This is a genomic window from Acinetobacter gyllenbergii CIP 110306 = MTCC 11365 (assembly GCF_000413855.1).
In the GTDB taxonomy this organism is placed as follows: domain Bacteria; phylum Pseudomonadota; class Gammaproteobacteria; order Pseudomonadales; family Moraxellaceae; genus Acinetobacter; species Acinetobacter gyllenbergii.
In genome coordinates, this window is sequence record NZ_ATGG01000003.1 from 1 (window position 1) to 57671 (window position 57671).

At 40.5% G+C, this 57671-nt stretch carries 53 protein-coding genes (1 of these 53 running past the window's edge); 37 read left to right on the forward strand and 16 right to left on the reverse strand.

From position 1 onward, the window contains the following. From F957_RS19825 to F957_RS19730, 19 genes are all read left to right on the forward strand, one after another. A partial coding sequence (locus F957_RS19825; protein ID WP_016660080.1) for a DUF2345 domain-containing protein occupies nt 1–1659 on the forward strand: 1659 nt, incomplete at its 5' end. A gap of 70 nt (nt 1660–1729) precedes the next feature. Continuing rightward, nucleotides 1730–6706, forward strand: a complete 4977-nt coding sequence (locus F957_RS19820; protein WP_016542099.1) for an RHS repeat-associated core domain-containing protein — start codon at nt 1730–1732, stop codon at nt 6704–6706. 9 nt (nt 6707–6715) lie between these two features. Beyond that, nucleotides 6716–6979 (forward strand): hypothetical protein, encoded by a 264-nt coding sequence (locus F957_RS19815; protein ID WP_016542100.1) that lies wholly within the window; start codon nt 6716–6718, stop codon nt 6977–6979. A gap of 242 nt (nt 6980–7221) precedes the next feature. Continuing rightward, the gene (locus F957_RS19805; RefSeq protein WP_016660081.1) at nt 7222–7509 is read left to right on the forward strand and encodes a hypothetical protein; all 288 of its coding nucleotides are present in this window, start codon (nt 7222–7224) and stop codon (nt 7507–7509) included. Nucleotides 7510–7512: 3 nt separating this feature from the next. Next, nucleotides 7513–7794, forward strand: a complete 282-nt coding sequence (locus tag F957_RS19800; RefSeq protein WP_016660082.1) for a hypothetical protein — start codon at nt 7513–7515, stop codon at nt 7792–7794. Nucleotides 7795–7916: 122 nt separating this feature from the next. Beyond that, nucleotides 7917–8150 carry a hypothetical protein gene (locus F957_RS19795; protein ID WP_016542103.1) on the forward strand — a complete coding sequence of 78 codons (234 nt, stop codon included), beginning with the start codon at nt 7917–7919 and terminating at the stop codon, nt 8148–8150. Nucleotides 8151–8159: 9 nt separating this feature from the next. Beyond that, a complete protein-coding gene (locus F957_RS19790) occupies nt 8160–8423 on the forward strand; it encodes a hypothetical protein (RefSeq protein ID WP_016660083.1) in 264 nt (87 codons plus the stop codon). 1 nt (nt 8424) lies between these two features. Then, entirely contained in the window at nt 8425–8673 is a 249-nt protein-coding gene (locus F957_RS19785) for a hypothetical protein (protein WP_016660084.1), read from the forward strand. Between the two features lie 558 nt (nt 8674–9231). Continuing rightward, complete coding sequence (locus F957_RS19780; RefSeq protein WP_016542105.1) at nt 9232–9504, forward strand: hypothetical protein; 273 nt, start codon at nt 9232–9234, stop codon at nt 9502–9504. Between the two features lie 108 nt (nt 9505–9612). Next, entirely contained in the window at nt 9613–9816 is a 204-nt protein-coding gene (locus F957_RS19775; protein WP_016542106.1) for a hypothetical protein, read from the forward strand. A gap of 218 nt (nt 9817–10034) precedes the next feature. After that, the gene (locus tag F957_RS19770; RefSeq protein ID WP_016660085.1) at nt 10035–10286 is read left to right on the forward strand and encodes a hypothetical protein; all 252 of its coding nucleotides are present in this window, start codon (nt 10035–10037) and stop codon (nt 10284–10286) included. A 396-nt stretch (nt 10287–10682) separates the two neighbouring features. After that, on the forward strand, nt 10683–11435 hold the full coding sequence (gene hutC / locus F957_RS19765; protein ID WP_004654214.1) for a histidine utilization repressor: 753 nt from the start codon (nt 10683–10685) through the stop codon (nt 11433–11435). Continuing rightward, nucleotides 11432–12013, forward strand: coding sequence for a HutD/Ves family protein (locus F957_RS19760; RefSeq protein WP_016542107.1), 582 nt, complete (start codon nt 11432–11434; stop codon nt 12011–12013). Before hutC ends, F957_RS19760 begins: the two co-directional genes overlap by 4 nt. A gap of 238 nt (nt 12014–12251) precedes the next feature. Beyond that, nucleotides 12252–13928 (forward strand): urocanate hydratase, encoded by a 1677-nt coding sequence (hutU, locus tag F957_RS19755; RefSeq protein ID WP_016542108.1) that lies wholly within the window; start codon nt 12252–12254, stop codon nt 13926–13928. 84 nt (nt 13929–14012) lie between these two features. Further along, nucleotides 14013–15551 (forward strand): histidine ammonia-lyase, encoded by a 1539-nt coding sequence (gene hutH / locus F957_RS19750; protein WP_016542109.1) that lies wholly within the window; start codon nt 14013–14015, stop codon nt 15549–15551. A 64-nt stretch (nt 15552–15615) separates the two neighbouring features. Beyond that, complete coding sequence (locus tag F957_RS19745) at nt 15616–17028, forward strand: amino acid permease (RefSeq protein ID WP_016542110.1); 1413 nt, start codon at nt 15616–15618, stop codon at nt 17026–17028. 52 nt (nt 17029–17080) lie between these two features. Then, complete coding sequence (gene hutI / locus F957_RS19740; protein WP_016542111.1) at nt 17081–18286, forward strand: imidazolonepropionase; 1206 nt, start codon at nt 17081–17083, stop codon at nt 18284–18286. 30 nt (nt 18287–18316) lie between these two features. Beyond that, the gene (gene hutG / locus F957_RS19735) at nt 18317–19237 is read left to right on the forward strand and encodes a formimidoylglutamase (protein ID WP_016542112.1); all 921 of its coding nucleotides are present in this window, start codon (nt 18317–18319) and stop codon (nt 19235–19237) included. A 32-nt stretch (nt 19238–19269) separates the two neighbouring features. Beyond that, the gene (locus tag F957_RS19730) at nt 19270–20541 is read left to right on the forward strand and encodes a Glu/Leu/Phe/Val family dehydrogenase (RefSeq protein ID WP_016542113.1); all 1272 of its coding nucleotides are present in this window, start codon (nt 19270–19272) and stop codon (nt 20539–20541) included. 66 nt (nt 20542–20607) lie between these two features. Here the strand turns inward: F957_RS19730 and F957_RS19725 are convergent, their stop codons facing one another. Together F957_RS19725 and F957_RS19720 are read right to left on the reverse strand one after the other, a co-directional pair. Beyond that, nucleotides 20608–21435, reverse strand: coding sequence for an SDR family oxidoreductase (locus tag F957_RS19725; RefSeq protein WP_016542114.1), 828 nt, complete (start codon nt 21433–21435; stop codon nt 20608–20610). A gap of 36 nt (nt 21436–21471) precedes the next feature. Further along, nucleotides 21472–22188: an enoyl-CoA hydratase/isomerase family protein gene (locus F957_RS19720; protein WP_016542115.1), complete on the reverse strand. Its 717-nt coding sequence runs from the start codon at nt 22186–22188 to the stop codon at nt 21472–21474. A gap of 119 nt (nt 22189–22307) precedes the next feature. Between F957_RS19720 and F957_RS19715 the strand changes: the two genes are divergently transcribed. Next, nucleotides 22308–23390, forward strand: coding sequence for an AraC family transcriptional regulator (locus F957_RS19715; protein ID WP_016542116.1), 1083 nt, complete (start codon nt 22308–22310; stop codon nt 23388–23390). Here the strand turns inward: F957_RS19715 and F957_RS19710 are convergent. The 4 genes from F957_RS19710 to F957_RS19700 are packed head-to-tail and all read right to left on the reverse strand — an operon-like array spanning nt 23351 to nt 27418. Next, the gene (locus F957_RS19710) at nt 23351–24781 is read right to left on the reverse strand and encodes an aminotransferase-like domain-containing protein (protein ID WP_016542117.1); all 1431 of its coding nucleotides are present in this window, start codon (nt 24779–24781) and stop codon (nt 23351–23353) included. The two genes, F957_RS19715 and F957_RS19710, sit on opposite strands and share 40 nt — an antisense overlap. A 58-nt stretch (nt 24782–24839) precedes the next feature. Then, complete coding sequence (locus tag F957_RS22045) at nt 24840–24962, reverse strand: hypothetical protein (protein ID WP_005154018.1); 123 nt, start codon at nt 24960–24962, stop codon at nt 24840–24842. Between the two features lie 13 nt (nt 24963–24975). Next, on the reverse strand, nt 24976–25980 hold the full coding sequence (cydB, locus tag F957_RS19705) for a cytochrome d ubiquinol oxidase subunit II (RefSeq protein ID WP_016542118.1): 1005 nt from the start codon (nt 25978–25980) through the stop codon (nt 24976–24978). Next, on the reverse strand, nt 25973–27418 hold the full coding sequence (locus tag F957_RS19700; protein ID WP_016542119.1) for a cytochrome ubiquinol oxidase subunit I: 1446 nt from the start codon (nt 27416–27418) through the stop codon (nt 25973–25975). Before F957_RS19700 ends, cydB begins: the two co-directional genes overlap by 8 nt. A gap of 354 nt (nt 27419–27772) precedes the next feature. Here F957_RS19700 and F957_RS19695 point away from each other — a divergent pair, with 354 nt between their 5' ends. Together F957_RS19695 and F957_RS21570 are read left to right on the forward strand one after the other, a co-directional pair. After that, complete coding sequence (locus F957_RS19695) at nt 27773–28591, forward strand: hypothetical protein (RefSeq protein WP_016542120.1); 819 nt, start codon at nt 27773–27775, stop codon at nt 28589–28591. Between the two features lie 42 nt (nt 28592–28633). Continuing rightward, the gene (locus tag F957_RS21570) at nt 28634–28807 is read left to right on the forward strand and encodes a cbb3-type cytochrome oxidase assembly protein (RefSeq protein ID WP_016542121.1); all 174 of its coding nucleotides are present in this window, start codon (nt 28634–28636) and stop codon (nt 28805–28807) included. A 105-nt stretch (nt 28808–28912) separates the two neighbouring features. Here F957_RS21570 and F957_RS19690 read toward each other — a convergent pair whose 3' ends face one another. Next, the gene (locus F957_RS19690; protein WP_016542122.1) at nt 28913–29932 is read right to left on the reverse strand and encodes a helix-turn-helix transcriptional regulator; all 1020 of its coding nucleotides are present in this window, start codon (nt 29930–29932) and stop codon (nt 28913–28915) included. Between the two features lie 163 nt (nt 29933–30095). Between F957_RS19690 and F957_RS19685 the strand changes: the two genes are divergently transcribed. The 6 genes from F957_RS19685 (at nt 30096) to F957_RS19660 (ending at nt 37572) form a co-directional block, all read left to right on the forward strand. Next, nucleotides 30096–31097: a putative solute-binding protein gene (locus tag F957_RS19685; RefSeq protein WP_016660087.1), complete on the forward strand. Its 1002-nt coding sequence runs from the start codon at nt 30096–30098 to the stop codon at nt 31095–31097. 53 nt (nt 31098–31150) lie between these two features. Continuing rightward, nucleotides 31151–32062, forward strand: a complete 912-nt coding sequence (locus tag F957_RS19680) for a metal-dependent hydrolase (RefSeq protein WP_016542124.1) — start codon at nt 31151–31153, stop codon at nt 32060–32062. An 81-nt stretch (nt 32063–32143) separates the two neighbouring features. Continuing rightward, nucleotides 32144–33151: a putative solute-binding protein gene (locus tag F957_RS19675; RefSeq protein WP_016542125.1), complete on the forward strand. Its 1008-nt coding sequence runs from the start codon at nt 32144–32146 to the stop codon at nt 33149–33151. A gap of 162 nt (nt 33152–33313) precedes the next feature. Continuing rightward, complete coding sequence (locus F957_RS19670; protein WP_016542126.1) at nt 33314–35725, forward strand: FdhF/YdeP family oxidoreductase; 2412 nt, start codon at nt 33314–33316, stop codon at nt 35723–35725. 32 nt (nt 35726–35757) lie between these two features. Further along, complete coding sequence (fdhD, locus tag F957_RS19665; protein ID WP_016542127.1) at nt 35758–36546, forward strand: formate dehydrogenase accessory sulfurtransferase FdhD; 789 nt, start codon at nt 35758–35760, stop codon at nt 36544–36546. 84 nt (nt 36547–36630) lie between these two features. Further along, nucleotides 36631–37572 (forward strand): Dyp-type peroxidase, encoded by a 942-nt coding sequence (locus F957_RS19660; protein ID WP_016542128.1) that lies wholly within the window; start codon nt 36631–36633, stop codon nt 37570–37572. A gap of 44 nt (nt 37573–37616) precedes the next feature. Here the strand turns inward: F957_RS19660 and F957_RS19655 are convergent, their stop codons facing one another. The 5 genes from F957_RS19655 to F957_RS19635 all read right to left on the reverse strand — a co-directional run bounded on the left by F957_RS19655 (nt 37617) and on the right by F957_RS19635 (nt 42568). Further along, on the reverse strand, nt 37617–38012 hold the full coding sequence (locus F957_RS19655) for an acyl-CoA thioesterase (RefSeq protein ID WP_016542129.1): 396 nt from the start codon (nt 38010–38012) through the stop codon (nt 37617–37619). Nucleotides 38013–38090: 78 nt separating this feature from the next. Continuing rightward, the gene (locus F957_RS19650; RefSeq protein ID WP_016542130.1) at nt 38091–39596 is read right to left on the reverse strand and encodes a flavin-containing monooxygenase; all 1506 of its coding nucleotides are present in this window, start codon (nt 39594–39596) and stop codon (nt 38091–38093) included. Between the two features lie 56 nt (nt 39597–39652). Continuing rightward, nucleotides 39653–40549, reverse strand: coding sequence for an alpha/beta fold hydrolase (locus F957_RS19645; protein WP_016542131.1), 897 nt, complete (start codon nt 40547–40549; stop codon nt 39653–39655). A gap of 7 nt (nt 40550–40556) precedes the next feature. After that, nucleotides 40557–41504: a metal-dependent hydrolase gene (locus tag F957_RS19640; protein WP_016542132.1), complete on the reverse strand. Its 948-nt coding sequence runs from the start codon at nt 41502–41504 to the stop codon at nt 40557–40559. Nucleotides 41505–41527: 23 nt separating this feature from the next. Then, nucleotides 41528–42568, reverse strand: a complete 1041-nt coding sequence (locus F957_RS19635; RefSeq protein ID WP_032860977.1) for an NAD-dependent epimerase/dehydratase family protein — start codon at nt 42566–42568, stop codon at nt 41528–41530. Between the two features lie 166 nt (nt 42569–42734). Between F957_RS19635 and F957_RS19630 the strand changes: the two genes are divergently transcribed. Beyond that, nucleotides 42735–43757: an AraC family transcriptional regulator gene (locus F957_RS19630; protein ID WP_016542134.1), complete on the forward strand. Its 1023-nt coding sequence runs from the start codon at nt 42735–42737 to the stop codon at nt 43755–43757. 73 nt (nt 43758–43830) lie between these two features. Here F957_RS19630 and adeC read toward each other — a convergent pair whose 3' ends face one another. The 3 genes from adeC to F957_RS19615 form a co-directional block, all read right to left on the reverse strand. Continuing rightward, nucleotides 43831–45234 carry an AdeC/AdeK/OprM family multidrug efflux complex outer membrane factor gene (gene adeC / locus F957_RS19625; RefSeq protein ID WP_016542135.1) on the reverse strand — a complete coding sequence of 468 codons (1404 nt, stop codon included), beginning with the start codon at nt 45232–45234 and terminating at the stop codon, nt 43831–43833. 79 nt (nt 45235–45313) lie between these two features. Continuing rightward, a complete protein-coding gene (locus tag F957_RS19620; RefSeq protein WP_016542136.1) occupies nt 45314–48424 on the reverse strand; it encodes an efflux RND transporter permease subunit in 3111 nt (1036 codons plus the stop codon). Beyond that, the gene (locus F957_RS19615) at nt 48424–49569 is read right to left on the reverse strand and encodes an efflux RND transporter periplasmic adaptor subunit (RefSeq protein WP_016542137.1); all 1146 of its coding nucleotides are present in this window, start codon (nt 49567–49569) and stop codon (nt 48424–48426) included. The genes F957_RS19620 and F957_RS19615 overlap by 1 nt, the downstream gene beginning before the upstream one ends. Before the next feature lie 143 nt (nt 49570–49712). Here F957_RS19615 and adeR point away from each other — a divergent pair, with 143 nt between their 5' ends. From adeR to F957_RS19585, 6 genes are all read left to right on the forward strand, one after another. After that, on the forward strand, nt 49713–50444 hold the full coding sequence (adeR, locus tag F957_RS19610; protein WP_016542138.1) for an efflux system response regulator transcription factor AdeR: 732 nt from the start codon (nt 49713–49715) through the stop codon (nt 50442–50444). A gap of 44 nt (nt 50445–50488) precedes the next feature. Beyond that, nucleotides 50489–51562: a two-component sensor histidine kinase AdeS gene (gene adeS / locus F957_RS19605; protein ID WP_016542139.1), complete on the forward strand. Its 1074-nt coding sequence runs from the start codon at nt 50489–50491 to the stop codon at nt 51560–51562. A gap of 188 nt (nt 51563–51750) precedes the next feature. Continuing rightward, nucleotides 51751–53046, forward strand: coding sequence for a cation:dicarboxylate symporter family transporter (locus tag F957_RS19600; protein WP_016542140.1), 1296 nt, complete (start codon nt 51751–51753; stop codon nt 53044–53046). Nucleotides 53047–53091: 45 nt separating this feature from the next. Beyond that, the gene (locus tag F957_RS19595) at nt 53092–53283 is read left to right on the forward strand and encodes a 4-oxalocrotonate tautomerase (RefSeq protein ID WP_016542141.1); all 192 of its coding nucleotides are present in this window, start codon (nt 53092–53094) and stop codon (nt 53281–53283) included. Between the two features lie 77 nt (nt 53284–53360). After that, nucleotides 53361–54209 (forward strand): VOC family protein, encoded by an 849-nt coding sequence (locus F957_RS19590; protein ID WP_016542142.1) that lies wholly within the window; start codon nt 53361–53363, stop codon nt 54207–54209. 46 nt (nt 54210–54255) lie between these two features. Beyond that, nucleotides 54256–55524, forward strand: coding sequence for an NAD(P)/FAD-dependent oxidoreductase (locus F957_RS19585; protein ID WP_228129647.1), 1269 nt, complete (start codon nt 54256–54258; stop codon nt 55522–55524). Here the strand turns inward: F957_RS19585 and F957_RS19580 are convergent. Next, nucleotides 55503–56171: a GntR family transcriptional regulator gene (locus F957_RS19580; protein WP_016542144.1), complete on the reverse strand. Its 669-nt coding sequence runs from the start codon at nt 56169–56171 to the stop codon at nt 55503–55505. The genes F957_RS19585 and F957_RS19580 overlap by 22 nt on opposite strands. 110 nt (nt 56172–56281) lie before the next feature. On the opposite strand from F957_RS19580, the gene proC reads away from it, so the two are divergent. Both proC and F957_RS19570 read left to right on the forward strand, forming a co-directional pair. Next, entirely contained in the window at nt 56282–57070 is a 789-nt protein-coding gene (gene proC, locus F957_RS19575) for a pyrroline-5-carboxylate reductase (protein WP_016542145.1), read from the forward strand. A gap of 214 nt (nt 57071–57284) precedes the next feature. Further along, nucleotides 57285–57671, forward strand: the beginning of a protein-coding gene (locus tag F957_RS19570; protein ID WP_016542146.1) for a DcaP family trimeric outer membrane transporter. 987 nt of this gene lie beyond the right edge of the window; the window shows 387 of its 1374 coding nt (coding positions 1–387); the start codon lies at nt 57285–57287; its stop codon lies beyond the right edge, outside the window.

Sequence of the window (57671 nt, forward strand, 5' to 3'; positions counted from 1 at the left end):
GATGGTGGTGCGGGTGCCAATGACAATGACACGGACTCTGCTTGGGTTGATGTACTGACGCCTTGGGCAGGTGAAGGCTATGGTGCACGTTTCTTACCGCGTATTGGAGAAATCGTAGTCATCGACTTCTTTGATGGCAATATTGACCGTCCATTTGTGGTGGGAAGAATTCATGAAGGCCAGCGTAGCCCGACCAAGTTTGATCAAGTAGGTAAGCTGCCAGACACCAAGAAACTGGCAGGAATTAAGTCTAAAGAGTATCAGGGCGAAGGTTTTAACCAACTACGCTTTGATGACACCACAGGACAGATCAGCGCCCAGTTGCAAAGTAGCCATGCTGTCAGCCAACTGAATCTAGGTAAACTCAGCCATCCCAAAGACAAGGCTGAAAGTGAAGACCGAGGTGAAGGTTTTGAGCTACGTACCGACCAATGGGGTGCAGTACGTGCAGGCGAGGGTCTTCTCGTTTCCACCTATAAACAGGATCAAGGTCAAGGTGAACATTTAGATACCGAAGAAACTCAGATACAACTAACAAGTAGTTTGAATAATGCCCAAGCTCTAAGTGAAGTTGCTAAGAACCAACAGACTGATGAAATTGAATCAGTTGAACAGTTAAAGGCATTCGCTGAGTACTTAGAAAAAAATGTAGCAAGTTTTAAAAAATCACTTTTATTACTCAATTCACCAGCAGGCATTGGCCTAAGCAGTAATGAGGACATTCATGTCTCTGCAGATGGGCAAATCAATCAATTCGCAGGTAACAGTATCAACCTGAGCACACAAAAAAACTTCATTGGTCATGCCTTGAACAAAGTCAGTTTATTTGCAATTCAGGGAAATTTTAATCTTGTGGCTGCACAGGGAAAGTTTAGTATTCAGGCCCAATCCAGCGCATTGGATGTATTGGCAAAACTTGGAGTTTGCATTGCGTCAACTGAAGATCGGATTGAAATTAGCAGCCCTAAAGAGGTGTTAATTACAGGAGCATCCTCACAAATTGCTTTAAATGGTTCGGGTATTTTTCCGAAAACTGGGGGGAAGTTTGAGAGCAAGGCAGGGCAGCATATGTTTATGGCGGGTGAGAGTGCAAATCAAATGGCCCAACTCCCACAGGCAAAACCATTAAAAGGTGCACTTGAACTTTTGAAAAGTTATGGTGGGCAAGACTTCTTTCAAGATACGAGCTTTAAAGTTTTGGATTCACTCGGTAAACAGGTGTTAGGAAGACTGGTTAAAAATGGATATGCAGTTGTAACTGGTATTGCACCCGGCCCTGCAAAAGTTGAGTTTGAACGAGATCTGCGAAGTGCTTGGGAAGAGAAAAGTCATTTTAGTGAGCGTGACTATACATGGTCAGATGAAATCATTAGTGGAATAAAGGCTCATGTACAGAATGCACTTGATGGCATAGGACAAAATATGATGTCGCAACTAAAAACTCAATTATTCTCAGGCCAGATCAGTAATCTCAAAGAAATGGGTAAACATGCATTACAGGATTTAGGTCAGCAGACCATCGCGCAATTTAAAGATCAGACGAGTCATTATGTTCTGAGTGCCATTTCATCTCAGCTTAATGCCAATTTATCCCTTGATCAGATCATGATGATGAAACAGATCGGAATAAACCCCAAAAGTTCCGTACAAGATGGATAAAAAACGAATTATCAAATTAAAAAAGCTCTATGACAAAGATGCGTCCGCATAAATAAAAGGTTTTAGTTTTATGACGACAAAAAATATTGAACAGATCAAAGAACAAAGACAATCTGTAGTTCAACTGGCTATTTTTAACTTAGAAAGTATTACAGATGTGGCGGATTTGCAAATGACTGCAAATCAAATCCAGCATTATTTAAATGTTTATGGAAATACCAGTCTTCAACAATTAAAAAGTGGTGCAAATATCCCAACAGTGGCAAATATTTTTGCTTTGACTGAGAGTATTTTAGGCTTATTGCACTATACAAGAGAAACAGAGAGTGGAGATGTAGGTGTTCAGCAAGTTGCAATACTTGGCGCAAACTTAATCGGTTTATTTGTGGAGCCTTATCATCAAGCGCATGTGCGTATGGCCTTACGTCCGATGCTTGGATTAATGGCGGATAGTTTATATCCTGAGAATGGCAAAATTACATCAGCACAAATTAAACGTTTGAGTTTGCACTTGAATGCCATGATTGCGGGGGATTTAGAAAAATTCTTGCATGAAACACAAATGAAGCTTCCTGAGTTGTTAGAGCAAGCCAGTATTTTAGCCACCACAATTTTACAAAGTTTTGTCACAGCCCCATCGGGAACGTCATTTGAAAAAAAGATTATAGCGACTGGCGTAAGTGCGGAAAAAAGAGACCCTAAGCTTAAATTTACGAATTGGGCAGTCCCTTTAATCCATTTATTAGAGGCCCCAACTCAAACGGACATAAGTACAAAAATCGAAACTCAAAAGGGTAGCTCGCTCATTCAGGGCGTAACACAAGCACTTACGACTTTAGATCGTGCTTTGCAACAACAAGCAAATGTAGATCAAAAATATACCTTGGCTTGGTTAATACAAGAATGTTTAAACACAATCCAAACTCAAAACAAAAAAACAAATGCGAGTGTACCTGCCAACCAAACTGGAGAACATGAACAACATACCAATGGGGATATTTTAGAGTTTTTAAGTTTACAGATAGATGCAATTAATGCACCTCCATGTTCAGGTACGGATTCGCAATCTGAAAATAGTATTCGTTACTCGATTGGAACGGAACAAATCCAAGATATTGATTTCTATTTAACTAAAATCGATTTTACTTTTAGTCGTCAATATAATTCACAACGAGATGGCTTAGATCTCGAGATGATAGGGGCACGATGGATAACCCCCTTTTCTTATGTGATTACACAAAATACGCAAGGTTATTTGTTTATTGATGCAATGGGGCGTAAACACCAACTCCCATCTTCAATTATAACGAGTCGCTATAGCATGCCTTTTGAGCGCTTTAGCATAGAGCCGTTGGAAGATGGAGACTTAATTTTAAACGTTGGTACAGACTGGGATCTTTATTTTCATAGTTTTAATCAAGGTAAAAGCTATCAATTGATTCAACAGTTGAATCAAAAAACAGAAGAACGTATTCAGTTCAATTATCTGTTGATTAATCAACTTGCATATTTACAGGCTGTAGATTTTCAATTTAAAAGAGCCAAGCAAACACTCAAGTTTGCTTTTAATGATCAAGTCAAAATTATAGCTATATTTGTAGATGAACAACCTGAACCTTTAGCTCGTTATGAATATGATATAAAAGGTAATTTAGTCAAGGCTTATGATCAAAATGGCTATTTCCGTCAGTATGAATATAATCATGCTCATCAACTAACACGTTATACGGATCGTACTGGACGTGGGCACAATATTCGTTATGACTCAACCGCTGCAACTGCAAGAGCCATTGAAGAGTGGGCAGATGATGGCAGTTTTCATACCACACTGAAATGGCATCCCCGTTTAAGGCAAGTCACTGTTTTTGATGCTTATGATACACCGACGTATTATTATTTTGACCTTCATGGTTTTACCTATCGTATCCGCTTAGCTGATGGGCGGGAATCGTGGTATTCCCGAGATAAGCAAAAACGGATTACCCGACAGATCGATTTTGAAGGACGTGAAACTCAGCAGGAATATAATGATCTTGGTCAACTGGCAAAGATTATACAGCCAAATGGTGGTGTGATTCGTTTTGCTTACGATGTGCAAGGGCATCTAAGCGAAATTAAAGACCCAGAAGGAAATATTTGGAAGCGTGAATATGATACGCAAGGTAATTTGAGCAAAGAAATTAATCCACAAGGGCTGGTGACTCAATATAAATACAATAACGATAACCAACTGATAGAACTAACCGATGCCATAGGTGGAACAAAAAAATTTAAATATAACGATTTAGGACAAATATTGTCTTATACAGACTGCTCAGGGAAAAGTAGTCATTGGGACTATGATGAAACAAGTCAGCTCAAATCACAACTGTCAGCTGAAGAGCAACGTATTGAATATCAATATAGTACACAGGGTAAAGATAAGGGGCAGTTGCAAACGATCGTTTACCCTGATGGGTTGAACGAGCATTTTGAACATGATGAAGAAGGTCGCCTACTTAAACATACTGATACCAAGGGATTAATCACACGATATCAATATAATGCTGTGGGGCTGCTTGAACGTCGGGTTGATGCTAATCATCATCAGATACGTTACCAATGGGATAAAAAAGGGCGTATTCACAGGCTTTTCAATCAAAATCAAGCGGTGTACCAGTTTGACTATAATCATTATGGTCAGCTTATTCGTGAACAAGCGTTTGATGGTGAAGAAAAACATTTTATCTATAATGAAAATGGACAACTTTTCCAGATTCAGCAATCGAATATTCAGACGCAGTTTTATTATCATGCAGATGGACACATTGCATCTAAAGATTATATTGATCTGGAAACAAGGCAACCTTATACAGAGACTTTTGAATACAATTTAAATCAGCAGTTGAGTAAAGTAAGTAATGGTCTCAGCCAAATTGATCTTTATTATGATGCTTTAGGGCAATTGGTCAGAGAACATCAACATTATAAAATACCAGATCATCCAGCATTAACAGCAGTCTTGCGTTATGAATATGATGAATTGGGACATTTAATCAAAACGATTCGACCCGATGGGCAAATTCAAACCCATTTAAATTATGGGGCTGGGCATGTTTATGGGATCGCCTTTAATAAACAGGAAATGGTGGCTTTTCAGCGAGATGGTCTTCATCGAGAACGTGTGCGTTTACTCGCCAATGGGTTAATTCAAACCAAGCAATATAATCAGGTTGGATTACTTTGTTCACAGCGTATTGATACTGAGCAAGACTCAGACTCTTTCAATCCACTTTCTACAGCCAAATATCACGCTGAGCGCCATTATCAATATGATAAAAATTATCTAATTACAGAAATAGATGATAGCCGATTGGGAAAATTTAACTATCAGTATGATCCTGTTGGTCGTTTAATAACGAGTTTAAGTCCTTTTAATAGTGAGCGCTTTAATTTTGACCCAGCAGGTAATTTGATCGAGTCTGGTCAAACCCAAGTCAATAATAATCTGATCAGACAATACCAAGGGAGATATTATCAATATGACGCCAGAGGAAATTTGATCGAACTACAACAAAAAGGGAAGTCACTCAAATTGACATGGGATCACTTGAATCGATTAATCCAGAGTGACCATAATGGGAAAATTACTGAATATGGCTATGATGTCTTTGGTCGTCGTCTATTTAAGAAAAACCAAAACAGCCTGACTTTATTTGGTTGGGAGGGCGATATGATGACTTGGGAGGCAGAGCAGAATTTCGAAACAGGGAAAAGCTATACCAAACATTATGTCTATGAACCCAATAGTTTTACGCCCTTATTTCAAACTGGTTACTCAAATTTTATCCGTTTGGTTGAAACACCTGATTACAAGCGTTATCAGACCGAGGCTTATTCCATTGCAAAAGATCCACTCTGGAAAAATGATACGAGAATCAATAGAGCCGAACTGGAACGAGTTGTTTTTTATCATTGTGATCAGGTTGGCACACCGCAATGTTTAACAAATGAGCGTGGAGAGGCTGTTTGGGAAATTACCCTGAATACTTGGGGCAAGACACTCAATGTAAAAGCGTTTCATCCAGATAATCCATTTGAACATACTCATCTGAGATTCCAAGGTCAGTATTTTGACCAGGAAACAGGCTTACATTACAACCGGCATCGCTATTATGAGCCATTCAGTGCTCGTTATATTAGTAAAGACCCGTTGGGTCTAGAAGGTGGAATCCATACCTCAGCTTATGTCCGTGATCCAAATCAATGGGTTGACCCAATGGGGTTGATGGCAGAGAAAAATAAGAATGCGAATCAGTCAAAATATGAGCGTTACTCTCAAGATTTTAACCGTAGGAATGCACCGATTGTAGAGCGCCAGCGCAATACCAATGAGCAAGCCAAAGTTGCACGCGGTATGGGGCGCAATGATTTCCCTGTCATGAATAATAAACCGACGCCAAGTCCTGGTTTATTGGGGAATCTATTTCCGAATACCATGAGTGCTTTTGCGAAAGACCCTGCATTACGCAGAGATTTAAGAAATCAGGGTGCGATTAATAATACTGTTTTAGGTGCTGCTGTCGTTGCGGGATATGGACCTTATGTTGTGGCTGGGGCGGCAACAGGCGGAGGAGCGGTTGCTGCACCGATTGCGCGGAAAGCTGCACCTTATTTTGGTAATGGTGCCACATTGCCTAGTGCAGGTTTGTCAGCAGGGACCATAGGTAAAGCCGCAGGAGTTTCAGCTTTGGTTGGAGGGGGAGTGGATGTTGGAATACAAGGTCTTAGTTGCCAATGTGTAACCGATATAAATCTAGTCCGTACGGGCGGTGTAGCTGCAACCAGTGCAGTTACGGGAGCTTGGGGAGCAAGTACATCAGCGGCGGCAGGTTTTGGTCAAGTGGGTTGGAGTAGCATTGCATTAAACGCTCCTAAAGCAGGAAGTTTTATTAAAAACAATGCATCTGGTTTTCTTATATTTGCCAATGAGCAGGTAATAGGTCAAGCGAGTTCACGTGCAGTGAAAGCAGCAACTGCCCCTAAAGACGAACAAAGTAAGAAATAAGGTGAAATGATGTTAACGATTTTAGTTGAAATAATGATGAGTGTATTTATAGCCAATTTTAAAGCTTCAGAGCATCCAATTATTAATGTTGTTGCCCGTGGTTTTTTAATTATGCTTGCGATTCTTGTTGTAGGATTATTCCCTTTAATTAAAGATGGAAAAGAATTTTCAATAGTTTTTAGCCTCATGGTCAGTTTTCTCATAGGTTTTATTGTTAGTTTTCTTATATTTTTAATCGAATTTTTCTTTAAATATGGAGAAAGAAAAAAATAAAATATTAATGATTTTAGCTGAAATGATGATGAGTGTATTTATAGCTAATTTTAAGGCTTCAGAACATCCAATTATTAGCGCGGTTGCGCGTGGCATTTTAATTATGGTAACAATTTTTTTATGGGATTATTTTCTACTTTTTTTAATGGTAATGAATTTTCATTAAAATTTGCCTTAATAGTTAGTTTTGTTTTAGGCCTGGTGGGTTCTATTATTTTGTTTTTAATAGATATTTTTTAACTATGTCGACAGGAGAAAATAAAATTCTAACTATTCTAGTTGAAATAATTATGAGTGTATTTATAGCCAATTTTAAGGCTTCTGAACATCCAATTATTAATGTAGTGGTAAGGGGTGTGGTAATAGGAGTAACAGTTTTATGTATAATTTTTTTCTCCGATTTTATTGAAGGTAAGAAAAGTTCATTCTTATTAGGTTTTATGATTAGCTTTATTGGCGGGTTTGTAATAAGTCTGTTAGTGTTTTTTGTTGAGATTTTTTGTGAATTAATATGGGGGAGAGATAAGTAAATTATGCTAACAGAGATTGCAGAGTTTTTTGTTAAATTTTTTGTAGGTTTGTTTTCTATTAGTTCTTCTGATTCTAGTGAGTATCCTAAGGTTATAGAGTTTACAAAGGGTTTAATTATAGGTCTAAGTGCTGCTGTTTTATCCACTATTAAATATCTGCTTAATGGTGGAATAAAGCAAGATATGTACTCAATTATTTTCTTTGGATACTTATTTTGTTTAGGGGTTGGAATTGTTTTGGGTATATTTTTTATTGTTGTTAATTACCCCTATAAAAAGAAGTAAATAATGGTTTTTAGTGAGAAAGTTAATTTTAAAATATAAAATTAATTTTCAGTAGTATTAAGGTTGTTGGCCTAATTGCAATAATCTGTTGAAGCTATAAATTCTTGATTTGAACTAAACAAGTGGCGGCAACCAGTGCGGTTACAGGGGCATGGGGGGCGAGTACATCAGCTGTAGCAGGTTTTGGTCAAGTGGGTTGGAGTAGCATTGCATTAAACGCTCCTAAAGCAGGAAGTTTTATCAAAAACAATGCATCAGGTTTTTTTATATTTGCCAATGAACAGGTAATAGGTCAAGCGAGTTCACGTGCAGTGAAAGCAGCAACTGCCCCTAAAGACGAACAAAGTAAGAAATAAGGTGAAAATATGTTAACCATTCTAGTTGAAATAATGATGAGTGTTTTTATAGCCAATTTTAAAGCCTCTGAGCACCCCTATATAAATATTATTGCTCGGGGTTTTATAATCATGGTTGTTGGATTTTGTATAGGGGTGTTTTCTTGTGTACTGGAGGGCAATGAAATTCCTTATATTTGGGGGCTTAAGATGAGTTTTATAGTTGGTTTTATTGTTAGCTTTTTAATTTATTTTATAGAAATATTTTTTAATTATATTGATGGAAAAAAATAAAATGTTAGCCATACTGGTTGAAATAATTATGAGTGTATTTATAGCCAATTTTAAGGCTTCTGAACATCCAATTATTAATGTAGTGGTAAGGGGGGGTATAATTGCTATTGTGATGTTTTCCTTAATGATCTTTTCAGATTTTTCGAATAATAAAGAAAGTTCAATTGGATTAGCCCTTAGTATAAGTATTGTAGGTGGTATAGTAATTAGCATTTTAGCGCTCATAATTGAGATTTTCTTTAACTACTAGATAGAAGTAAGTAGAAAGACTCTGTTGTGTTAACGATTTTAGTTGAAATAATGATGAGTGTGTTTATAGCCAATTTTCAGGCTTCTGAACATCCAATTATTAGCGCGGTTGCGCGTGGCATTTTAATTAAGATTTCTATTTTTTTATAGGTTCTTTCTCTTTTGTAATAAAAGGAGAAAGTGTTCCAGTTTTTTGGGGTTTAATTGTTAGTTTTTTTTGTGGGATAGCTTGTAGTTTTACACTTTTGTTAATAGAGGTTTTTGGTAATTATATAGATAGAAAAAATAAAATGTTAACGATTTTAGTTGAAATAATGATGAGTGTATTTATAGCTAATTTTAAGGCTTCTGAACACCCTATAATAAATATAGTGGTAAGAGGAATTTTAATTATGATAACAATTTTTTTCTTGGATTGTTTTCTTCCCTTGTAAATGGGCGAGAAATTTCAGTCGGATTCACATTGATGGTTGGTTTTGTAGGAGGGCTAGTTATTAGTATTTTAGTGTTTTTAATTGAATTTATCTGTGATTATATATGGGGTAAGGAGAAATAAATTATGTTAACAATTCTTGCAGAGGTAATTGTTGCATTTTTTGTTTCTAATTATAAGTCAGAAGAATATCCATATTTAACTAGTTTTGTTAAAGGAATGGTCATTGGCTTTTTTGCATTTGTCATTGGCAATATTTTAGATTTAATCAAAGGTAATCTAATGAGTTTTCCTCAGCAAGTTTTGTTTTTTTTACTTTCATTTGGATTAGGTTTAATAATGTTTCTATTTTTTTCACTTTTCAGATGGTTAGAGAGAACAGATTTTGGTAAAAAATAAAGAATTATAATTTTTAATAAATAAGTTTTATAGAAATAATTAAATTATAACCGATATCAATCTAGTTCGTACGGGCGGTGTGGCTGCAACCAGTGCGGTTACAGGGGCATGGGGGCGAGTACATCAGCTGCAGCAGGTTTTGGTCAAGTGGGTTGGAGTAGCATTGCATTAAACGCTCCTAAAGCAGGAAGTTTTATTAAAAACAATGCATCTGGATTTCTTATATTTGCCAATGAACAGGTAATAGGTCAAGCAAGTTCACGTGCGGTGAAAGCAGCAACTGCCCCTAAAGACGAACAAAGTAAGAAATAAGGTGAAATAAAATTATAATCATTCTAGTTGAAATGATTATGAGTGTATTTATAGCCAATTTTAAAGCTTCATAACCCCCTTGTGAGCATAGCTGGATGGCTACACCAGTTTTTTAGTTTCTAAACGTATTCTTTTTCCATGATTTAGATTTTTGGAAAAAATTAGGTAGAGTGTTTTTAGAAAAAATCTATGAGAAAATTTGATTAGGTAACTTTGATATGGACGATGTTTCATCTAGTAAGAAAAAATTAAAATTTAAAGTGTATGTGATGTGTGGTTGGCCGCTTATCTTGGTCCTCATTGGTGGAGCCGTTGGAGGTGGCTTAGGAGGAATCGCTTATCTACTTAACTTAAAACTATATAACTCTAATTTATCAAATATCGTTAAAATAATTTTGAATATATTAGTTGGGTCCACAGCTATTTTTTTGTGGTCTGTTATAAGAGCATATATTCAATCAAGTTTTTGAAATTAGATAATTATTTTGAAAGATTTTTTATGTATATAGTAGGAGGACTGAAGAATGTTCTTTATCTCAAGTTATACAAAAATTTGCCTATTTTCAGAAATAAGCTGAATAAAGATAAGACTTTTCTTGAGGTCATTAATATTGTTCATGATGCAAGCAACATCATTAAATATCATCCCGATAAGTTAATAGATTGCCGATGCTGATCAGACTCACATCATAAAATCATAAAATCATAAAATCATAAAAGCTAAAATAGATTGTATGTTTTTAAGGACAAAACGGAATGCTTTGTATGTTATTTGGCCTAAATTGTTTATTTGTATAGGCTTGTATATACAATTATTCTAAATTCAATATACTATGACTTATAGTATTTAGTATGAGTTTTAGCCAATGTCAAGAGCGACAAAGCAAAACGATTTAGATTTGTCCTTAGAAGAAGATAGTCCTGTTCCTTTGTATTTGCGTGTGAAACAAATGATTTCACAAAAAATCTATGAAGGAACATGGACGGTCAATAAAAAGATTCCTTCAGAAAGTGAATTGGTCAATTTACTCGGCTGTAGCCGTATGACCGTGAATCGTGCCTTGCGCGAGCTGACCAGTGAAGGTCTGTTGGTACGTATCCAAGGTGTTGGTTCTTTTGTTGCCGAAGGACAAGGGCGTACTGCTTTATTTCATGTCAATAATATTGCCGAAGAAATCATTGCCCGAAATCATAAGCACCATGCCGAAGTCTTGGTACTGGAACAGATTCAGGCCAATGCGGAACAAAGCATGTTGATGCAGATTAGAGAAGGACAAAAGCTCTTTCACTCGATCATTGTGCATTATGAAAATGATGTGCCCGTACAGATTGAAGATCGACTGGTCGATCCGATGTTGATTCCAGATTACTTGGCACAAGATTTTAAAAGTATTACACCCAATGCATATTTAATGTCAAAAGCACCTGTGACCGAAGGCGAACATGTGGTGACAGCAATTTTGGCTTCCGCACAAGAATGCAAATGGCTGAAAATCAATAAGACTGAACCATGTCTATTGATTCGTCGTCGCACTTGGTCGAATAAACAACTTATTTCTAGTGCGCGATTGATCTATCCAGGTAGCCGTTATTATCTGGAAGGTAAATTTACTCAATGATTCAACACTTAGGCGCAGCTGATTATCAGCAGATGCTGTGGAAGAATGGCGCAGGTTATACCATTGAGCTTGCCCGAAGTGACGGTGATAGTCTGGATGCGTTTGATTGGCGTATTTCCATGGCGGATGTCAAAACTTCGGGTGATTTTTCCAAGTTTAATGGCATGCAGCGTATCCTCACGGTATTGGAAGGTGCTGGCATCATACTGAATATTGACGATGATACTGAACATCTGAAAACCTTACAGTCCGCACAATTTAGCGGGGATAGCACGACCAGTTGTGAACTCAGCAATGGGCCGATTCGGGACTTTAATCTGATTTATAATCCTGAAAAATGGAATTCTCGCTATCAATGGCTGTGTGAGACGACTATTACTGAAATTTTCAGTACAGCCGATCTGATTTTTATTTTTAATCACAGTCAAGAACCATTAGAAATTGAAGTAGAGCAACAGATTTTCTGTTTAGCCCAGCATGAAAGTCTTCAAATTCAGCAGCCAAAATCATTGAAAAAACTGGTTTTAAAATCACAACGTTTACAGCAAGCTTGTCTAATCGAACTTACAAAAAATTAAGTTTTTTACATTTTCTTAAAACACATACAACCTCAGGTTGTATGTGTTTTTTATTGCAAAAATAAAAATAAGTCTATTTATTTCATAAGCTTGTAAATTATTTTCATAAAAGCATTGAAAAGCATCTTTTCAAGATAAAAGTTTTGTGTAGTATATAGATGTATATACAAGTTAATACATTGCTATACAGTAAAGCAGGTTAATTTGCTGATTCAAACTCAATGGAAGGAGTCCGATTGTGACAACAACGACAACAAAATTTCGTGATGTAGAAATTCGCGCACCACGTGGTACAAAGCTCAATGCAAAAAGCTGGTTAACAGAAGCGCCTTTACGCATGCTGATGAACAATCTTGACCCTGATGTTGCAGAAAATCCAAAAGAGCTTGTTGTTTACGGTGGTATCGGTCGTGCTGCACGTAACTGGGAATGTTTTGACAAGATCGTTGAAACACTTAAAAATTTAGAAACAGATGAAACCTTGTTGGTTCAATCAGGTAAGCCTGTTGGCGTATTCAAAACGCATAAAGATGCACCGCGTGTTTTGATTGCGAACTCGAATCTTGTACCACATTGGGGAACTTGGGAGCATTTCAATGAATTGGATGCCAAAGGTCTTGCAATGTATGGTCAGATGACAGCGGGTTCTTGGATTTATATTGGTAGCCAAGGCATTGTACAAGGCACATATGAAACTTTTGTAGAAGCAGGTCGTCAACATTATAACGGTGATTTAACAGGTCGTTGGGTGTTGACTGCTGGTTTAGGTGGTATGGGTGGTGCACAACCTTTAGCTGCAACACTTGCAGGTGCATGTTCACTTAATATCGAATGCCAACAGACCAGTATTGATTTCCGTTTACGTACTCGTTATGTCGATGAGCAAGCAACTGATTTAGATGATGCTTTGGCGCGAATTGAAAAATACACTAAAGAAGGCAAAGCAGTTTCGATTGCACTGCATGGCAATGCCGCTGAAATTTTACCTGAGTTAGTTCGTCGCGGTGTACACCCAGATATGGTGACCGACCAAACCAGCGCACATGATCCGTTAAATGGTTATTTACCAATTGGCTGGACATGGGAAGAGTACCGTCAGCGCGCTAAAACTGAGCCAGAAGCGGTGGTCAAAGCGGCTAAACAATCAATGGCGCAGCACGTTCAAGCGATGTTGGATTTCCAGAAAATGGGTGTTCCAACTTTTGATTATGGCAACAACATCCGTCAAATGGCACAAGACGAAGGCGTAAAAAATGCCTTTGATTTCCCAGGCTTCGTTCCTGCTTATATCCGTCCATTGTTCTGCCGCGGTATTGGTCCATTCCGTTGGGCGGCACTTTCAGGTGATCCAGAAGATATCTATAAGACAGATGCCAAAGTAAAAGAACTCATTCCAGATGATGAACATTTACATCGCTGGTTAGATATGGCGCGTGAACGTATCAGCTTCCAAGGTTTACCAGCACGTATTTGCTGGGTGGGCTTAGGCTTACGTGCAAAATTGGGCTTGGCATTCAATGAAATGGTGCGTAGCGGTGAACTTTCAGCACCGATCGTGATTGGTCGTGACCATTTGGATTCAGGTTCAGTATCGAGTCCAAACCGTGAAACAGAATCAATGAAAGATGGTTCAGATGCTGTATCTGACTGGCCGTTATTAAATGCCTTGCTCAATACGGCAGGCGGTGCGACTTGGGTGTCATTGCATCACGGCGGTGGTGTAGGTATGGGCTTTTCGCAACATTCAGGCGTGGTCATCGTGTGTGATGGCACCGATGAAGCAGCAGCACGTATTGCACGTGTACTGACCAATGACCCTGCAACAGGGGTGATGCGTCATGCCGATGCAGGTTATGACATTGCGATTGATTGTGCCAAAGAGCAAGGCTTGAACTTGCCAATGATCACACAATAAACAGACAAGGACATTACGATGCTTTTTGCAATTGTGCATCCAGCATCGTAAGCGAACAATAGAGTGCAAAACAGGACGCCAATAATGGAACTTTTAATTCAAGCCGGCAAACTCACCTTAGCAGACCTCCGTAAAGCCTATTTCAATCCAATTAAAGTCAAGTTGGACGACAGTGCTTCAGCAGGAATCGATGCCAGCGTTGCTTGTGTGGAACAAATCGTCAATGAAGGTCGTACCGCATATGGTATCAATACCGGTTTTGGCTTACTCGCTTCGACTAAAATTGCACCAGAAGACTTAGAACAATTACAACGTTCTTTAGTACTTTCACATGCAGCTGGTGTAGGCGAGCCATTGGATGATGCCATGGTGCGTTTGATCATGTTGCTAAAAGCAAATAGCTTGGCACGTGGCTTTTCGGGGATTCGCCGCAAAGTGATTGATGCATTGTTGGCTTTGATCAATGCAGAAGTGTATCCACATATTCCATTGAAAGGCTCTGTTGGTGCTTCGGGTGACTTGGCGCCGCTTGCACACATGTCTTTGGTGTTAATTGGTGAAAGTAAAGCACGCTATAAGGGTGAATGGTTACCTGCGGTTGAAGCACTCAAAATTGCAGGTTTAGAGCCGATTTCTTTGGCGGCAAAAGAAGGCTTGGCACTGCTGAATGGCACACAGGCATCCACTGCTTATGCATTACGTGGTTTATTCGAAGCTGAAGATTTATTTGCCGCAGCAACTGTCTGTGGTGGTTTAAGCGTTGAAGCAATGCTGGGTTCACGTGCACCATTCGATGCACGTATCCATGAAGTGCGCGGTCAACGTGGTCAAATTGATGTGGCTGCTGCCTATCGTGACTTATTGACTGAATCGAGTGAAATTTCTCATTCACATGAAGATTGCAGTAAGGTTCAAGACCCGTACTCACTTCGTTGCCAACCTCAAGTCATGGGTGCTTGCTTGACTCAAATTCGTCAAGCTGCAGAAGTATTGGAAATTGAATCAAATGCGGTATCTGATAACCCATTGGTCTTTGCTGCTGAAGGTGATGTGATCTCAGGCGGTAATTTCCATGCAGAGCCTGTGGCAATGGCTGCCGATAACCTTGCATTGGCAATTGCAGAAATTGGTTCACTGTCTGAACGTCGTATTTCGATGATGATGGACCGTCATATGTCACAATTGCCGCCATTCTTGGTTGCCAATGGTGGAGTCAACTCTGGCTTCATGATTGCTCAAGTAACAGCCGCTGCGTTAGCAAGTGACAATAAAGCACTTGCACATCCTGCCAGTGTTGATAGTTTACCGACTTCTGCAAATCAGGAAGACCATGTTTCCATGGCACCGAATGCAGGCAAACGTTTGTGGTATATGGCTGATAACGTTCGCGGCATTCTTGCAGTTGAGTGGTTAGGTGCATGTCAGGGACTTGATTTCCGTGAAGGATTGAAGAGTTCTCCAAAACTTGAGCGTGCGCGTAAAGTGTTACGTGATCAAGTGCCTTATTACAGTGAAGATCGTTTCTTTGCACCCGATATCGAGCAGGCGAGTGAATTGCTTGCAAGTGGTTGTTTGAACGAACTACTCATTCCAAAGCTATTACCAAGTTTGTCAGAAGTGTGATCAATAAATCGGTCACATGGAGTGGCCGAATCTAACTAAATTTCCTCAAGGATTGGAGATTATAATGTCACAACACTCCACATTACAGCGGGGCTTAAACACCCGCCATATTCGTTTTTTGGCATTGGGTTCAGCCATTGGGACAGGACTCTTTTACGGTTCAGCAACAGCCATCAAAATGGCTGGTCCATCCGTATTACTTGCTTATATCGTTGCAGGGATTGCAGTCTATATCGTCATGCGTGCATTGGGTGAAATGGCGGTACGCAATCCAGTTTCGGGTTCATTCAGCCATTATGCCTCTCAATATATTGGCCCACTCGCGGGTTTTACCACGGGATGGACCTACGTTTTTGAAATGATTATCGTAGCCTTGGCTGATGTCACTGCCTTCGGGATCTATATGGGCTTCTGGTATCCCGATGTCCCTCGTTGGATCTGGATTTTGTCACTGATCATGTTTCTCGGGGCAATTAACCTGATTCATGTCAAAGTCTTTGGTGAACTTGAATTCTGGCTTTCGATTGTCAAAGTCACTGCCATTGTTGCCATGATTATCGGCGGTTTAGGTTTGATGTTCTATGGTTTTAACGCTGATCATACTGGCTTTACCACAGGTGTCCAAAATTTATGGATTCATGATGGCTTTATGCCAAACGGGATTGCTGGATTAATTGCAAGTTTAGCCGTTGTTGTGTTTGCCTTTGGTGGAATTGAGATCATTGGTATCACGGCAGGTGAGTCAAAAGACCCGAAAACGTCGATTCCTAAAGCGATTAATGCTGTACCTGTACGTATCTTGTTGTTCTATGTTTTGACGATTTTCGTATTGATGTCGATTTTCCCGTGGAACCAAATTGGTAGCCAAGGTAGTCCATTTGTACAAATTTTTGAAAATCTCGGAATTGGATCAGCTGCAACAATTCTGAATATCGTCGTAATTACCGCCGCAGTGTCTGCCATCAACAGTGATGTATTTGGTGCAGGACGGATGTTGTATGGTATGTCGAATCGCAAACAAGCACCGCAGATATTCCAAAAGGTCTCTAAAAACGGGGTGCCTTGGATGACTGTTGTGGTGATGGCTGGTGTATTGCTGGTTGGCGTACTACTGAACTACCTGATTCCTGAAAATGTATTCATCATCATTGCTTCGATTGCAACATTTGCAACAGTTTGGGTGTGGTTGATGATTTTACTTTCTCAAGTTGCAATGCGTCGCAAGTTGTCGAAAGAAGAAATTAAAGCTTTGGATTTCCCAGTGATTGGTTGGCCATATGCTCCAGCATTTGCAATTGCGTTCTTAGTCTTTATTTTGGGGATGATGGCATATTTCCCAAATACCAGACCTGCAATTTATGTCGGGGCAGGCTGGTTAATCTTACTTTGGATTGCTTATAACATTTGGGTAAAACCTAAGCAAAATACAGTCAAAGAAAATCAGACCTTGCAACAAAATATCGAAATGGAAAGCTAATGATCAAACTGCTCAGGTGTTGATTATGCCTGAGCAGCGAGAGGAGTTTTAAATGAAAAAGCTTTGGAAAAACTGTCATATCGCCACCATGCAAAATGGACAATATTCCAGTATTGAAGATGCTGCAATGGTCACTTCAGGGCAGCATATCCACTGGATTGGAACATTTGAAGATCTTCCTGCCGATGCTTATTCCGAAACCATCGATTTGAATGGCGCATGGGTCACACCGGGGCTAATTGATTGTCATACCCATAGTGTATTTGGTGGCAACCGTAGTGTTGAGTTTGAAAAACGCTTGCAAGGTGTTAGCTATGCTGAAATTGCAGCAAGTGGCGGTGGTATTGCGAGTACCGTTCGTGCAACCCGTGAAGCGAGTGAACAAGAGTTGCTTGCATCGGCTTTGAAACGAGTTCGCTGCCTGCTTAAAGATGGTGTAACCACCATTGAGATTAAGTCAGGTTACGGTCTGGACTATGTCAATGAGCGGAAAATGCTGCGTGTGATTCGTCAGATTGCAGAAACTTTACCGATGACGGTTCGCAGTACTTGTTTGGCAGCGCACGCTTTGCCACCTGAGTATAAAGATCAAAGCGATGCCTATATTGAGCATATCTGTAATGAGATGCTGCCTAAACTCCATCAAGAAGGGCTCGTCGATGCAGTCGATGCATTCTGTGAATATTTGGCCTTTTCTCCTGCACAAGTTGAACGCCTATTTAAAACGGCTCAGTCTTTAAATTTACCGATCAAACTGCATGCGGAGCAGCTTTCTTCACTCGGTGGCTCTAGCTTGGCCGCACGGTATCAGGCTTTATCGGCAGATCATTTAGAGTTTATGACTGAGGATGATGTGAAGGCAATGGCTGCGGCTGGAACGGTAGCAGTGTTATTACCTGGCGCATTCTATTTCTTGAGAGAAACCAAATATCCACCTTTAGAAAGCTTGCATCAACATGGCGTACGCATTGCGCTATCCAGTGACTTAAATCCAGGCACCTCACCAGCCTTATCTTTACGCTTAATGATGAATATGGGCAGTACCTTGTTCCGTTTAACCCCAGAGCAAACTCTAGCGGGCGTAACCACGCATGCGGCATATGCATTGGGTTTACAAGAGACGCACGGCACTTTAGAGACTGGTAAAGTTGCAGACTTTATTGCGTGGGATATTGAGCATCCATCCGAGATCGTTTACTGGTTGGGGGGAGATTTACCAAAGCGGATTATTCAGCATGGCAATGAAATCTCAATCTAGTTTTAGGCTTATTTTAAAAGAGTTTGCAGGATGAATCATTCATTTACATGGCAAGGACGTAAAGATGGTGAGGGTGCTGAACACTTAAGGATTCACCAACTCGTCAATACCACGCCAAGAGCTGATTATGCCTTGATTGGCTTTAGCTCGGATGAGGGCGTTAAACGCAACAAAGGGCGGTTGGGTGCAGCAGATGCACCTGATAGTATTCGTGCGCAGTTAGCCAATTTACCTGTACATCAAGCTGTCACGATTGCAGATATTGGAACCGTAGTATGTGACGGTTCACAACTGGAACAAGCACAGGCTGAATTGGCAGAGCAGGTTGAAAGAAGTTTAAAGCAGGGTATGAAGCCGATTGTGTTAGGCGGTGGTCATGAAGTGGCTTTTGGCAGCTTCTCTGGCTTGTTTCAATATCTGCAGAACAATGAACCAAATAAAAAAATTGGCATCATCAATTTTGATGCACATTTTGACCTGCGTGAAGCGGAACAGGTGACCTCTGGTACACCATTTCTGAATGCAGCCAAACTGTCTGAACAGCATCAGCAAGAATTTCATTATTTGTGTATTGGTGTGGCGAAACATTCAAATACCAAGGTTTTATTTGAAACCGCAGATCGGTTGAATTGTACTTATATTTACGATCATGAGTTACAGCAACAAAATGTTGAAACTTTAATCGAAAAGTTGGTAGCTTTTATCGGAAAAGTTGACTATTTGTATATTACAGTTGATCTTGATGTATTTAGTGCTAGCATTGCGCCAGGTGTAAGCGCACCTGCGGTTAAAGGGATTGATTTATCCGTCTTTGACCCATTACTAGAGGCCATTAAGGAAACCGGAAAGATTAAAGTTTTTGATGTGGCGGAATGTAATCCACGGTTTGATTTGGATAGTAGAACTGCCAAATTAGCCGCTTATATAATTTTTAACTACATATTTGATTGATGGATCATGTGAATTCATCAAAAGGTTAAAACATGTCTAATTTATCTTATGTCTCTCAAAATGACGGTCCATGGGCAACTTATCTTGAACAGATCGAGCGTGTTGCTCCATATCTAGATGGTTTAGAAGACTATGTGGACACATTGAAGCGCCCAAAACGTGCTTTGATTGTCGACGTGCCAATTGTTATGGACGATGGCACAATTCGTCATTTTGAAGGTTATCGTGTACAACACAACTTGTCACGTGGTCCGGGTAAAGGCGGTATTCGCTATCACCCAGATGTAGATTTAAATGAAGTAATGGCTCTTTCAGCATGGATGACAATTAAAACTGCGGTGGTAAATTTACCATTCGGCGGTGCAAAAGGTGGCATCCGTGTTGACCCGCGTCAACTTTCACCACGTGAATTAGAGCGTTTAACACGTCGTTATACCAGTGAAATCAGCCATATCATTGGCCCTCAAAAAGATATCCCTGCTCCAGATGTGGGTACTAATCCAAACGTCATGGGTTGGATCATGGATACTTATTCATCGGGTCAAGGTCATACGGTGACGGGTGTTGTAACGGGTAAACCGGTACACTTAGGTGGTTCTCTTGGTCGTATTAAAGCGACAGGTCGTGGTGTATTTATCACGGGTCAACAAGTGGCTGAAAAAATCAAATTACCTTTAGACGGCGCGAAAATTGCGGTTCAAGGTTTTGGTAACGTTGGTAGCGAAGCAGCTTACTTATTTGCTGACTCGAAATCGATCATTGTGACGATTCAAGATCACACTGGTACGATTTTCAACCCTGAAGGGATCGATCTTGCTGCGTTAAAAACTCACATGCAAACTCACCAAGGTGTGGGTGGCTTTGAGGGTGCACAAGCGATCAGTGATGAAGAGTTCTGGAATGTAGAGATGGATATTTTGATCCCTGCTGCATTGGAAAGCCAAATCACAGTTGAACGTGCTCAAAAACTAACTGCGAAGTTAGTGCTTGAAGGTGCGAACGGCCCAACATTCCCAGAAGCGGACGATGTTTTGGTTCAACGTGGTATTACAGTTGTGCCTGACGTGATCTGTAATGCAGGTGGTGTAACCGTATCTTACTTTGAATGGGTTCAAGATATGTCGAGCTACTTCTGGTCTGAAGAAGAAATTAACGAAAGACTGGACAAATTGATGATTCAAGCCATCAATGATGTATGGCATAAATCAAGTGAGAAAGAATGTACCTTACGTACCGCTGCCTTCATTTTAGGCTGTGAGCGTATCTTAAAAGCGCGTAAAGAGCGTGGTATTTTCCCAGGTTAATACTGGCTGGATATCATCACAGCGACCTTAAGGTGTAAACTTTAAGGTCGTTTTTTTATTGCTAAATCAATCCAGAAAGAAATCTTTTTGTAGCTGGGTATTGCCGCTAACACAGGCATATTGAGTGAAATCAGTGATCCCGATCCGTGCCAACGCTTGTTCATCAGTTAAGCTCTGTCCCGTCAGTTCACCTTTGACCGTACTATAAATCGCAAAAGCCGCGTCAGCCATGATCTCAGATTTACGACTCAATTGACGCGTATTTTCTTCACCTAGGTTTTTCGAAACTGCTGCTGTGGCGATGTAGGTTTCAGGCCACAGGGTATTACAAGAAATACCATAGTGACGGAACTCTTCTGCCATACCCAAAGTCAAAATGGTCATGCCATATTTAGACAATGCATAAGGCGAGAGCATACCTAACCATTTCGGTGACATATTCACAGGTGGTGATAGACTCAAAATATGCGGATGCTCTGCTTGTTTGAGATAAGGTAAAGCAGCCTGCGCACAAATAAAAGTGGCACGGTGATTAATGCTTTGAATCAGGTCATATTGTTTTAATGAAGTGGCTTCGACAGCAGTGAGTGCAATCGCACCCGCATTATTAATCAAGATATCAATACCACCAAAGTTCTTGGCTGCTTGTTGCATAGCAGCATGAATCTGCTGTTCATCTCGTACATCTAACAGTAAGGGAAGTGCTTTGCCACCAGCAGCTTCAATCTCTTCGGCGACGCTATAAATCGTGCCTGTTAATTTGGCTGTTTCCACTTCAGTTTTTGCTGCAATGACCACATTTGCCCCAGCTTGTGCAGCTTTTAGTGCAATGGCTCGGCCAATTCCTCGGCTGCCGCCCGTAATAAAAATGGTTTTTCCTTGCATATTACTCATGTCGATGTCCTATATTTAATTTTTATCAATATGTCGTTAAATCATAAATGGGTGAGCGAATTTTTCTGGATTGTATAGCTGTCGTTGTTTGGCAATTTCTACAATGCGATGGCGCAACTGACGTTTGATCACGGCATAGGTTAGGCGATGCTTTTGTGACATCTCTTCGGCAAACCTAAATACTTCAGTATTTAAAGTTTCAGCGGGATGAATCTGATGCACTACTTGTGCATCTAAACACTCGAGGCCAGTCATAGATTTACCTGTTAAGGACATCTCCCAAATCGCATGCTGATTTGGAAGAAGTTGCACAATTTCTGCAATACAGTCGGTAAAGGGAATGGTCAGTTTGACTTCAGGAAAGCAAAAACGTCCTTTGTCTGCGCGCATTAAGCGGAAGTCACATGCAGATGCCAAGATTGCACCACCTGCATAAGCATTGCCATTAATTTCCGCAATGACAGGGAGGTTAAGCAAGGCCAAGCGTAGCAGCATATTTTCCAGTTCTAAGGTGAAGGCTTTTTTATCTTGCATGGATTGCTGCATTAACCAAGCGAGGTCTAAGCCATTGCAAAATGTTTTAGGATGGTCGCTTCGAATCACCAGACAGGCGTTATGCGAATCACGCTCAATTTCATCAAAGATCTCGATATATTCATTCAGCACATCTTGGTTTAAGACATTGTCCTGATCGCCATTGGTTAAGGTGAGAACATAAATAGACTGTTGCTGATCAAGCGTCATGGTGGTCATTGAAGCGCTTCCTGATTGTGCGTTAGTTTTTTGATTGCAGTCATTATTCCCAATAAAACACTCGCACAATAGGTGGGACTATGCCATATTGATGATCATTTTAGGACAGTGGGTGTTCGATGCGAGATCCGTTTGGATTGTTTCAGGAAACCATTTCCGTTTCTTATGCACATCTATTATTAGAAATTGTGCATGATTATGCCATTGATACTGAAACAGTTTTGTCTGGTACGGGATTAAGGCTCGCAGAAATGAAACAAGCCGATGCCAAAATGAGTGCACACCAGTGGTCAAAACTGGTGGTCAATGCCTTAAAGCTGACGGGTAATCCACGTCTAGGCATTGAATATGGCTTTAAATTACGACCGACGTCGCATGGGGCTTTAGGTTTTGCATTTCTCAGCTGTACCGATGTCGAAACTGCTTTAAGCCTTTGCCAGCAGTATTTCTGTACCCGCATCCAAAATTTTATCCCTGAATTAAATATTCAAGAAGATTTTGTCTATGTACATTTGGATGATGTACATCCTGTTAAATTAGGTAATGCACAGCAATCTGATCAATTAAGATCCTTCTTAATTGAGAGCTTACTGTTTGGTGCCATTCATTTTCTTAGTTTATTTTCTAAAAAAATTGCAGAAAATTGTGAAGTCTTTGTCGACTGGGCGGACGCACAGAATTATAAAAGTGTTGATCTTGCTCAAATCACCATTCATTTTAATCAGCAACGTAATGGTCTGCGTTTTCCCAAGCACTATTTACTGTGTAAAAATCCAAATGCAGATCAAACGGCCTTTCAGCAAGCGCTGCTGTATTGTGAAAATGACAAACTTAAATTACTTAAAGAAGCAACGCGTGACCTTCAGAAAAGCATTCGTTCCGAGTTGCTCTATAAAGCAGGCAATGCCTATCCAACCTTGCCCATGATTGCACAGCGTTTGAATATGTCTGAGCGCACCATCAAGCGGCATTTGCAAGCACAAGGGACAACGTTCTTGCAGATTTTAGCGGAGGTTCGTTTTAATCAAGCCAAGAAATTATTGCAACAGCCACAATACAGTATTCAAGATGTTGCCAGTCTTGTGGGCTATGAAGAAGCCACTAATTTTATCCGTGCTTTTAAAAAGATGTTTGGCGAAACACCGAGTCAGTATCGGAAAAGCTATTTGTCCAAGGCTGATTCATCTAACATCGCATTTTGAATGGTTTGAATAAAGGATTCCAGCGCATGCTGAATTTGATCGGTCCATTCAAAGGAACAATTCATGCGAATAAAATGTTGATGTGAAGGCAGTACATTAAATAACGGACTTGGCGCAACACCCACCTGTTGCTGAATCAGTTGTTCATAGACTTGCATGCTGCTGACTTTTTCAGGCAGTTGAATCCACAGAAAATAGCCACTTGGATAGTTATACACCTTACAGTCTTTAGGCAGATGCTGTTTCAGATATTGAAAGAACTGCTTTTTATTCTTTTCCAAAGCCCGTCGAAGTGTTCTTAAATGTTTTTCATAATGATGATGAGAGAGGAACTCCACCAGTGCATTCTGGATCAGTGCATTGGCAGAAATGGTACTCATCAATTGCAGATGCTGAATATGCTCGGAAAATTTACCTGCATAGACCCAACCCATACGAAAACCTGAACCCAAGGTTTTGGAAAAAGAAGAGCAGTGCAACACCAGATTCTGTTGATCAAAATACTTCATTGGCAGCGGTTTTTGATTGCCATAAAACAGCTCTTCATAGACATCATCTTCGATTAAATGAATTTGATGCTCATGCAACAATTTGGCAATTTTATATTTAATCTCATCGCTGACGGTAAAGCCAATCGGGTTATGCGCATTCAACATAAACCAACAGACCTTGATTGGATAGCTTTTAATGACTTGTTCAAAGGCTTCGATATCAAAGCCATGCTGTGGATGTTCTGGCAGCGTAATTACTTTCAGCCCCAAACGCTCAGCCGCCTGCCATGCACCATAGAAAATGGTTTGCTGTAACAAGATATAATCACCCGGTTGAGTAATCGCTTGTAAGGAAAGGTTTAAGGCTTCTAAGCCACCCGATGTAATGACAATGTCATCCGAATCAGTTGGAATCCCTTGCATACAATAGCGTTGCGCAATCAATTTTCTGAGGGCTAAATTCCCAGGTGGGAGGTTGGTGGTCTGATCATAACTATGTCGATTACGGGAAAGTTGTCCCATGATCTGGATCAGCTTGGGCGGATAGAGTAACTGGCTATCTGGAAAAGCCGAACCTAGGGGACTGACCTGTTTCGACTGAATCGATTTAAGATATTTAAACACCAAGGAGTTGATTTCAATTTTGGGATTTAAAGACACCACTGAATAGGCTTGTGGAATCTGAATATTATTTTGCTCAGCCACAAAATAACCTGACTTTTCTTTGGAATAAATCAGTCCTTGTGCTTCCAGCTCTTGGTAAGCATTCATCACCGTAATTAAGCTAAAGCCTGAGCGCTGTACTTGTTCACGCAAAGATGGCAGTTTGGTGTGCGGTTTCCATGACCCATTCTCAATGAGAAGTTTGAGCTGGTGTGCTAACTGTTCTGATTTATACATAAACTCAAGTGAATCCGTAGAGATGGAACAGCTTTATACTAGCTGTTCCATCTCTTTTTTAATAAGCAAACATCAATAACAGTCTAAATAAACCTGCAATGATGGCAAGTGCAAAAAAACCGACTAACCATAAGATTATAAACCATTGCGTTTGGCTTAAATGCAGAGATTTTATTTTCATGCAAAGCTGCTCCTTAGTGATAACCTGTATCTCCAACCCGTACTTTATCCCTAAACACCCAGTAAGAGAGGATGGTGTAGGCAATAATGATTGGGATTAAAATTACAGCCCCAACCAAGGCAAACTTTTGACTAGAATGCGGTGCAGCTGCTTCCCAAATCGTGACGGATGGCGGAATAATATTCGGCCAGAGGCTGATGACAAATCCAGTAAAGGCCAAGAATACGAGTGCCAAGGTATAGATAAACGGCTTGAAATCCTGACGTTGCTTACATGCTTTTAAAATCAGGAAGGTAAACAACAACACCAAGATCGGCACTGGGCTAAAGTACAGCAGATTTGGCAAGGCAAACCAACGTGCTGCAATTTCAGGATGAGTGAGAGGGGTATATAGACTCACCCCTGCAAAGACCACAAACAGTAAGATGATCAGTTTAGGCATCAATCCATACATTTGATCTCGTAGCTCATGGTCGGTTTTCATAATCAGCCAGCCACAACCAAGCGCGGCGTACATCGCAACCACACCCAGCCCTGTAAATAGAGCGAATGGGGTCAGCCAATCCAAGCCTGAACCTGAGAAAATACCATTGGTGGTTTGGATGCCTTGAATATAAGCCCCTAAAATCACACCTTGCAGGAAGCTCGATAGAATTGAACCCCAGATAAATGCTTGATCCCATAAATATTTGGTGCGATTGGCTTTAAAGCGGAATTCAAACGCAACTCCGCGGAAAATCAGTGCAATCACCATCAGGGTAATTGGCATATACAAAGCTGAAAGCACCGTTGAATAGACAAGTGGGAAGGCTGCAAATAAACCCGCACCACCAAGTACCATCCACGTTTCATTGCCATCCCACACAGGTGCGACGGTATTCATCATCACATCACGTTCTTCGCTGCTTTTAATGAACGGAAATAGAATACCAATGCCGAGATCAAAACCATCCAGAATGACATAGATCAGAACACCGAGACCGATAATGCCAACCCAAATCAGAGATAAATCAATCATGGTGCTTCTCCTTGTTTGGGTCTTGTTGATCAATGCTTTCATCAACTGCACTTAATGGACGCATTGGGGTTTTGAAATGCCCATGTCCTGCAGGTTCAAGATCAATGGCTTCAATAAACTCAGGACCTTTTTTCAGTAACTTCAGCATGTAATAAATACCGCTACCAAACACGATGGTATAGACCACCACAAAGATAATCAGACTGATACCGACTTGATCCGCAGTGACTGTATGCGATAAACCATCTTTGGTACGCATCACCCCATACACCACCCAAGGTTGACGGCCTACTTCAGTGGTGACCCAACCTGCAAGTAGCGCAATATAGCCTGTTGGTCCCATGACAAAAGCGAATTTATGAAACCACGAGGAACCATACAATTTGCCTTTTTTACGTAACCACAAAGCAATGAAAGAGAGCAGTACCATTAACATGCCAAGCCCAACCATGACACGGAAACTCCAGAACACAATGGTCGAATTTGGTCGGTCTTCAGGGGCAAATTCTTTTAAGCCTTTCACTGTGCCATCCATGGAGTGGGTCAGGATCAGACTACCTAAATTGGGAATGGCAACGGCGTATTTAGTCCGTTCTTCTTGCATATCTGGAATACCAAACAGATAGAGCGGCATACCTTCATCATAATTGGTCTCCCAATGCCCCTCCATTGCGGCAAGTTTGGCAGGTTGATGTTTCAATGTATTCAAACCATGATTATCACCAATGACCACTTGCAAACACGAGGTGACGAGTACCATCCATAGCCCCATGGAAAAGGATTTTTTCACTAACTCATCGCGTCGGCCTTTAATCAGGTGCCATGCAGCAGTACCCACCACCAGTAAGGAGGACACTAAAAATGCAGCGGCTGCCATATGGGCAAAGCGATAAGGGAAAGAGGGGTTGAACACAATGGCCCACCAGTCGGTTGGCACAATAATCCCGTTTTCAATGGCAAAACCTTGAGGTGTTTGCATCCAACTGTTGGAGGACAAAATCCAGAACATGGAAATACAGGTGCCGATCGCAACCATTAGGGTGGCAAAGAAATGGGCTTTGGGGCTGACGCGTCCCCAACCAAAGAGCATGATGCCCAAGAAGCCTGCTTCCAAGAAGAAGGCACTCAGGACTTCATAGGTGAGTAATGGGCCTGTAACACTCCCTGCAACACGGGAAAATTCGCTCCAGTTCGTCCCAAACTGGTAGCTCATCACTACGCCAGAGACGACTCCCATCCCAAAGGCAACCGCAAAGATTTTAATCCAGTATTTGAATAGATCTTTATAAATCGGGTTTTGGGTGCGTAGCCATTTCCATTCCAGCATGGCAAGAAAACAGGCGAGACCAATCGAGGTGGCGGGAAAGATAATGTGAAATGAAACAGTAAATGCAAACTGTATTCGGGCTAATTCTAAAGCAGTGAGGCCGAGATCCATATATCCTCTCCTATAACAGACTTAAACGAGTCGCTAGGAAAATGTGAAAGAACGGACTTAAACCCTTAAAAATAAGCAGAACCTAAAAACGGTATTGGAATATTTCAAAGTAATTTAAGTTTTATTCATCATCCAATCTTCTGTTGTATATGAGTAGATACAATTTCTTTTTGTTTTTTTATAACAGATGAGCATTTCAACCATGATCTGTTATATTTTTTTAAGCAAACTCTGTAGCTATTCAGCAATTCAGACCTGATTCAAAATAGCATAAGCAACGATGCAGTGTGTTTGAATATTGATCAATCATTGTAAGTTGTCTAAGCAAAACTTCTGACTGAATGGCGTATGACTATGTTTGTAACCGAAGAACTCAATGCGATGATTCGACTGTTTAAAGACAGTTTACCTTCGCAATCAGTACAAGAACAGCTACGTCTTGAATATGTAAATCTTGAAGCAACACTATTGAGAGGCAAAGTGCTGAGAGATTTTTCTAAAGAGAAAGTCGCTTATATTGCTCAAGCTGAGATTGTGAAGAATGACAATAATCTAGCCTACTTATTCGCACCATTGATTATTGCCAATTTAAATCAGCCTGTGATTTACACAACACCGATCTCTTCACCTGTACTTCAGATTTTGAATCAATATTATCAGGCGGAGAAAAGCGTCACGCTCAAAATCGAAGATGTGATTCAGAGTCTCAAACTCTATATTGATCTGGTGAATCATGCCAAAACTGAAGAAGATTTTCTGTTTCGCTGTCTGGTCAAGGCGCTGTGTCGAACGGATATCTTTCATATCTTCTTGATCACACATTTGCCGATTGATCATCAACAGATAAGGGTCTTAGAAGATTATTTTGATGTGAAAATTGATGTCATTCGTGCGGATAAGACTGAAAGCATGCTGAATGATGAATTGATCAATACCCGAAAGTTATTATTTAAAAACAAAGATGAATGGCACAAAAAAGTCTGCACTTTGTTTGCACAGTTAAATGCTCAACTGATCGCACAAATTGGTCAATTTAGTCCAGCTCAAGCAGCGCATTTAATTGAAGATATGTTTTATTCAGAACATATTTTTGAAAAATTATCGGTGTATGCAGAATACATGCAAACTCGTATTCAAAATGGTGCCAGCTTTAAAACCTTGTCCACAATGTGATTGTATCGAATTGAATTTTAATATTTGAATAGGAGCAGAGCGATGTCTCAAGAGCAATCGAAGTTTCCCTACCTTGCGGTTGGAATCAGTATTTTATTGGGTTGTTTATTTTTGGTCTTTTTCTTTCTTGCAGTCAGTAATCAGCCAGATTATATGCCATCACAGCAGAAGCAAAATGCGTCCCAAGTACAGTCAGCCACACCTAGTAACAAGTAAATAATGCATGCTGATAAAAAATAACCTCTCACTTTTTCTCTCTTACTGGTGATCCGAGCACTTGCCAGTAAGTTTTTTTATTGATTGCTGAAGTACCGAATCATTCTAGCTCGCATGATAAAGTGAATAACGACGTGGTGAAGTACCTGTCCAGCGTTTGAAAGCCCGTGAGAAGTTTTTAGTATTGCTATAGCCGAGATGGTCTGCAATATTTTCGAGGGATAAATGGGGATTTTTCAGCAGTTGAATGGCTTTTTCACATCTGACTTTTTCGACCAGTTCTCTAAAACTGGTGCCTTCACTTTCTAGTTTTCTCTGCAAAGCACGTTCAGTCATATGCAATTTTTTTAAAACTTCCGTTAAGGGACTAATGCCCATTGCTTCGTCATAGATTAAATCTTGTATGCTGCGGTTAAAACTATTCTGTTCCAATAGTTTACGCAACTGTGATTTACATTCCTCACGGGCTAAACGTTCCGCAATTGCATCTGAGTGAAGTAAGGGAAGATCTAAGATTTCTTTTTGAAACTCCAAACGAGTTGCAGGTTGATCAAATCTCACTTCACCTGGAATTAAGGGCAGTAATTTATCAAAATAATCGGGTTTGCTGAATTGCACATCGGCATAACCTGTTAATGTTTGCCCTGAAATAGTTTTCCCCATCTGTGCAAAGCCAAGAATGAGTGCAATTTGAATCACTTCATCCAGATAGTAGGCCTCGGTTTGTTCAAATAAGATCAGCGCACGTTCATCGACGACATCAAGCTGAATGGTGTGAATGCTGGATTGGAGTGAAATAAATTCTTGTGCAATATTGAGTGCTTGCTTTACATCTTTGGCGAGCATCGCTGCCATGCCCATCAAACCATGACAGGTAATGGTCATTTGCATGCCCAGATAAAAACCGAACTCTAAAGCAGGCACTCGTGTCAGTTCCAATGCGCGCCGTAGGATCGCCATCACGACTTTGGCATCAGCCCGCCATAACGGTTGTACCAATTGTTGTTGAGAGATACCAGAGCCATTCAATAATTCAACTGCTGAAATATCCCAACGCGAAACCACATCGACCATCAGTGCGATATAAGTGCCTGGAACTGTTTTTTCTAAATCTTTGCTGACCATAATAATGATGTCGGAAAATGATACCAAAATGGCGTACTAGGAACTATTACAGCATTTTTTTTTATTTAAAAATAGCCGCATCAACACTGTAGTAGGCCGCTTATATTTGAGTTTTGCTGCTTTAGAGTGTCCAGATGAGTTAAAAATAACACTAGGATGGGGAATGAAAAAAGGAATTTTGATTACCGCCTTTATCTCGGTATTTTCAACAGCTACACAAGCGAAAGTTGATATTTGTGTCTTTGATTTACTTGGTAAGGCAGGTGAGTCTTACAAAATTGTAGAAGAATGGGCATTAGCTGCTAAAACGTGGAATGCGGAGCTTAATCTTATTGCCTATCAAGATGAAGCCAAAGCACAAAGTGATTTTGAAGTTGGAAAATGTGATGGGGTATCGATGACCTCCATGCGCGCACGTAAATACAATAAATTTGCAGGTTCGATTGATGCTTTAGGCGCGATTACAAGTCCTTCGATTGCACAAAAAGCTATTCGCTATGTGTTAGACCCACGTAATAGACATCGTTTAGTCACCAATATCGGGGCTGAGCAATATGAGGTTGCTGCAATTGCTCAAATTGGTTTGGCCTATGTCTTTGTCAGAGATAAAACCATTAACACTATTGAGAAGGGCAAAGGCAAGAAGTTTGCTTATTTACATTATGACCAAGCCCAAAAAATGATTGTTGATCGACTGGAGCTGGTGGGAGTCCCTTCAGAAATTTCCGACTTTGCGAAGAAATTTAATAACAAACAGGTCGATGTGATTGCTGCACCTGCCTATGCATATCGTCCCCTAGAAATTGCTAAGGGTTTGGGGAGTAATGGTGCCATGTTTGATTTTCCAGTGATTAATTTAACGGGTGACATCATTATTCGTCCAGAAAAATTTCCAGCAGGCTTTGGGATGAAATCGCGGGCTTGGGCGACCAAACAATTACCGAAAAATTTTGCCACGATTGCCCGTTTAGAAGCTGAAATCCCAGCGAAGTATAAACAAAGCTTATCTAATGAAGATAAGCGTCGTTACCAACAAATGTTACGTGATGGCCGAATGGAGCTGACCAAACTCGGGGTGTATGACCCCGTCATGATGGGGGTGCTAAAACGTGCTCGCTGCACAGTTGAACGCACCAATTTTGAATGTTCATTGAGTGGTGAATAGCTCAAACGTTGCTTTAAATATTGAAAATGCTACAAAGAAAAGCTGAGGTTAATATGAATGCACACACGCAGCATCACAAACTGGTTGCACGATCTGTAAAGTTTGATTTTTCCAACTCTCCTGTGCAATGGATTCCGAATGATCCAATCTGTTCGCATTTGATTAATGGGATTAATTTAATCTTACCTGCTGGTGAGTTTTGGTTTTGCCGTGTTTATAACAAGGCCTTGGTTTATGTGAAAGATCCTGTTCTAACTGATGATGTAAAAGGCTTTATTCGTCAAGAAGCCACTCATGCACGTGCGCATCAAAGTGCTCAGGCGTTCTTGAAACAGCATGATTATGATTTGGAACCTGCGCTTAAAAAAATTAATTGGATTTTTGGTGTGTTACTCGGAGAAAGTCCTTTAGGAATCAAAGCATTGGAGATTCAATCTTTAGCGCATTTTTGGTTGATGACCCGTGTAGGGGTAGTTGCCGCCATTGAGCATTTTACGGGTGTGCTGGGGCAATGGTGTATGGATAATACATCATGGGACAAGGCTGACCCAGTGATTGCGGATATGTTCCGATGGCATTTGGCTGAAGAAGTCGAGCATCGCTGTGTTGCATTTGACTTATTTAAACAACTGCTGCCAAATCCGGTATTTTTTTATCTCTATCGTCAGTTTTTAATGCTGCTGGTTTTTCCTATCTTCATTTATTTGTTGGCAGATATTGCACGTGACTTAGGTAAACAAGATCCAGATATTAGCATTCGAAAAATTTTTAATCGAAATTTTTGGCGATTATTGCCGATTTATCAAAAACAGGCGAAAGCAACTGACAATGGCCCCACATTGACGTTTTTAACTCAAGCAACCATTCGCTGGATTTCCCCTCGTTTTCATCCAGAAACAGAAGGCAATACACAACAGGCTTTAGATTATTTAGCACGTTCAGCCGCCGTTCAGGCACTGAAATAATCATATGGGTGTGGCAAAAATAATGACTTTATTGGACGTTTTATAAGGAAACAGACGTAGCGTTTGTTGAAGGAAGGAAATATGAAAAAAATTGCACTTGCGATCACCACAGCTTCAATTTTGAGTGTCTCGACCTCAAGCCAAGCGGCAATTGATGTCTGTGTTTTTGATATCTTAGGGAAATCAGGTGAAGCGTATAAAATGATGCAAGATTGGGCATTGGCAGCCAAAGGTTGGGGTGCTGATGTTAACCTGCTTGCGATCACGGACGAACAGGTGGCAGACAATAACTTTAAAGCAGGGAAATGTGCGGGTGTGGCAATGACGTCGATGCGTGCTCGTCCTTATAATAAATTTGTAGGTTCGATCGACTCTCTTGGTGGTGTACCCAGTGATGAGATCGCGAAACGAGCCATTACCTTTGTTTCTGATCCACGTAATGCAGCGAAAATGACCACCAATCTTGGGGGCAATAAATATGAAGTGGTCGGCATTTCGCCCCTAGGTTCTGCTTATATTTTTGTGCGTGATAAAAGTATTAACTCAATTGAAAAAGCCGCAGGTAAAAAGTTTGCGGTATTGGGCTATGACGATGCGCAAAAACTGATTGTTCAGCGGGTGGGTGCACAAGCAGTACTTTCTGATATTTCCAATTTTGCCGCCAAATTTAACAATGGTCAGGTGGATATGATCGGTGCGCCTGCTTATGCTTATAAACCATTAGAGTTGAGTAAAGGCTTAGGCAGCAATGGGGTTATGTATAATTTTCCTGTTTTACAGGTAACGGCAAATCTGGTGATTCGTCCTGAAAAATTCCCAGCAGGTTTTGGTCAAAAATCACGAGATTGGTCGGTTAAGCAATTACCGAAAACCTTTGCAACCATTAAGCGCTTGGAAGCAGAGATCCCCGCCAAATATAAAATGAATTTAACGGCTGAAGATAAATTGAAGTATCAGAAAATGATGCGGGATGGCCGGATTGAATTAACTCAGCGTGGTATTTACGATGCGGGCATGATGTCCGTCTTGAAAAAAGCGCGTTGCTCAGTTGATAAAGCCAATTTTGAGTGTGCTTTGGCAGGAGAGTAATTGAATATTTTTTATCAAATGATCAATAAAGCCTAGATCCTTCTAGGCTTTATTTTTGCGTTCTAAATACAGGGATAAGACAAATCAGGAATAGAAAATAAGCACAATTCATGTTAATCCTATCTATAGCAAATGTTAAAAAATAGCTCAGATGAGGGCAACATGACGGATAACTCAGAACAAACCATACATAAGCAAGAGAACACCAGTTTTGCACGAATTGAACCCTATACCCAACCTGCGGGAGGATGGGGAGCATTACTCAGTGTTGCTCGCAATCTGAAAAGGCAAGATATCTTAAAAAAAGGTTCAATTACCTTACTGAATATTAATCAACCCACAGGCTTTGATTGCCCAGGTTGTGCATGGCCTGAGAAAAAAGATGCACATGCTTTTAACTTCTGTGAAAACGGCGCCAAAGCCGTGGCTTTTGAAGCAACCAGTAAAACGGTAACGCCTGAATTCTTTGCGCAACATACCGTCAGTTGGCTGGCTGAGCAAAATGATTTCTATCTTGAGGATCTTGGGCGATTAACGGATCCAATGCGATATGACCCTGTTTCTGATAAATATGTCCCAATTTCTTGGGATGAAGCCTTTCAATTGATTGCTCAGCATTTACAAGCACTTGATCATCCTGACCAAGCGGCTTTTTATACCTCTGGTCGTGCCAGTAATGAAGCGGCATTTCTGTATCAACTTTTTGTTCGCAGCTTTGGTACCAATAATTTCCCTGACTGTTCTAATATGTGTCATGAAACTACCAGTGTCGGTTTAAAAGATGCGATTGGTTTGGGTAAAGGCACCGTTATTCTGGATGATTTTGATCAGGCCGATGCGATTTTTAGTTTTGGGCATAATCCAGGCACCAACCATCCACGTATGTTGGCAACCTTGAGAGAAGTTTCTCGAAGAGGCGGTAATATTGTTGCTATTAACCCAATCAAAGAACGTGGGCTGGAACGTTTCCAAGATCCGCAAGCGCCATTGGAAATGATGACCAATGGCAGTACCCCAATCAGCCGCTATTACTTCCAACCTAAAATTGGGGGTGACTATGCACTGATGTTTGGGGTGATGAAGCATTTGTTGGAATGGGATAAAAAGGCACTGGCGAAAGGAAAAGCAAGTGTTTTTGATCGTAGCTTCATTGAATTGAATACCATTGGTTTTGATGAAATGCTGGCTGAAATTGATGGCACAGCATGGGCAGAAATTCATAAACATACGGGACTGTCACCTGAACATTTAGAATCAATTGCCAAAATGTATCTAGATGCGAAAACCGCTATTTTCTGTTGGGGGATGGGGATTACCCAACACCGTCACGGGACAGCCAATATTCATATGCTGGCAAACCTGATGCTGGCAAGAGGGCATATCGGTCGTCCGGGTGCAGGTCTTTGTCCAGTACGCGGTCATAGTAATGTGCAGGGTGACCGAACTATGGGTATCAATGAAAATCCAAGTGATGCACTTCTGGATAGTATTGATCGGGTTTTTGGGATCAAGTCGCCGCGTAAACATGGTTTTGGGGTAGTCGATACCATCAAGGCGATGTATGAAGGCGAGGTCAAAGTCTTTATCGGTCTAGGCGGAAACTTTGCGGTTGCTACTCCTGATACGCCCTATACTCAAGAGGCGTTACGCCGTTGTGATTTAACTGTCAACATTACCACCAAGTTGAATCGTAGCCATTTGGTCTGTGGCAAGACGGCCTTAATGTTACCGTGTTTGGGGCGGACAGAAGTGGACATGCAGCTTCATGGTGCTCAGGCCATTTCAGTTGAAGATTCGATGAGTAATGTGCATCTTTCTGCAGGCCGCAATCCGCCGATTTCAGAAAATATCTTATCCGAGCCAGATATTGTCGCGCGTATGGCAGCAGCAGCCCTACCAGACAGTACGGTGAAATGGCGTTGGTATATTGAGAGCTATGATCGTATTCGCGATTCCATTGCTGATGTTTTTGATGAATTTCATGATTTCAACCAACGGGTTTATCAACCGAGCGGTTTTCATTTAGAGCATCCAGCCAATCAGCATGTTTGGCATACGCCTAGCGGCAAAGCCCAGTTTTTGATTACACCTTTGACAGAAGTCTACGAAGACAAAGAAAATCAATATGCTGCGGCTTATACTGAGCAGCAAGTTTATACCTTGATGACCACACGTTCACATGACCAGTACAACACCACTTTATATGGTTTGGATGATCGCTACCGCGGTGTATTCGGACAGCGCCGTGTTTTGTTTATGAATCAGGCGGATATTGATGCCGCAGGTTTTGAAGCAGATCAATGGGTTGATATCGAAAGTGTGTTCTCGGATGGGGTAAAACGAATCGTGCATAGTTTCCGTATTGTGCCGTATAACATTCCGCAAGGTAGTCTGGCGGCCTATTATCCCGAAACCAATCCATTGGTGGCTTTGGGCAGCCATGATAAATATGCCAAAATCCCAGCATCAAAAAGCATTCCTGTGATTCTACATGCGGGGAATGCACCAGCGCATTTCAATCTGAATGTGGAAGTTGATCCTGAGCATGCTAATGAACGCGTCAGTAACGCATAGTGTATGACTGCAATCGTATAAAGAGGTTGGGTGTGGACACCAAAACACATGGCTATGAAACGGTGCAAGTGCATCGTTTTCAGCATGATCGTTGTGAAAATGAAATCGACTATATCGTGCAGGAATATCCTGTTGCCTTGGTCTATAACGGGATCTCTCATGCGGTGATGATGGCGACGCCGTCAGATCTTGAAGTCTTTGCCAAAGGCTTTAGCCTGTCTGAAGGGATTCTGCATAGCTTAAGTGAGCTATATTCACTGGATATTCGTCAAAATGAACTGGGGGTTGAAGTGGATATGACCATTTCGACCCGTGCTTTTGTCGCGTTAAAAGAGCATCGTCGTATGATGGTGGGACGCACAGGCTGCGGTCTATGCGGGATTGAAAGTTTAAAACAACTTTATGCTGATTTACCTGTGGTCAGTACCCAGGTGCCATCAACATGGTTAAATCAGATCCCGAATGCGATTACCCAACTGAAAGTCAGACAAAAAATCACAGCGCTCACGGGAGGGGCGCATGCGGCAGCTTGGGTCGTGAAAGGGCAAATCGTAGCGTTATTTGAAGATGTTGGACGGCACAACGCTTTAGATAAGTTATTGGGTTATCTGGCGGAGCAAAAGTTCAATGTGGGTGATGGTTTTGTGGTGATGACCAGTCGTGCCAGTTATGAACTGATTCGTAAGTGCGCACAATCCAATATTGCTTTACTGGCAACCATTTCTGCACCGACCAGTATGGCCATCGCCATGGCAAAGCAATCGAATCTGACTTTAGCAAGTTTTTGTCGGGGAGATAGCTTTGTTTTATATACTGAATAATAGTAAAAATTTGTGATTATGTTGCTGACTCATGCTTTGATTTGTGTAGGATATGAGCACTAAGTTCTTCTATTCCTAAAAATTATGAATCTACCTTTAAGACCACAGCCAGTCATCAATAATCTTTCGGGTGAGAATGCCTTATTTATTGTGCTTGGAATCAATACCCAACCGGATCATTCTGGGATTATTGATTTTCTTGCTAATTTTTCAGCATTGGTACGTAGTCTGACCAATCGCTTTCCCAACGGTAATTTTAGTGCTTCTGTGGGGATTGGTTCCAATGCGTGGGATTTACTCTTTCCTGAATTAAATAAACCAAAACAGCTTGCGCCATTTCAGGAAATCAAAGGACCAAGACATACCGCAGTCGCAACGGCAGGTGATTTGTTCTTCCATATTCGTGCTAATCAAATGGCCATTTGCTATGAATTGGCCGCAATTCTGCATGAGCAACTCAAAGACGATACCTATTCGATTAGTGAAACCAAAGGTTTCCGTTACTTCGATGGTCGCGCCATTATTGGTTTTGTGGACGGGACAGAGAATCCTGAACATGAAATTGCCAAAGAGATTGCCTATGTCGGTGAAGAAGATGCTGAGTTCCTTGGCGGTAGTTATGTGTTTATTCAAAAATATTTGCATAACATGGAAATGTGGAAAGGCCTCAGCACAGAAGAGCAGGAAAAAGTCATAGGTCGTAAGAAATATGATGACGTGGAACTTGGTGATGATGTAAAACCGCAAAGTGCGCATAATGTGGCCAGTAAGGCACATGATGCTGACGGCAATGAACTCAAAATTTTAAGAGCCAATATGCCATTTTCCAATCCAACTGAAGGAGAGTATGGTACCTTCTTTATTGGCTACTCTCGTTCTTTTAATATTACGAAAACCATGCTTGAAAATATGTTCTTGGGTAAGGAAACAGGACATGTTGATCGCTTATTGGATTTTAGTACACCCGTTTCAGGCAGTTTATTCTTTGTGCCCACCTTTGACTTTCTCGAAGACTTGGGTGAATAAATTGAATCAGCTGAAATGGCATATTTCATTTCAGCTGAACATCATTATGCTGCAATTAGATATTGCTGTAACAAGGTGCGGAACTGATCTGGAATACGCCCCGATTTCTGTGTGCTGAAATCAAAATAAACCTGAACAGCCTTTCCGCGTGCTACGCAGTGCTCATTTTGCCAAGCTTCATGCGCAACAATGAATGAAGAATTGCCGATATGCTCAATCCACGTTTTGATTTCAATATCCGCGCCGTAATAAATTTGCGCCACAAAATCGACCTCGACACGAGCCAGAATCAAAGGTAGATTTTTGATCTCCATACTCGGATTAAAGAGACGAAAAACTGGTTCGCGTGCGGTTTCAAACCAGCCTGTAATCACGGTATTGTTGATATGTCCAAAGGCATCAGTTTCATAGAATCTTGGTGTAATCGAAAGTGTAAACATAGCTAAGCAATTATTTTCTGATTTAAACTCATCTACTATAAAGGCTGACGCTTACATACGTCAGCCCTGATAATAGACTTAGGCGACTACTTTAAGCACTTTACTTTCAATGCGGTAATCCTTCAGATTGACATGGTGCAGTTTGCGCTTTATCACAAAGCCAAACTCTGGCCAGATAATATGATTACGACCTGCGTCATCTAAATAATAGCTCTTACAGATATCAGGCCGAACGGGCATTTTCGCCAAACGTTTATCAATGCGGGCATTAAATTGTTTTTGCACGGCTTCTTTCACTTCAATGTAGTCGATACGCCGTTGTTGCATGAGTTTAATGGCTTTGGAAATATAGACGGCCTGTTGTTCTGCCGTCCACATGACCGAACCAACCGTATTTTGTGAGTTTGGGCCTAGCATCATAAACATGTTGGGAAAACCATAAATCGACATGCCCATATAGGCCCGTGGTTGGCGTTGCCATATGTCACTTAAACTGCGACCATCGGCTCCTTTAATCATTTTATAAATGGCTGGTTCGGCGACGGCATAGCCCGTACCAAAAATAATAGTATCCACTGCAATTTCTTTACCATCTTCACCCACCACACCATGTTCAGTGATATGCGATAGACCTTGAAACAGCACCGATACATTGGGTTTAACCAAAGCAGCATACCAGTTGTTGGAGAACATCGGACGTTTACAGCCCAGCGTATGTGTCGGTGTAACGGCCCGACGCATTTCAGGATCTTTAATACTGAGGTTGATATTTAGTTTACCCAGCGCATGTAATTTTTCCATCATCTTGATGTTCATGAAGACAGGGAGTGAGGGCTCCAAACTCCATAATGCACTTTCACGAATGATTCTCTCTAACAACGGTGCTTTTTTGAAAACCGTTTTCACAATATTTGGCACAGCAAAATCAGGTTTAGGCAGTACCCAAGATGGAGTGCGTTGGAAACTGTATAAATGCCCAACTTTTGGCTGAATTGCAGGTAAAAATTGAATTGCTGAAGCACCGCTGCCGATCACGGCAACACGTTTAGCCGTTAAATCGTATTCGTGGTTCCATTTTCCTGAATGGAACATGGTGCCTTTGAATTGTTCTTGTCCAGGAAAGCTGGGCATTTTGGCTTCGCCAATGAAGCCTGTCGCAGGAACAAAAAATTTTGCACTGTAACTTTGACCATCCGCTGTACTGATCATCCAGCGATTCAGTCCTTTGTCCCATCGTGCTTCGGTCACTTCTGTGCCAAGCTGAATCTGGGGAACAATATTAAACTGATGCGCCACATCTTCTAAATATTGACGAATTTCAGCCTGAGGGGCGTAAGTTCGAGACCAATTGGGATTGGGTGCAAAGCCCAGAGAATACATTTCGCTGGGAACATCACAAAACAGGCCTGGATAATCATTCAGTGCCCATGTACCCCCAATACGGTTGGCCATATCCAGAATCACAACATTGTTAATACCTTGTTGCTTTAATTTGATACAGGTACTTAGTCCAGATGGACCTGCACCAATGATCAAGACATCAACTCGTTGAGTGGGTTTGGATGATTTAACTGCTTTATTCATAGAAAAATCCTGAAATGAAATATGGAGATAACTCAACAAAAGGGGCGAGTCAGTGTTTAGACGGTAGTCTGTTGAAAATGTTCAAGCAGCAATTCGGCAACACGCTGCGGTTGCTCTGCCTGCAAGAAATGCCCACAGTTGGGTAAATAAATGCGATTCAAGCCTTTAGGGAAATATTTGGATTGAGCCAACGCTCGATGTAATTGAATACTCATGCAGCCATCATCCAGTCCAGCCAAAGCTAATGTTGGAAGCTGGATTGGATGGAGTAAATCTCGGTTAGCTTTCAAGTTGATAAGATGATGAATAGCAAATAAGCTACGGTAGTAGCGTGTAGCTGCCCATGCGATTTGCGGATGGCTAAATAGCTCACGCGTGGCTGCAAAATCTGCTTGCGTAAATGGCCATGTGGGTGACCATTTTTTCCAGATTTTCGCAACAAACTCAGCTTGATTTTGCGATAGTAATGTTTTGGCAAAATGCGATTGCATCAGCAACATATAAGAAGATAAATAGAGTTGTTTCGGAAAGTATTTTAAATTGGTCAAAATATTCTGCATGGCAGGAATCGGAGGAACAGCCAGTAAGCTCACACTACAGAGCGAGGCCAGATATCGACTGGCATAGCTCATGGCAATGGCTGCCCCCCAATCGTGTCCAACCAAATGAAATTTTTGAGCACCGTGCATTTCTAACCAAGCTTTCAAGTCAGCAGTTGCAGATGCCAAACCATAATGAGCATTGCTGCTTATCGAATCGAGTGTATAACCCCGTAACCAAGGCACCAGAACTTGATAGCCTGCATCGACAAGCACAGGGTAAACCTTGTCCCAGCAATGTGGTGTATCTGGAAAGCCATGTAGCAACACCACTAAAGGATGATCAGGGTGACCATACAGATTGGCACGTAAGCTTAATCCGTCACGTTGCAGGATGAGTTGAGCACTTTTCATAATGGCCTCAGCGATTCATTTTGGCTGCAAGCGCTTGAGCATAGGCTTCAGCAACTTGTTGGGCAGCAGGAGAATTCGCGATATAAGCCAGTGCCTTTTTCACATCACCATCATGTTCTGGATGATAGTTAAATTTGCTCCAGCCTTTCAGTGCAGTCAGAATCATCACCAGATCAGGGAGACTTTTTTTCTGTTTTGCGGTTTGCTGAAATTCCCAAATCAAAGCCAATGGATTCTTGCGGGCAATTCGTTTTGCTTCTGTTGTATTGTCCAACTTACATAAATAGACAGATGCACCTAACCAGAACCCGACCATTGCAATAAAGGCCACACTCATACTGAGCTGGCGGCCTAAATAGCCTTTGAGATGATCGCCGGCCAGTGCACGATAAGCATCATACCCAACAGTACGATGTTCAACTTCTTCTGCACCATGCCAACGTACAATATCCAGCATCGCAGGATCAGCATGTTCCAGACCTTCAGCATCTAGCACCCAAGTGCCGAAGAAGCAGAAATAATGTTCTAAACCTGCAATGATGCCCATACGAAAGGCAAGCCACTGTTTTGAATATCGTTTAAAAGGTCCATAAATTCCAAAGGGGGTATCGCCCATAAAACCATCTTTAAACATCCACTCTAAAAATTGTTTAAAAGGCGTTGGGTCTATACCATGGGTCTGGAAATAGATTTCAGCGCCCTTGTGTGCATTGGCATGGGCGGCTTCCTGAGCAATAAATCCGCGAATATCGGCTTTCAGATTTTTGTCATCGACATAAGGCAAGGTTTTGTTGGCAAGACGGCAGAACCAGTGCTCAACAGCAGGCAACAACACATGCATGCTGTTGAGTACATGCGTCGCCAATACATCATTGGGAACCCAATGACGAGGTGTTTGGGAAAAATCAAAATGTACTTTACGGGCAATAATCTGATGATCAATAAACTTATTCATCGTTCGACACCTGTCTGTTTGGCTCAGATTGAAATCGCTTCAATTTTCTTGATCAAGCTGCGGGACTGGATATAACCGTTGGCAGCAAACCATAGCAGTGAATCGCGAATGGCAATCTCGACTGGTGTTTGTGGTAAACCCAATTGCTGTACCGCTTTGGCACAATTAAAAGAGGTACCTAATTGCCCAATTTTTGCGGCTGATGGAGTAACCAGAGGTGCTTTATGGGTAATATGCTGGGTCACCCATAACGCGGCATGTCCTGCTAGTTGGGAGGAAACACCTTCAATCAGGTTTGGAATGGTGATCACAGGTCGCCAAATGCCCAATAAATGATGAACAGTTTTCGCCATGCTTACACCATCCAGATCTCTATTTCCCAGAATATAGGTTTCACCTGTTATGCCTTTTTCTGCAGCCAGTACATGACCTTTGGCAACATCTCTGACATCAATCATATTGTTGATCGCAGCTGGCACAGCGAGCGCTGGCATCTGGGCAATTGTTAACAGTAATTTTCCTGTTGGAGTTGGCGCGATATCTTGGGGTCCAATAGGGCCTGTTGGACAAACGATCACCACATCTAGACCGCCTGCTGCAAACTGTAAGGCAATTTGGTGTGCTTCAAATTTGGTCAGCACATAAGCGTCGCCTGTTGCACCTAAAGCAAAAGGACTCTGTTCTGTAGCCTGAATGCCTTTAGCTTGTCCCGCAAAACATGCACCTGTGCTGGTGTAAACCACCCGTTTAATGCCAGCTTTTTTCGCGGCATTCAGAACAATACGTGTACCTTCTACATTGACCTTGCGCATCAGTTCAGGTTTTGGCAGCCATAAGGCATAGATAGCAGCGGTATGAAAGACTAAATCACAGCCTTCAACAGCTTCATCCATTTTGATCGAGTCGGTAATATCGCCTGCAATCAGTTCAACATCTAAACCTTCAAGATTGGTGAGTTTTTCCTGAGGCAAATGTAAGACCCGAACTTCATAATTTTCATTCAGTAGCATGCGTACGATATGTGAACCAATAAAACCAGCACCACCTGTAACTAGAGCTTTCATCATTTACCAACCTTAATGAGATTTTTATCCAAAGGAGAGGTGGATAAAAATGCGACAATTTTGTTGTTGGTACTATGCCGAATCACTGCAATGTGTCATAGTTCTTGAAATGACAGTTTTGACCATTTTACGACATTTTATATAAAGCATTGATGAGATAACGACAGTGAATCCGTCTTTACCAGGAACTTATGTCAGTCTGATGGCTGATGTGGTACAAAAATTAAATATTCCCGCAGAGATATTACTGGAAGGAAGTGGCGTTGAGGTTGAACAACTTTCACAGCCGTTCTGGTATTTAGATTTTGATATTTTTAATCAATTACTGAATCGAGCGGTTGAACTGACCAACGAACCTGCATTGGGCGTCTATCTTGGCTTACAAATGACGGTGTCATGCCATGGTTCAGTTGGTCTGGCCGCGATGGTTTCACACAATCTGGGTGAAGCACTAAATGTTATGGAACAATTTATAGGCCTGCGTTGCCCAGCATTAAAACCACGTTTAGAAATTGAAAATGGATTTGCCTCACTTTATTTAGATCAACCCATGATCAACTTTAAGATGGGGATTGTGGGCATGACATTTCTGATGGTGGGCTTTGCCCAAATGTCCAATGCCATCACAGGAAACAAATTAGAAATTAAGGCTGAACTGAATTATTTCGAACCTGCATTTTTAGCTCAAGTCCAAGAATTATTACCCTGCGAAATTAGTTTTAATCAGCAGAATAACCGCCTTATTTTTCCTGAAAGTTATTTAGCACTTCCACTAATTATGGCTGATCCACTCGCGGCCAGATTGGCTAGAGAACAATGCAAACACGATTTGAACAAGCTGGTGGCAAAACGAGGAGAGAAACGCCCGCTAACAGCTTTGGTCCGTGAATTGCTTTTTGATGAGGTTGAAGGTTTTTTCAAAATGAACGAGGTTGCAGATAAGTTGCATTTGACAGAGCGGACATTACAGCGTCAATTGGCAAAAGAGGGAACCACTTTTCAGCTTCTCTTGGATCAAGTCCGAGAGCGATATGCCAAAAAATTACTGAATCATCATGAATATAGTATTTCCTCTATTTCAGAAAAATTAGGCTACTCCGATGTGACCCATTTTACCCGTGCATTCAAGCGCTGGGCCAATCAGACCCCGAAGCAATATCGCAATTTACGAGAGTCGGTCTCTAGTTAACATCAGACTGTTTATTTAAGACAGAGAAAGGCGAGATAGCTTAACTAGAGATCGAGTGCAAAAAAGTTGAAATCTACACTGCTGGTTGAGATAATCCACCACCTAAAGCTTTATAGAGTTCGATCTGGTTATTTAACTTGGTTTGTTCCAACATCAATAGACCTTGTTGCGCTGCATAAGCAGAACGTTGTGCATCTAGTACCGTCAAATAACTGTCAATGCCGGCCCTAAAGCGAGCCGTAGATAATTTATAGGTGGTATCAGTTGCTGAAACCAAACGGCGTTGAGCACTCAAGCGATCTTCAATATGGGCACGAGCAGCAAGCGCATCATTGACTTCACGAAAAGCAGATTGAATGGCTTTCTCATAGTCGGCAACAGCAATTTTTTGCTCTGTTTCAGAAATTTTAATATTGGCTTTACGCGTTCCCCAATCAAAAATCGGAACATCAATACTTGGCCCAACTGACCAAGAGAAGCCTCCTGATTTAAATAAATCTTTGAGATCAGTCGATGCATATCCCGCCGAACCTGTCAGACTAATGGTCGGGAACATGCGTGCTTTCGCTGCGCCAATATTTGCCCCAGAAGCAAGTAGCTGATATTCAGCAGCTTTTAGGTCTGGACGATGATTGAGTAAATCACTGCTTAAGCCTGTTGCAAAGGTACTTTCAGCACTAATACTTTTCACGGCATGATTCGGTAGGAGATTTTGAGGAACAGCTTGGCCAGCCAATAGATCCAGTAGGTTTTTTGCTTGTGACACTTGGGTCTTATAGGTCGCCACATCATTTCGGGCTGTTTCAACCGAAATCTGAGCCTGACGTAAAGGAACTTCACTATCAATCCCGACATCAAAGCGTTTTTTGTTGAGGTTATAGGAATCGAGTTGTGCTTTTAAGGTCTGCTCAGCCAGATTTAAATTGGCCTTTGCATAGGCATAATTCAACCATGCTTGGCTGACCTGACTCACTAGACTAATTTGAGTGGCATCTCTGGCACTTTGGGTGGCAAGGTAATTGTTTAGCGCAGCATCTTTTAAACTTTGTACACGACCCCAAAAGTCTAACTCATAAGCAGTTACGCCAAGGCCGACCTGAAAGGTGGAATAAGGATTATTCGGATTTACCGTAGGGTTGACTTGTCGTACAGCACTGCCAGTTGCTCCAATAGTAGGCAACTGGTCATTTTTACTGATTTGATATTGTTGCTGTGCACGTTGGATATTCAGTGTTGCAGTACGTAAGTCACGATTGTGATTTAAACTGATGTCGATCACTTTTAATAAACGAGAGTCTGAAAAAAATTGTTGATAACCCTGATTGGCAATTGAAGTTCCAGCCGTGGTTTGAGAAAAATTTTGTGGAATATCGGATTGAATCACAGGTTTTGGTGCCTGCATATTCATACACGCCGTCAAGGCCATTGAAAGCGTAGAGACAAGTAGGCCACGAGATAAGACAGTCACATTAGACATGGTCTTCTCCAAATAATATAAGGATAAATACAGAGGAGGAGTCAGAGGAAATCCATTGATTCCCTCTGCTCAATGTCATTTAAGATGGATTTTTTTGCTTCGAAGAAAACAGCTTTTCAACTGCACCCAGAATAAAAATGAAGAAGACTGGGACAAAGAAGATCGCTAGAATTGTCGCTGAAATCATGCCACCAAATACACCTGTACCTAAGGCATGCTGTGTTTCCGAACTGGCACCTGAAGCGATGACCAATGGAATCACACCACAGGTAAAGGCGAGTGAAGTCATCAGAATCGGACGTAAACGAAGTTTGGCTGCAGCAACAGTGGCCTCAACTAAACTCATGCCTTCTTCTTTCAGCATCTTGGCAAATTCGACAATCAGAATCGCGTTCTTGGCCGATAAACCAATAATGGTAATCAGACCGATTTTAAAGAACACATCATTCATTAAACCACGTGACATAATCGCAACCACCGCACCAAAGATACCCAAAGGCACCACCAGCATGACTGAAAGTGGAATGGCCCAACTTTCATAAAGCGCAGCCAGAACCAGAAACACGACCAGCATAGACAAGGCAAGTAAGAATGCCATCTGCGATTCAGATTGCTTTTCTTGCAAAGAAATACCTGTCCATTCATAGCCAATCCCTTTCGGTAGTTTGGCAATCAGGTTTTCCATTTCACGCATGGCATCGCCTGACGATGTATCAAAGTTCGGAATACCTGCAATACTCAACGATGGACGTCCGTTATAGCGGTTATATTGCTGTGGTGCTTTATTCCATTGCGGTGTGACCACTTCAGATAAAGAGACTAATTGCCCATTTGAACCCATGACTTTCAGATTCAGAATATCTTTTAATTGCATCCGCGATTTGGCGTCGACCTGTACAATCACTTGTTGCATACGTCCCTGATTCGGGAAGTCATTGATGTACATTGAACCCATTGAAGTAGAAATGATGTCCGAAACATCTGCGAACTTCACACCAAGAACATTCAATTTTGCACGGTCAATTTTTAAAGAAATATTGTCACCTTGTGGTAAGCCTTCATTCCATACCATATAGAACTTTTTATTCTTGGCTGCCATTTCCATTAACTGGTCTTGTGCAGCTAAAAGTGCAGGCATCCCTAGGTTGGCACGGTCTTGTAAGCGCAAGCTGAAACCTGAAAAAGTCCCAAGTTCATCAATGGCGGGTGGAAGCACAGCCATGGTTGCGCCTTCTTGACTATGTGCCATCGTTTCATTGACAGCATTGGTCATTTCGCTTGCACTGGAAGTACGCTCTTTAAAATCTTTGAGCGTGGTAAAGGCAATCCCCACGTTTTGACCTGCACCACTGAAGCCCCAGCCCATAATCGTGGTGTTACTTTTTACATTCGGATTGTCTTTTAAGCTACTTTCAAATTCATTTACCACATTGCGTGTTCTTTCAGCAGTGGCGTCAGAAGGCAACTGGAATGAAGTCAGGAACCAACCTTGATCTTCTTCAGGCATAAATGCCGTTGGCCAATACTTCATACCTGCGAAGGTAAGACCTGTAATCACCACAAAGATCGCCATCATTGGAATGCTATGTTTGATCACTTTCAGCAGGATCAATTCATACTTTTTGGTGACTTTATCGAAGCTACGGTCAAACCATGCAAAGAAACCTTTCTTTTGATGATGGCCATCAATCGGTTTGAGAATGGTGGCACATAGTGCAGGAGTCAAAATCAACGCCAATAATGCCGAGAACAGAATTGACACTGACATAGTTAAGGTGAATTGTTGATAGATAATACCAACCGAACCACTGGCAAAGGCCATCGGTAAGAACACCGCTGCTAGGACTAAGGTAATCCCAATAATTGGGCTAGTGATTTCCTTCATCGCTTTGGAGGTTGCTTCTTTCGGTGGCAGACCTTCAGTTGCCATAATCCGTTCGACGTTTTCCACCACCACAATCGCATCATCGACGATAATCCCGATCGCGAGCACCATACCAAACATGGTCAGTACGTTAATCGAGAAGCCTGCAAGCAACATCACCGCAAAAGTACCCAACAGCGCAATCGGTGCAACAATGGCTGGAATTAAGGTATAGCGAACATTATGCAAGAATAAATACATCACAATGAACACCAGAACCATGGCTTCAAGTAAGGTATGAATTACTTTTTCGATTGAAATTTTAACGAAAGGTGCAGTGTCATAAGGAATACTAAATTGCATGCCTTCAGGTAAATTGAGTTTTAATTCTTCAATTTTGGCTCTGACACCTTCAGCCGTTTTCACTGCATTGGCACCCGGGCTGAGCTGAATTGCAGCAGCCGTTGCTGGTTTACCATTTTCTAAAATTGCAAAGTTATAGGCTTGTGAACCCATTTCTACATTAGCAACGTCAGACAGTTTAATAACACTACCGCTGGTCTTACTTTTGAGACTGATATTTTTAAATTGTTCAACATCGCCCAATTGACCTTCGGCAGATAAAGGAATTGTAATCAATTGCCCTTTGGCAGCAGGCAGATCACCAAGTCGACCGGGTGCAATCTCGACGTTGTTTTCACGGATGGCATTGTTGACATCACTAATCGACAGGCCGTAAGACACCAGTTTGTTTGGGTCAACCCAGATACGCATGGCTTTTTCAGCACCGAAGGATTGAACTTTACCTACGCCTTCAACCCGTTTCAGTTCTTCGACCACGTTACGGACCAGATAATCACTCACGTCAACTTCAGAATATTGCCCGTTCGGTGAGTTGATTCCAACCAGCATCAGGAAGCCTGATGAAGAGGCCTCAACTTGTAAGCCTTGTTGGCGAACCACTTGAGGTAGACGTGCTTCAACAGCCTTGATCTTGTTTTGTACATCGACCTGCGCCATTTCAACATCTGTACCCGGTTTAAAGGTCGCAGAAATCTGAGCTGTACCAGAGGTATCCGTGGTCGCGCTATAGTAAAGCAGGTTTTTAACCCCAGATAATTCTCGTTCGATCAAAGTCACAACGCTGTCATTGATCGTTTTGGGAGTTGCACCTGGATATACCGCAGTAATGTTGACTTGAGGTGGTGCCACACTTGGAAAGCGGGCAATCGGTAATTTGGGAATACTAAGCACCCCAAATAAAATAATGAAAATCGCAATCACCCATGCAAACACAGGGCGGCGAATGAAGAATTGTGACATCATCATTGAGCTCCTTGTATTGCAGGGACTTTCCAGTTGCTGATTTCAAGTTTTTGATTGGGCTGAATACGGTCAATACCTTCTACAACCACTTTATCGCCTGTTTTCAGGCCTTTATTGGCAATATAGAATTGATCATACTGTTGGCCCAACTCAATTGGGCGAATCTCTGCTGCACCTTTCGCATTGATCACATAGACTTGCGGCTCGCCATTGATGTTGCGTTGTACTGCTTGAGCAGGAATCAATAAAGCTTGAGGGATCGAAGCACGGTCAATATTGACACGCACATACATACCCGGAAGTAATTTTCTTTCAGGATTATTCACTTCAATACGGATGGTGACATCGCCAGTTTCTGGATCAACATTGATGTCTTCAAAGAGCATTTTGGCTGTGACGTTATAGGCTTGACCATGACTATTTGAAATACGTACCGTTTTTTCATTATTGGCAGACAACTCACCACTTTGTAGCGCGGCTTGTAAACGTTCGTATTCACCAATCGACTGTTTTACATCGACATAGACTTTATCAATTTGTTGTACGGTTGCCATGGTATTGGCATCACCTTGGCTGACCAATGCACCTTCAGTGACAAACGATTGTCCGATCCGACCCGAAATCGGGGCACGCACAGTGGCGTATTGCAGATTTAGGTTTTGACGTGTAAGTAAGGCTTTCATCTGGGCAACATCAGCTAAGGCCTGACGATATTCAGCTTGGGCATTACTGACTTCTTGCTTACTGATCGCATTGCTTGGTAATAATTGTTCATAGCGTTCTAACTGAACTTTTAAACGTACTACTTCTGCTTCAGCCTTATTCAGTGAGGCACGATTACTGTTCACATCTGCTTGGAAGGTTTCAGCATTAATTTTATACAGTGCTTGGCCTGCTTTAACTTCACTGCCTTGTCGGAATAACACTTTTTCAATAATACCGCCGACTTGAGGGCGAATCTCAGCAGTTCTGAAAGCCTGTACACGCGCTGGTAAGTTTTCGCTAAAGTTGACCGCTTGCGGTTGAAGATTTAAAACACTCACTTTTGCAGGGGGCGTTTCAGCTGGCTTTGCCTCATCAGAACCACAGCCTTGTAATACAAGTCCGATGGATAAAAATAATGGAAGTAATAGATGCTTTTGCATTCTGTCCAAACCTTGGGAGTTTTTGATGCTGACATTATTTTCCTGCTTTGTGTAACCAACATCGGGGAAGTGTGGAAAAAGTGTGGAGATTGACAGATAAATCATCGTATGATGAATAGATTGTATTATTTGCCTAGATGGTTATGTTTGAGCATTCTTTTTCTTTCGATTGTCATGACAAACTTATTCTCGTCGTAGAAGATGAATATGAGATTGGTGATATTATTGAGCACTATCTCAAACGTGAAGGCATGCGTGTCATTCGTGCCATGAATGGTAAGCAAGCGATTGAAATGCATACTGCACAACCGATTGATTTAATTCTGCTAGATATTAAATTGCCTGAACTGAATGGTTGGGATGTGCTAAATAAAATTCGTCAAAAGGCGCAGACCCCCGTCATTATGTTGACTGCACTTGACCAAGATATTGATAAGGTGATGGCATTACGGATTGGTGCTGATGACTTTGTGGTTAAGCCTTTTAATCCCAATGAGGTGGTCGCACGGGTGCAGGCTGTGCTACGACGGGCTCAGCAAAACAGCCAAACAGTCAACAAGAATCTCATCTATAAAAACATCGAAATTAATACCGATATACATAGTATCTATGTTCATCAACAAGACAAAAAAGTCATGCTGAATCTTACCCTGACCGAATATAAAATATTGCTGCAAATGATTGATCATCCTTACAAAGTTTTTACGCGAGGTGAGCTTTTAAATCACTGTCTGCCAGATAGCGATGCTTTAGAACGCACAGTCGACAGCCATGTCAGTAAGCTGAGAAAGAAACTGGAAGAACATGGTTTACAACAGATGCTGATCAATGTGCGTGGTGTCGGGTATCGCTTGGATCATCCGCAAGATATATAAGCTTGAATGAATCAACACGGAAAAGAACTGATCTGGAAATTGAAATGAAAAATAAGTCAGGCATTAGTAAACAGCTCTTTATTGCATTAAGTATCGTGAACTTGAGCGTGACACTTTTTTCAGTTTTTCTGGGCTATTTTATTTATAACTATGCCATTGATGTAGGGTGGATTACCTTAAGCTCTTTGCAGGAAGATTGGACTGAATTCCATTTTGTCGATTGGATTTGGCTTTCTACAGTGGTTTTTTGTGGTGCTGTTATTTCTTTAATTATTGGGATGTTTCTGGCACAACGCTTTATTAAGCCAATTAATTTTTTGGCTGAAGCTGCAAAAAAAATCAGTCAAGGCGACCTTTCTGCAAGGGCAGATGATAGCCAGATTCATTCCACTGAAATTGCTGAGTTGATGCATCATTTTAATGACATGGCACAGCAGTTGGAAAGCTCGGTCGAAAATGCTCAAGTCTGGAATGCCGCGATTGCCCACGAACTCAGAACACCCATCACTATTTTGCAAGGGCGCTTACAAGGTATTTTAGATGGCGTGTTTAAACCCGACGAAGCTTTATTTAAAAGCCTGCTTAATCAGGTTGAGGGTTTGTCGCATTTGGTCGAAGATCTACGTACTTTGAGTTTAGTTGAAAATCAGCAACTCAGATTAAATTATGAAAAGATTGATTTTAAATTGCATGCGGAAAAAGTTTTAAAACTGTTTGAAGATCGCTTGGTAAAAGCTCAAATTATCCCAGTACTGGATGTCAGGGCCGCATTGATTAGCTGTGATCGTCGTCGTCTTGAACAAGTACTGATTGCCCTGATCGAAAATGCAATTCGCTATGCAAATGCAGGAACACTTAAAATTTCTACGCAGTGGGTGGCAGGTGATTGGGTACTGAAGATTGAGGATCAGGGGCCAGGTATTGCGCCTGAGTATCAACAGGATCTATTTGATCCTTTTTTCAGATTGGAACAGTCTAGAAATAAAGAATTTGGCGGAACGGGTTTAGGTCTCGCCGTTGTTCACGCCATCGTCGTTGCGCACAAAGGTTCAATTGAATATAGCAATCCGAATCACAATAGTGTGTTTATAATTCGTTTGCCTGTTAAGTCTTTTTAGAACTAGTTTTTTACATGCATATTTAAAAACATGCATTTTACTAATTGTTTTTCCTCATCTTATTCTATTTATTTAATTGATTTGCCTCTTATTTAAGAGAGAGTTTTTTTAATTATTAAAAAATAGTATACAATTTTTTAAAAATGGTATACTTTATTGTGATTATATCAGAACTAAGGATATGTATTTTGAATAATAATCAAGAAATGGAATATGACCAAAGGACTTTGTCTACGTCCATAGAATTAGAAAAAGTCATCCCCAAAAAGCCATTTTGGAAAACTTTAATTTTTCAGATGGTCCTCGGTCTACTTTTAGGGTTGTTAGTCGGACATTTTTTCCCATTATTTGCTACAGAGTTGAGTCCACTTTCTGCTGCATTTATGAAATTGATTAAAGCTGTTGTGGGGTTGATTATTTTTTGCACTATTGCTGTAGGGATTGCAAGAATTGGAAGCCAAGCAAGTGTTGGAAGAATTGCTTTAAAATCAATTTTATATTTTGAAATAATGACAACACTCGCAATGATAGTCGGGCTTGTAATCGTAAATACGGTTAAACCTGGTGAAAAAATGAATATTGATCCTACGAAATTAGATTCATCTAGTTTGACAAATTTTTCCCATACTGCTGAGTCACATACGATTGTCGGTTGGTTAATGACTATTATTCCAGATACATTTGTTTCAGCTTTTACAAATGGGAATATTTTACCAATTCTTTTCATTGCAATTCTATTTGGTGTCGCCTTCCTTAAAATGGGACATGCAGCTGAACCAATAGTGCATTTAATTGAAAAATTGTCGGAAGCAATTTTCATTATTGTAGGAATGATTATGAAATTGGCTCCTTTGGCTGTATTTGGTGCGATTTCTTATACAATTGGTAAATATGGAGTTGAGTCTTTTATTCCATTAATAAAATTTTTATTACTATTTTATGTATGTTGTAGTGCATTTATTTTAATCGTATTAGGGAGTGTAAGTTATCTTTATCAAATTAATATTTTTAAGCTTATTCGTTATTTTAAAGAAGAATTGATATTAGCATTTTCTACGGCATCTTCTGAAGCAGCTTTGCCAAATGTTATGAAAAAATTAGAGCAATATGGCTGTAAAAAACATGTTGTTGGTTTTGTAATACCTGCTGGATTCTCCTTCAATCTAGATGGTTCCTCCATGTATTTTATAATGGCAATTATTTTTCTCGCTCAGGCATGCAATATTAATTTGACGCTTATTCAAGAAATATCCTTAATTTTAATTTTTATGATTACCTCAAAAGGAATTGCTGGTGTTGCTGGTTCTGGATTTGTGACTTTAATCGCAACACTATCTATCTTTCCTTATGTTCCTGTTGCAGCAGTTGTTCTATTGCTAGGAATAGATCGCTTTATGGATTCAATGAGAACCTTTACAAATCTAATAGGAAATATTGTTGCTGTTTGCATTGTAGATAAATCGGAAAGTAAAAAAGCAAATTAATCATCCATTTTTTAAATAGCCACTTGATTTTGACAAGGAGTAGATATGCCACTCATTACTATTGAACTTTCACCAGGTCGTACGCATGAACAAAAGAAAGAGTTTATGGAGCAAGTAACAAAACTTACTTCGGAAGTACTTAAATGTTCAGTTGATACGATTGATGTTGTGTTTAAAGAAGTGTCTGGAAATCATTGGGCACATGCAGGAAGGTTCTATTCAGAACCAGATAAGTAAGGTGTTATTGGTAAAAGCATATTTTAAAAAGTTGTTCTTTATAACAACTCCCATTAATTTCAAAAGAGAAAATTGTCATGGATATTGGTATTAAAGGTTTTGATCATCCAGTTATTGCTGTCAAAAGCTTACCAGAGTCTCATACTGTATATAGTAATTTAGGTTTTACCATTCCTCCTCGGGGAAGTCATATCGAGTGGGGTACAGGTAACTGGTGCATTATGTTTGAGAAAAACTATCTTGAACATCGTGGAATTCTAGATGCTGATCGCTACACGCATGGATTAGAAAATTTCTTAGCAGAACGAGAAGGCTTGTTAGGTACAGCTTTTCGTTCAGATTTAGATAATCGTGATCTCTACAGAAATGCATTAAATGCTAGTTTAAGTCCCTCTGAACCAAGAGAACTTACTCGAAATTTCGAGCTTGAGACTGGAAAAGTCCCTGTTTCTTTTCGATTAGTGTTCTTTAATAAAGATGATGTTCCAGCCTTAATGTCTTCTTTGGTTTGTGAACATCTCACACCTGAACTATTACGTAAACCAGAATATCTAGTTCATCCAAATACTGCTCATGATATTTTTGAAATGACTTCTGTTGTTGATTCACTTGAAGGAGTAGAGGAGCAATTAAAGAAACTTTTTGCGGAAGATAGTGTTGTCCAAGAAATGGATCAAATTAAAGTAACTTTACCTGATGGTGGTGTTCACCGCGTATTAAATCAAGCACGCGCAGAAAAAGAAGGTCTAGTCATTCAAAATGTAGTCGCTCCGTATTTAAGTAGTTGTGGCATTTCTGTGGAAAAGATAGAAATATTGAAAACTATTTTAGAGCAGAATAATGTGCCTTTTATACAGGTAGGGGCTTTGATCCGAGTTACGCCTGAAAATGCATGTGGTCTTTATTTAGATTTTGCAGAGATGTAAAGAAATGATAACTAGTACTACAGATTTATTGAAAGAGTCACTAATTTTGCCGAATTCTTTATGGGCAGAAACAGCAATTAAATTAATTGACAAAAAAAAGCTAGTCGAAAATTTAGAGACAGAAGTCCTGATAATTGGAAGTGGCTTTACAGGACTTTCTGCTGCGATTCATTTAGCTGAACAAGGTATTAATTCTGTAGTACTAGATGCTTCTGAACCAGGATGGGGAGCTTCTGGCAGAAATAATGGTCAAGTCATAGCGGGATTGAAACAAGATCCAGATATTATTGAGTCTATTTACCCAGGGAAGTTGGGTAGAAAAATGGTTGATTTCAGTAGTAATGCTCCTACTGTAGTTTTTAATCTTATAAAAAAATATGGAATTAATTGCAATGCTGTTAATAAGGGATGGATTCAACCAGCTTTTACAAAAAAAGGTGAAAAAGCTGTTTTACACAGAGCTAAAGTTTGGGAGGAGCGTGGGGTAAACACAGAAATTATAGAAGGCAATGACTTAAATAAATTGTTGGGAACTTCTAAATATCATATTGGTTGGGTTGATCCGCGTGGAGGGAGCATTCAACCTTTTAGTTATGCTAGAGGCTTAGCTAATGTCGCACAATCATTAGGTGTGAAGATATATTGTGACTCAAAAGTTCTTGAGTTAGTTAATAGAAATGGATTATGGGTTGTTAAAACCGAAAATGGGTCTGTGAAAGCTCCTAAGATAATTATTGCCACAGGTGCATATGCTGAGAACTTGGTTAAAAATTTAGATAAATCAATTGTACCTGTTCGTACTGCTCAAGTGGCGACTAAGATAATTCCAGAATCGATACGAGAATTCATTTTACCCAAAGGTCATGTTTCAAGTGATACACGTGAATTACTCACATCTTTTCGGCTATCACCTGATGGTCGATTAGTCATGGGAGGGTCTGGAGCAACTGCAGGTTTAGATCATTCTAAAATAGTTGGTTATCTACACCAATCAGGCGAAGAACTTTTCGGGAAAAACATAAAATTAGAGTGGGATTATGCTTGGAGTGGCTATTTTGCTGTTACTACTGATCATCTTCCTCATATTCATGAGCCTCAACATAACATGTATATCTCTGTTGGATGTAATGGTCGAGGTATTGCTATTTCAACATGCTTGGGAATTGAACTTGCAAAACGGGCACTAGGGCAGCTAGTGACTGAGTTACCAATTCCCGTAAGTAAAATAAAACCTATAGCTTTTCATGAATTTAGAAGTGTGGGTGTGAAAGTAGCAACTATTTTTAAAAGATTTCAAGATCGTTTAGATAGCTGATCAATATGCCTGAAGTAGGCGAGAACTTCTTTTTGGGTTTGTTCTATATGCTTTTTCAAAAGTTTAACAGCTTTATTTGTATCGGCATTTGCACAAGCATCTAAAATTTCTTGATGTTGTTCATGAGAACGTTTATAGCCAGCAACTTGAGAAACTCTCTGCCTCAAAACTTTCCCCATTTGATTTTGGGCTGAAGAAATCATTTGCAATAAACGGGGGCGCATGGATGGAGCATAAATACAGTGATGGAATTGCATATTTAAGTCACTACGCTCTTGTTCTGTTTTTGCCTGAGAATATTGATTAAGGATTTGTTGAGCATTTTCAATATCTTTAGAAATTATATTGGGAATGGCTAGTTCTAAAGCTTTGCATTCTAAAGCTAAACGAATATCTAACATTTCTAAATGGTCATTTACAGTAAAGACGGCAACAGTTGCCCCAATATTAGGAGTGAATTTAATGAAACCTTCACTTTCAAGACGGATTAGTGCTTCACGAACAGGGATCTTACTTAAGCCTAGACTTGTTGCAATTTCTTCTTGCCGAATTGGAGACCCTTCTGGCAAATCTCCATCCGAGATGAGTTTTTTGATAGCTAAATAAGCTTTTTGGTTTCCAGAAATGGGTTTATTTGCAGAAGGCATATATGTCTCTAGCTAATTAATTGTGACGGCAATTATTGTAGGGATTCTATCATGATGAATAAATTAATTGTTGTGAATTGTTTTATTAAATAGATAAAGGAGAGTATTAAATGAATATTCTATTTTTAGGTTATGGAAAAATGGGTCAGGCATTAGGCAATGCTTGGATAGAAAATAATCTAGTATCCAAAATTGTTGCTATTGATCCAAACATAACCGCTGATGGGGTTCGATTTTTTAATCATCAATCAGATGTACCATTACAAAATTTTGATATTGTTATCTTAGCGGTAAAGCCCAATCTAGCAAAGGAAATTCTTGAAGAATTAAAGCCTCAATTGTTTAAGAATGCTTGTATAATTTCAATAATGGCTGGGGTCACAACTGAAACATTAAAATCTATTATAAATAATGATGAAATACCTATTATTAGAGTTATGCCTAATACAGCTGTTTTAGCTAATGCAGGATGCTGTGTCCTATATACAGATTTTAATTTAGAGACTAATTCGAAAGATAATATTGAGAAATTATTTTTTGCAGTAGGTTATGCAATTTGGATAGATAATGAAGAGGATTTACATGGCGTTACTGCCTTAAGTGGTAGTGGACCTGCATACTTTCATTTATTTACTGAAGCCTTAGCTAATGCAGGTGAAAAATTAGGTTTGAAAAAAGAAATTGCTGAGTCGCTTGCAAAACAAACTGCATTAGGGGCAGCTTTATTACAAATTCAATCAAAAACTGATTTAGTGAAACTTAGAGAAAATGTCACTTCTCCTAATGGAACCACACATGCTGCAATACAAGTGTTTGAGGATAATTTCTTCCTGCGGGATTTAACAAATAAAGCATTACAGGCTGCATTAAATAGGTCAATAGAGCTATCAAAAGTCTAATTTTAAAAGTTAGATGTAATTTACGCATTTAAATAAAAAATATTTAATGATAATCCATTTTAAATATTTACTTGACCCTACAAAATTATTAAGAATCCAAATTTTTCTATAAATTTAAATGTTATGAATGAAAAACCGTAATGGTATACTATTTTATTTAATGGTATACTTTTATGGGGTTCTTCAATACAGGCTAAATTGTTAAGGAATAACAATGTATAAATTTAAAAAACTTATGATAGTTACTAGTGCCTGTGTCGCTACTTGCATAGCACTAAATGTAAATGCAGCTACTGATACAGAGGTCGAAGTTCTATCTAGAAAGGTGTATGAATTAGAGCAACTAGTAAATAAACTTAATCTAGAAATTGCTTCATCTAGTAGCTCGAAAAATACTCTACCAAAAGTTAACCAAACTGATTTTAAAGACCAATTTATTGTAGTAAAGAAAGATGTTGATAAATCAAGTGATCAAAGTAATCTATTGATTAATAATGATATTATGATAAAGGTGTATGGTAATCTACGATTGGATACTTCATATGACTTCAGTGGCACTACTAATACAATTGGAAATCGTACTGGAGTAGTAGCATTGGAT

Excerpts from the sequence above, each read along its gene's own strand:
- F957_RS19820 (WP_016542099.1), top strand. The coding sequence starts at position 1,730 with ATGACGACAAAAAATATTGAACAGATCAAAGAACAAAGACAATCTGTA.
- F957_RS19815 (WP_016542100.1), top strand. The coding sequence starts at position 6,716 with ATGTTAACGATTTTAGTTGAAATAATGATGAGTGTATTTATAGCCAAT.
- F957_RS19805 (WP_016660081.1), top strand. The coding sequence starts at position 7,222 with ATGTCGACAGGAGAAAATAAAATTCTAACTATTCTAGTTGAAATAATT.
- F957_RS19800 (WP_016660082.1), top strand. The coding sequence starts at position 7,513 with ATGCTAACAGAGATTGCAGAGTTTTTTGTTAAATTTTTTGTAGGTTTG.
- F957_RS19790 (WP_016660083.1), top strand. The coding sequence starts at position 8,160 with ATGTTAACCATTCTAGTTGAAATAATGATGAGTGTTTTTATAGCCAAT.
- F957_RS19785 (WP_016660084.1), top strand. The coding sequence starts at position 8,425 with ATGTTAGCCATACTGGTTGAAATAATTATGAGTGTATTTATAGCCAAT.
- F957_RS19780 (WP_016542105.1), top strand. The coding sequence starts at position 9,232 with ATGTTAACAATTCTTGCAGAGGTAATTGTTGCATTTTTTGTTTCTAAT.
- F957_RS19775 (WP_016542106.1), top strand. The coding sequence starts at position 9,613 with ATGGGGGCGAGTACATCAGCTGCAGCAGGTTTTGGTCAAGTGGGTTGG.
- F957_RS19770 (WP_016660085.1), top strand. The coding sequence starts at position 10,035 with ATGGACGATGTTTCATCTAGTAAGAAAAAATTAAAATTTAAAGTGTAT.
- hutC (WP_004654214.1), top strand. The coding sequence starts at position 10,683 with ATGTCAAGAGCGACAAAGCAAAACGATTTAGATTTGTCCTTAGAAGAA.
- F957_RS19760 (WP_016542107.1), top strand. The coding sequence starts at position 11,432 with ATGATTCAACACTTAGGCGCAGCTGATTATCAGCAGATGCTGTGGAAG.
- hutH (WP_016542109.1), top strand. The coding sequence starts at position 14,013 with ATGGAACTTTTAATTCAAGCCGGCAAACTCACCTTAGCAGACCTCCGT.
- F957_RS19745 (WP_016542110.1), top strand. The coding sequence starts at position 15,616 with ATGTCACAACACTCCACATTACAGCGGGGCTTAAACACCCGCCATATT.
- hutI (WP_016542111.1), top strand. The coding sequence starts at position 17,081 with ATGAAAAAGCTTTGGAAAAACTGTCATATCGCCACCATGCAAAATGGA.
- hutG (WP_016542112.1), top strand. The coding sequence starts at position 18,317 with ATGAATCATTCATTTACATGGCAAGGACGTAAAGATGGTGAGGGTGCT.
- F957_RS19730 (WP_016542113.1), top strand. The coding sequence starts at position 19,270 with ATGTCTAATTTATCTTATGTCTCTCAAAATGACGGTCCATGGGCAACT.
- F957_RS19725 (WP_016542114.1), bottom strand. The coding sequence starts at position 21,435 with ATGAGTAATATGCAAGGAAAAACCATTTTTATTACGGGCGGCAGCCGA.
- F957_RS19720 (WP_016542115.1), bottom strand. The coding sequence starts at position 22,188 with ATGACCACCATGACGCTTGATCAGCAACAGTCTATTTATGTTCTCACC.
- F957_RS19715 (WP_016542116.1), top strand. The coding sequence starts at position 22,308 with ATGCGAGATCCGTTTGGATTGTTTCAGGAAACCATTTCCGTTTCTTAT.
- F957_RS19710 (WP_016542117.1), bottom strand. The coding sequence starts at position 24,781 with ATGTATAAATCAGAACAGTTAGCACACCAGCTCAAACTTCTCATTGAG.
- F957_RS22045 (WP_005154018.1), bottom strand. The coding sequence starts at position 24,962 with ATGAAAATAAAATCTCTGCATTTAAGCCAAACGCAATGGTTTATAATC.
- cydB (WP_016542118.1), bottom strand. The coding sequence starts at position 25,980 with ATGATTGATTTATCTCTGATTTGGGTTGGCATTATCGGTCTCGGTGTT.
- F957_RS19700 (WP_016542119.1), bottom strand. The coding sequence starts at position 27,418 with ATGGATCTCGGCCTCACTGCTTTAGAATTAGCCCGAATACAGTTTGCA.
- F957_RS19695 (WP_016542120.1), top strand. The coding sequence starts at position 27,773 with ATGTTTGTAACCGAAGAACTCAATGCGATGATTCGACTGTTTAAAGAC.
- F957_RS21570 (WP_016542121.1), top strand. The coding sequence starts at position 28,634 with ATGTCTCAAGAGCAATCGAAGTTTCCCTACCTTGCGGTTGGAATCAGT.
- F957_RS19690 (WP_016542122.1), bottom strand. The coding sequence starts at position 29,932 with ATGGTCAGCAAAGATTTAGAAAAAACAGTTCCAGGCACTTATATCGCA.
- F957_RS19685 (WP_016660087.1), top strand. The coding sequence starts at position 30,096 with ATGAAAAAAGGAATTTTGATTACCGCCTTTATCTCGGTATTTTCAACA.
- F957_RS19680 (WP_016542124.1), top strand. The coding sequence starts at position 31,151 with ATGAATGCACACACGCAGCATCACAAACTGGTTGCACGATCTGTAAAG.
- F957_RS19675 (WP_016542125.1), top strand. The coding sequence starts at position 32,144 with ATGAAAAAAATTGCACTTGCGATCACCACAGCTTCAATTTTGAGTGTC.
- F957_RS19670 (WP_016542126.1), top strand. The coding sequence starts at position 33,314 with ATGACGGATAACTCAGAACAAACCATACATAAGCAAGAGAACACCAGT.
- F957_RS19660 (WP_016542128.1), top strand. The coding sequence starts at position 36,631 with ATGAATCTACCTTTAAGACCACAGCCAGTCATCAATAATCTTTCGGGT.
- F957_RS19655 (WP_016542129.1), bottom strand. The coding sequence starts at position 38,012 with ATGTTTACACTTTCGATTACACCAAGATTCTATGAAACTGATGCCTTT.
- F957_RS19650 (WP_016542130.1), bottom strand. The coding sequence starts at position 39,596 with ATGAATAAAGCAGTTAAATCATCCAAACCCACTCAACGAGTTGATGTC.
- F957_RS19645 (WP_016542131.1), bottom strand. The coding sequence starts at position 40,549 with ATGAAAAGTGCTCAACTCATCCTGCAACGTGACGGATTAAGCTTACGT.
- F957_RS19640 (WP_016542132.1), bottom strand. The coding sequence starts at position 41,504 with ATGAATAAGTTTATTGATCATCAGATTATTGCCCGTAAAGTACATTTT.
- F957_RS19635 (WP_032860977.1), bottom strand. The coding sequence starts at position 42,568 with ATGAAAGCTCTAGTTACAGGTGGTGCTGGTTTTATTGGTTCACATATC.
- adeC (WP_016542135.1), bottom strand. The coding sequence starts at position 45,234 with ATGTCTAATGTGACTGTCTTATCTCGTGGCCTACTTGTCTCTACGCTT.
- F957_RS19620 (WP_016542136.1), bottom strand. The coding sequence starts at position 48,424 with ATGATGTCACAATTCTTCATTCGCCGCCCTGTGTTTGCATGGGTGATT.
- F957_RS19615 (WP_016542137.1), bottom strand. The coding sequence starts at position 49,569 with ATGCAAAAGCATCTATTACTTCCATTATTTTTATCCATCGGACTTGTA.
- adeR (WP_016542138.1), top strand. The coding sequence starts at position 49,713 with ATGTTTGAGCATTCTTTTTCTTTCGATTGTCATGACAAACTTATTCTC.
- adeS (WP_016542139.1), top strand. The coding sequence starts at position 50,489 with ATGAAAAATAAGTCAGGCATTAGTAAACAGCTCTTTATTGCATTAAGT.
- F957_RS19595 (WP_016542141.1), top strand. The coding sequence starts at position 53,092 with ATGCCACTCATTACTATTGAACTTTCACCAGGTCGTACGCATGAACAA.
- F957_RS19590 (WP_016542142.1), top strand. The coding sequence starts at position 53,361 with ATGGATATTGGTATTAAAGGTTTTGATCATCCAGTTATTGCTGTCAAA.
- F957_RS19580 (WP_016542144.1), bottom strand. The coding sequence starts at position 56,171 with ATGCCTTCTGCAAATAAACCCATTTCTGGAAACCAAAAAGCTTATTTA.
- proC (WP_016542145.1), top strand. The coding sequence starts at position 56,282 with ATGAATATTCTATTTTTAGGTTATGGAAAAATGGGTCAGGCATTAGGC.